This is a genomic window from Lachnospira eligens (assembly GCF_009680455.1).
GTDB lineage: Bacteria > Bacillota > Clostridia > Lachnospirales > Lachnospiraceae > Lachnospira > Lachnospira eligens_A.
The window spans coordinates 288,358-342,491 of the sequence record NZ_WKRD01000003.1 but is presented as its reverse complement, the minus strand read 5'-3'; the positions used below and the strand labels follow the sequence as shown (position 1 = coordinate 342,491).

The window sequence follows — 54,134 nt, the reverse complement described above, 5'->3', positions numbered from 1 at the left end:
TGAAGTGGTAATCTAAAAGTAGACACCAACCCAATTATTGTAGACATTATTTATATATAAGAGTACCATTTTTTATAAGTTAGTCACTTATACAATAATGGAATCATGGAGGTGTCACATGAAGCACAGTTTAGAAGAAAGAATGGATATAGGACGACGTATGTATTTACACGAGATTACTTATAAAGAGGCTATGGAGATTTATGATCTTAGTGAATCCTGTGCACATAAATACATGACAGATTATAAGAAAGCACAAGGAATTCCTCTTGCTAATACAGTGCCTAAAATGAAAAATTCAGCAGTCTTAAAATCATTGTCTTCACCTGACATTGATACATATATGGCTATGTCCAAAGAAGAATTAATAAATGAACTTATTATAGCTAAAGCGAATGAATTAAGGGCAAAAAAAGGATACGAAGTGAAAGGAGCTGGTGCAAACAAGGAGTACAGTATTTTAAACAACAAGAATACGAAATCATAATGGAAATGTCATCTCAATTTCCTGTTAAGCATCTATGTGATGTTCTGGATATTAACAGAAGTGGATTTTATAAATGGAAAAAACGTTTAGAAAAACCTTCTGACAAATTAAAAACTTTAGTATCCAATCTTATATTATTTAAGGAATATCATAGTAAATATCCATCACATGGATATAGATGGTTAAATGCAAAAATTCGTCTGGATACAGGACTTATGGTATCAGATCAGTATGCTCATAAGCTATGTAAAACAGCGGGCATAGCAAGTGTTTCCAAGCATTATCGATACAAAAAGCCAGGAGATCCTTATCGCATTTATCCAAATCTTCTACTGACAGGATTAGATATAACAGGACCTTTACAGTGTGTTGTAAGTGATATGACCGCATTTCATTTAAAAGGAAGTTATTATGAACTAACACTTTTTATGGATTTATGGAACAATGAAATACTTTCATATTCACTTTCATCACGAAAAGGTGATCGTATGACATATATTCACGGGTTAGAAGGATTAATTGAACTTAAGAAGAAAAATCCAGATCTTGAAATGGTGTTACATACTGATCAAGGATCTGTATATTCTTCAAAAAGTTTCAATGAATTATTGCCACTATATAACATAGTTCATTCAATGTCTCGAGCTGGTACTCCAACAGATAACGCTGCCATGGAAGCAATCAATGGTTGGATCAAAGCAGAGATATTTAATGATTTCCATCTTACAAGTAATGAAAATATAACATATGAGGTGGAGAAATACATCAGATTCTTCAATGAAGAACGTCCGGCATACTCTCTGAATTATCTGACTCCAAAACAGTATAGGGAGTATTATGCTCATTAAATGATGTATAAAAATATAAAGTGATGTCTACTTTTTGTTGACTAGTGCATTTCTGCAGATAATCAAAGATTAATTCATGAAATAAAAGCCTACTATTTTATTATCTTATCAGAGTATAGTAGGTCTCCAGCAAAATTCATACAATAATACAGCCAATTCTAAAACACATCCCAATACACACTGCAAAACAAATCCAAATACACATCCCAAAGCACAACCAATACACATTTCCAAAATATTTTTAAAAAATATCATACAAACCTATTGACATAGTAGGGATAAGGGTTTATATTATCATCAACATCAAGAAAGCAATACATTTTTGAAATAAATTAAAAAGGATGGTAATTAATTATGGCAAAGAAATCTTACTCTGAAAGAAATTTAAAGTTTGAAACATTACAGCTTCATGTAGGACAGGAACAGCCTGATCCGGTAACAGATGCTAGAGCAGTACCTATTTACCTTACATCATCATATGTATTCCATAACAGCCAGCATGCTGCTGACAGATTTGGCCTTAAGGATGCAGGTAACATCTACGGACGTCTTACTAATCCAACAGAGGATGTATTTGAAAAAAGAATTGCAGCACTTGAAGGTGGTGTAGCAGCACTTGCTGTTGGTTCTGGTGCAGCAGCTTTAGCTTATGCTTTTCAGGCACTTGCTCATGCAGGAGACCACATCGTAGCAGCTAAGAATATCTACGGTGGAACATATAATCTTCTTGCACATACACTTCCAGATTACGGAATTGAAGCTACATTCGTAGATCCTTTTGATTATGATGCTATTGAAGCAGCAATCAAACCTAATACTAAGGCTGTTCAGATTGAAACACTTGGAAATCCTAATTCAGAAGTTGTTGATATCGAAAGAATTGCTAAGATTGCACATGCACACAACATTCCACTTGTTGTTGATAACACATTTGCGACACCTTACCTTGTAAGACCTATTGAATACGGTGCAGATATCGTTATCCATTCAGCTACTAAGTTCATCGGTGGACACGGTACAACACTTGGCGGTGTAATCGTTGATAGTGGTAAATTTGACTGGGTAGGGGCTGCTGATAAGTTCCCATGGCTTGTTGAGCCAAATGTATCATACCACGGTGTTAGCTTTGCAAAGGATACAGCACCTGCTACATTCGTTACATATATCAGAGCTATCCTTCTTCGTGATACAGGAGCTACAATTTCTCCAGTTCATTCATTCATCTTCCTTCAGGGACTTGAAACATTATCACTCAGAGTTGAGAGACATGTAGAGAACGCATTAAAGGTTGTTCAGTACTTAAAGGATCAGCCATTAGTTGAGAAGGTAAATCATCCTTCAATCTCTACTAACGAAGAACAGCAGGCTCTTTATAAAAAGTACTTCCCTAACGGCGGTGGTTCAATCTTTACATTTGAAATCAAGGGCGGTGCTGCTGAGGCACAGAAGTTCATTGATAACCTTGAGTTATTCTCACTTCTTGCTAATGTTGCCGATGTTAAGTCATTAGCAATCCACCCGGCAAGCACAACTCATTCAGAGTGCAACGAAGCTGAGCTTCTTGATCAGGGAATCAAGCCTAACACAATCAGACTTTCAATTGGTACAGAGAATATTGATGATATCATTGAAGATCTTGATGAAGCATTCAAGGCTTTACAATAATTTGTATCGACACATTCTTTACATATCCGACTAATGCTGATAAAATATATTTAATTAATAAATCGTGAATGTTTAGGAGGATATGTAATGTTTTGTCAATTATTTGGTAAATTTCTTATCGAAAAAGAGGTTATAGATAAGAATAAGTACAATTCTATAATGGAAAGGCTTGCAGAATCAAGAGCAAAGCTTGGTGTAATTGCTGTAGCTGATGGCATTATTACTGAGAAACAGGCGAATGAAATTAATCATTTACAGACAACTAAGGATGCAAGATTTGGTGAAATTGCTGTTGGAGAGGGTTATATTACTGAAGAGCAGTTAGATGTTCTTCTTAAAAAGCAGGGAAGCGCCTATGCAATATTCCTTTCTGTTCTTTCAGAAGCAGCAGATATATCGGTATCGAAGGTTGATGAGCTTCTTAAGGAATTCCAGAAGGAGCATGGTTTTACTGATGAGGATATGGATGGTCTTAAGAATGATGATTTAGAACAGATTGTTCCGATATTTGCCTTTTCATCAAAGTCATATGTAACTGATATATGCAGGCTTGCACTTTCTAATATAGAAAGATTTGTAACCTCTGATTTCTATATAGACAGAATTAAGCATATTTCACAACTTGAATACAGATGTCTTGCTGGTCAGAAATTAGAAGGTGACCTTGATATTATTGTTGGTTTTGCAAGTGTTGGTGAACAGACAGCTATAGTTGATATAGCTAATGGATTCTCTCATAGTAATATAGCTAATCTTGGAATAGAAGTGTACGATGCTATAGGTGAATTTACTAACTGTATAAGCGGATTATTTGCAACAGCACTTTCTAAGAAGGGCAGCATGTTGGAGATTACTCCACAGTTTGCTTATGAAAACCAGTTTGCCAAAGGAGATGCTTATGTACTCCCTATTCATATCCATGACAGTGAAGTTCTGCTTTTCATATCTGCCTCTGATGAAACCAAAGCTGGAGATATGCCTGTTGTAAGAAAGATTATGGCAAAAGCAGGTGGAGAAGTGACATTAGACAGCAAAGGAACAGTAGTTATCGTTGATGATTCTGGAATGTCAAGAAAGATTCTGCGTGATATTCTTGAAGAAGCCGGTTACGCTGTATTAGCTGAAGCAACTGACGGATTAGAGGGCGTACTTGCTTATAAGACATATTACCCTGATATAATTACACTTGATATTACAATGCCTAACATGGATGGAACAGAAGCTCTTAAAGAAATTAAGGCTTATGACTCTAATGCCAAAGTAATTATGATAACTGCTGCCGGACAGCAGCATAAAGTAATTGAAGCTCTTAAGCTTGGTGCCAAACGTTTTATTACCAAGCCATTTGATAAAGAAGAGATTCTTAAGAATATTGAAGAAGTTCTTGAGGGTTAATAAAAAATAATGGGATGATACCTTTAGTGATATCATCCCATTATTTTTATTTATTCTTTCTAAAATGCACTTCTGGAACTGCCAGACTGTCATATGTGACATGTGGCTTATCTCTATTATCATCCGGAACAATATCTGATGATATATCCGCATCATCTTCTTCACTTCCTGAATCTTTCTTGTGTATCTCAGGAATAGCAAGATTATCATACGACAGACTATAATCCTTTTCAGATGTATTCACTTTATTTTTTACCTTTTTGAATATATTAAACATATTTAACTCCTCTATAATTATAATATATTGATAAAAAAAGTTATAACCAGACTATTCAGGAAATCTGCAAAAAGACTTCCTATAAGTGGTATTAACAGATAAGCCTTAACTGATGGAACATATTTGTCACATACTGCCTGCATATTTGCCATGGCATTAGGCGTTGCTCCCATTCCAAATCCACATGTACCTGCAACAAGAACTGCTGCATCGTAATCTTTTCCCATAATATTGAATACAATAAAATATGTAAATAAAACAATAACAATTATCTGTGCACCAAGAAGTATAACAAGCGGAAGAGCTAGTGATGCAAGCTGCCATAACTTAAGTGTAATCATAGCCATTCCAAGAAATAATGATAAACTTATACCTCCAAGGTCGTTAATTTCTCCCATATGAATAACAAGCTTTCCATTTCCTGCATATTCTGCAATATTACGCATAAGCGCAGCTGCAATCATGGCCCCGATGTATATAGGAAAAGTGAGTCCTGTCTTCGTAAGAGCCCATGAAAAAATAGTTCCTATACCAATAGCAATAATAAGCTGGAATACGGCTGATGCATACATTCTGGAATGTCTTTCATGCTTCTTTTCGTCTTCAATAAGAAGACTGTCATCCTCTGGAATTGCTGTATCTAAAAGTTTTTTCTTCTCAATAAGTCTCTTGCCTAATGGTCCTCCTACAAGACTTCCAAATATAAGACCAAATGTAGCTGCAGCAGTACATATTGTCGTTGCACCCTTAACATTAAAATCTTCAAGTACCGGTCCAAATGCACCCGCAGTACCATGTCCGCCAACCATAGGTATTGAGCCTGTACACATTCCTATAAGTGAATCAAGCCCAATAATCTTAGATAAACCTACTGCAACACCATTCTGTATAAATATAAGTACTATAACTAATCCTAAAAATATCACCATAGACTTTCCGCCCTTTTTAAGTACTTTAAGATTAGCCTGAAATCCTACGGATGTAAAAAAGAATACCATGCATACTTCTTTAAGTGTGTCATCAAATGAAAACTCTAGTATATGAGTAACATAACATATACATGTAAATATAGCAAACAACAGTCCTCCTACAACAGGTGCCGGTATACAGAACCTTTCAAGGAATTTAATTTTCTTTCGTAAATAGCTGCCTAGAAGCAGTACAAGTACCGCAATAGACAGCGTCTGATACATATCTAACTGAACCTTCATTAAATTTCTCCATTCTTTATAGCATTAACCTGATATACAGAATTATTCTGTCAAAACATTGATGCCACGCTCTGTATAATAAGCTGCTGCACCTGAATGGAACGGAATATCTACTCCATCAGCCGCCGTATTTATATCAAATGAAATATCAAGAGATGTAGCATACTTAAAATCATCAGCATGCTCATATATTGTCTTAGTCACATTCTTAATAACATCGTCTGAGAGTGACTGCTTTGCAATCAGAACTGCCTTAACACCAATAGTTGTCACATCAGAATCCTGACCATTATAAGTTCCTGCCGGAATAGTATGTTTTTCACAGAGTGAATACGCTGATAACATCTTGTCTATGCATTTGTCATCAAGACTTATAAGACGTATGTCACATTCTTTAGACAACTGTCCTATAACTTCTGTTCTTGTTCCTGCTGTACAGAAAAATGCATCAATTTCTCCAGCTTTAAGTTTTTCTGCCGCTTCTGTATAATCCATATTGACCTTATTAATAAGCTCATCAGTAATTCCACTCATTTTTAATATCTGTTCTGCATTCTTTTCGGTTCCTGACTCTGATGCACCGACACTTACAGTTTTATTAATCAGGTCATCAATACCTGTGATTCCAGAATCTTTCCTTACAACAATCTGGCAGCATTCTGTATAAAGGGAAGCAACCGCTTTGTAACCCTTCTGGTATTTTTTATCAGCAAATGTACCAGTTGCATTATATGCATCACTTAACAGATCTGCCTGGACAATAGCAAGGTCTATATACCCATCAGATATAAGCCTTAAATTAGCAACCGAACCAGCAGTAGTCTTTGTTTCAAATGTATATCCATCAATCTCTTTATCTGCCAGCTGTGTAAACGTGCTTGCAAATGAATAATACACTCCGCCTATATCTGCTGCACCAAATTTCAAATTCTTACTATGCCCGCTACATCCTGCCATCACAAACAATAAACAGGACATTAATACACATAATATTTTCTTCATTCATTTATCCTCTTAACAATAATTCTTTTTCATAAACTTTGCCATCCTTTATGTACATTCTAGGGACACGCTTACTTACTGCACATGTAAGCTCATAAGGAATTGTTCCTGCAAGCTGTGCCATATGCTCAATAGGATTAGCCTTACCAAATATCTCTACTTCACTACCAACGTCAACATTCATTTTATCTGTAAGATCAATCATGCACATATCCATACATATCTTGCCTCTCTGTGGAGCAGGACCTTCTTCTGTCATAAGCTCATATCTGTTAGAAAGACATCTGAAATATCCATCAGCATATCCATAAGGAACAACTCCCATTCTTGTCTTTCTGTCAGTCTTGTATATTCCTCCATAGCTTATTGCTGTTCCGGCAGGGTAAGTCTTGATTGTGCTTACTGTTGTCTTAAGTGACATAACAGGCTTAAGTCCAAGTTCCTGTGCAAAATCTCCATATCCATAGAGCAGAAGTCCTGGTCTTACCATGTCAAGCCATGTTTCAGGATATCTTGCAACAGCACCTGTATTGGCACAGTGTCTTATCTTGAATTTCTTTCCAAGTTTTTTCTCAACTTCATCAATCACACTGGTAAACAATTCAAACTGATGCTTAGTATAGCTTTCATATTCTTCTCCAAATTCATCAGATACTGCAAAATGTGTGAATATTCCCTCAGCATCAAGACCTGGAAGAGTACAGCCTTCACATATTCCTTCAACACCACTTTCAAAATAATCTCCGTCACACAGATATCCAAGTCTTGACATTCCTGTATCAACTTTAATATGAATCTTTAATGTACCACCACATTTAACAGCTTCCTCACTGTATTCAAGTGCCTTAGCCCTGCATGTTACAGCCTGTGTTATATTATTCTTAATAAGCTCAGATACTTCTTCCTTAGGTGTATGTCCAAGTATAAGAACCGGCATTGTAATACCATTGTGTCTTAATTCTACAGCTTCATCTATACTGCTTACTGCAAGATAATCTGCTCCGGACTCCTGTAAAAGTCTGCTTACCTGTACAGAACCATGTCCGTAAGCATCCGCTTTTACAACGCCTAAAAACTTAACATTTTCTCCAATTCTTTTCCGTAATGTTTCATAATTATGTGCAAGTGCATCCATATCTATTTCAGCCCATGTTCTTCTTAATGTTGAATCCATAATAATCTGCCTCCATTATCTAAACATATTTTAATATTTTACCATTTTATTGATGATTAGTGAATATTTTTTAAATTAATTTTAGGTTGATATTTTATATTAATGTCAGAACAAAGATAAAAGATATCAGATTGGAGAAATTCATATGAAAAAGAACCTTTTTGCTTTATTAAATATATGTACTATATTATTAAGCCTGTTCTTAACAGGATGTTCTGGAAAAGAATCTAAGATAACATTAAACAGCTCTCAGCCCGAATGCATTTTATCTAATAACAATAATATTGTTCTTGAGTCTTACACTAATGAATCAGTATTAGATGATGAAATCCCTGAACGCAGCATAACATGCTGGGGTGATAGTATGATGCAGGGAGCTGGATGTAACGAAGCATATATATACTCTGATAATGGTATTGAAGACATATCTTACTTTACAACTCCATCTGCTCTGCAATATTTTACATCAATCAATACCTACAACTTTGGTGTAGGTGGTGAGAATTCATATCAGATTTCTTTACGTGCGGGCGGAATTCCAATATACACTGACCGTGATATCTATATAACCGACCACTCATTAGCTTATGTAAAATTTGTTGATGAAAATGAAGAAACAATCACTATGGATGACTACAGCGGATATGGATATGAAGATAACACATATCCAGACACAGTATATATTAATGATGTTTTATGTTGTGTCGAAAGAGCTGATGAAGGCTTATATATTTCTATATGTTCTGATGCAGACTTTGATTCTGTAACTGAAATGTATATTAACGCATGGACAAGGGTTATTCCTAAAGCAGCTTATGACCATCGCAATGATATTCTTATTCTTGAGATGGGAAGTAATGGTGGCTGGGAGAATGATTATGATGAACTTATAAAACAATATCAGAATATAATTGATAACAGCTATTATGCTGATTATATAATTGTTGGTGATACTGATAATCCGGGAGAATCAGCTGACATATATCAGGATGTATACGATAATAATGGTAATTATGCAGGACTTCATGCAACATTATGGGAACAAGCTCTGTATGATGCATTTGGAGAACATTTCCTTAACACAAGACTTTATCTTATGGAAAATGCACTATCTGACTGTGGACTTACTCCAACCGAAAATGATATAATTGATATACAGACAGGCAATCTTCCTGAACAGATTCGTGCTGATTTCACACATTTTAACTCTTATGGATATTATTCCAAAGCCAAAGCTATATACTTAAAGGGTATAGAACTTGGCTACTGGAATTAATATTATTCGACTGGAGGATTATATATGAGAATATTATTAGTTGAAGATGACCGCTCATTATCAAGGGCAGTTTCAACTATATTACAGAAGAATAATTATTCTGTTGACTGCGTTGAAAATGGTCAGATGGCCCTTGATTATCTAGAAAAAGATATATATGATGCTGTAATTATGGATATTATGATGCCGGTAATGGATGGAATTACAGCTTTAAAGAATTTAAGAAAACGCGGCAGCAACATTCCGGTTCTTATGCTTACTGCAAAGACTGAAATAGATGATAAAGTAGAAGGGCTTGATAATGGTGCTAACGATTATCTTACCAAACCATTTGACACAAGGGAACTGCTTGCAAGAATCCGTGTACTTACACGCTCTGAAAAACAACAAGATAATGTTATTACACTTGGAAATATTTCGCTCAACACAACTACATGTGAATTATCTTCTCCTTCAGGTTCATTTCTTCTTACTAATAAGGAATATCAGATGATGCTAATGTTCATGAATAATAAAACTCAGGTTATTTCGGCAGAACATTTTATGGAGAAAATCTGGGACAGTGAATCTGATTCTGATATCAGCACCGTATGGACTTATATATCTTATCTCAGGAGAAAACTTGAAGCTTTAAAGTCTGATTATTCTATTGCTACAAGAAGAAATATGGGATATTATTTAAAAAATAACAACTAATATAAAGAAGGTATATAATGTCAAAAAATAATAAAGCATCTAATTATAATGAGAAAATGCTTACCCGCTTAAGAATACAATTTATTGTTCTTTCAATGGCAGTTGTAATAATTATGCAGGGATTTATAGTATATACAAGTGTCAGAAACACATACAATAAGATGGTCGCTAAATCCGACCATCTTGTTTCGTCTATATATATTAATATTTTAGATAAGAAGCCAATTAAAGCAGATGCCAGGTATTTCTATATTACATTTGGTAAAGATAACCGCCCCAGAACCATTAATATCGATAACATATCTGATATTTCTGAAGATGAGGCTTTGGCAATATATTATGAGGCATATGAGACAGGCGAACTTGATGGATTTTACAATGGTTACAGATATTGCATATATGAAAAAGAGAAACGTACAATTGCTGTATTCGTACTTCGAAGTAATATGATAGATGATGTTAAGAAAACAGCTGTTTCGCTTATAGAATCATCATGTGCAGGTATTGCGGTTATGCTCCTGATTCTTATATTTACTTCAAAGCTTATCGTCATGCCTATTGCAAAAGCACACCGCAAGCAGAAAGAATTCATAACATCTGCAAGTCATGAGCTTAAGACTCCGATTACAGTAATAAGAGCTGATGCTGATATATTACAGATGGATAATCCTGATAATGAATGGATTGAAGATATAAAGAAACAGGCAGAAAATCTTACAGCTATGACTAACAGTCTTGTATCACTTGCAAGAATGGATGAGCGCAACGGTCATATAAAACGTGTGGTTTTTCCTGTTTCTGACCTTGCAGAAGAAGCTGTGCACTCTTATAATGCACTTGCACTTGATTCAGGTAAACATTTTACTTACGATATTACACCTGACCTTACATGCTGCGGTGACGCATCATCAGTACGGCAGCTATTTACAATTCTTCTTGATAACGCATTTAAATATTCATCAGGTAAAGGTAACATAGACTTTAAATTATATTCTTCAGGAAGCTATATTGTTTTAATCGTAAGCAATGATGTTGATAATATTGATAAGAATCTTACTGACAGAATGTTTGACAGATTCTACAGGGCTGATTCAACATCTGCTAAGATAACCGGATATGGTCTTGGTCTTTCAATTGCAAAGGCTATTGTTTCCGAGCATAACGGAAGTATTAAAGCCAAAATGGATGGTTCTCAAAGAATTATTATTAAAGCACAGCTTCATATTAAATAACACATATTGACCCAATATGTTATAATGAAAAAGAATTTAGTGTAATGCTGAATTCTTTTTTTGTAGAGTGGAAAATTAACATGAGGGGAGAAATATTCTATGGAACCAGATTACAATAACAACTATCATAACAGCTATCAAAGCGAGTTTAAGCCCAATGGATTTGATGACCTTCATCTTGATGATGAAGTATACGAGATTAAATCTGACAGAATTAATCCTGAAGATTTTTATCAACACAGTCAAAAGAAACGATATTCAGAAGTCAGTCTTAGGAACATGCCTGTTGTGCTTATTATAATCCTTGCCAATCTACTTGCAGGCATTATGTGCATAATAGCAGGCAGTGATCATTTTGAAACAGGTGGACTTAATTACCAGTATATTCATAATAATAAAGAATATATAAGGCTTCTGACTTATATGTTTCTGCATGCTAATTTGCCACATTTTATTAATAATATGGTTGCTCTGTATCTGTTCGGTTCAAGACTTGAACCCCGTGTCGGTTCTCTTCGTACTGCAATTATATATTTCGGTTCAGGACTTGCATCAGGCCTTGTATCTGTATATGTATCACACCTTATCAATCCCGATGTAATCCGCTTTGCTGCAGGTGCATCAGGTGCAATATTCGGTGTAATGTGTGCAACACTTTTTACTAATTTCAGTTCAAAAACTGATTCCAATAAGACAACTGTAATCGTATCTATTGCGTTAATTGTTGTATATGCTCTTATATCTAATGGTGCAAATGTAGATATTCTCGGTCATCTCGGTGGTGGGATAGCAGGTGGTATTCTTGTGTTCATTCTGTACCATGACAGTTTAGATGGTGCATTTTCAGGAACAGTTTCAACACTTCTTGCTGTCATACTCACATTAATAATATGTTTTATTGGTGTGACACGCGCAGGCATTGGTACTAAAGCCAGCGCAATGCAAGATTCAAGAATCGATACAGTAAAAGAACAGCAGATATTTCAGGATGAATCTATAACCTTTGGTCAATGTCTGGATAACAAATGTACAGACCCCGAATGGACTATTTTCAGTTCTACTGATAATAAAAAGGTTGTAGAATTCAACGGTAAAGTAGTATATAATAACACTAATTCTTCATTGAAGATTCAATTCACATATGATGAATCCATTAGTTACTGGACAATTAACTATATGGGACTAAATGGTACTGCAATGGATAGTAATGGTGCAGCTCTGCTTCTTAATTATCTGTGCAGCGATTATTTAAATTAGGAGGCGATGTACATGTCTAAGCTGTTTAATTCTGATGACGATGATTTTGGATATCTTGATGATTCTATTCATATTAACTGGAAGAAATTACTGCCTGCAATCATAATTGTTGCAGCAGCAGTAATTGCATTAATAATTGTACTTATTGTTTCTTTCGGTCATAGAGGGAAAAAAGTACCTGCAAATGCATCTTCAACCGAAGAAACTTCGTCTGTCAGTGAAACAGATACCGACGGCAATAATACTTTAAGCGATAAAGATGAGAAAGAACAGGATCCGCAGTATTCCGACAATGATGGAGCGATGAATCAGTCAGCCGGTAATGGTGCTTCTGTAATTCTTTCTAACAGCACTAATGAAACATCAGATATAACTATTGGCGTAGACGTTTCTAAATTTCAGGGAACTATCGACTGGGCACAGGCTGCTTCATCAGGTGTTGATTTTGCAATGATAAGAGTTGGCTACAGAGCGCAGAAAACAGGTGTTATCTATGCTGACACCAATGCAAAATACAACATGCAGCAGGCTGCAGCCAACGGAATTAAAGTTGGTGTATACTTCTTCTCATCAGCAGTTAATGAAGCTGAAGCTATTGAAGAAGCAGACTGGGTTGCTGATTTCATAGCAGACTACAGTATAACTTACCCTGTAGCATTTGACTGTGAAGGCTTCAACACATCTGAAAGCAGGCAGAAGAGCATGACTAAGGCTGAAAGAACTGACGTAGCTGTTGCATTTTTACAGGAAATATATGATAAAGGCTATACACCTATGTTCTATGCCGCTTGCTCTGAACTTACCAATAACAGCCAGTGGAACATTGCAAGTCTTGAAAAATCATTTAAGATATGGGTTGCACAATATCCGTCAACGCCTTATCCAGAGACTCCATCCACATCATATACAGGAACATACAGCATGTGGCAGTATACTAATCAGGGCAGGGTAGCAGGAATTGGTACAAATGTTGATATTAACGTTGCTTATTTCGGTTATTCAGAAAGTAACGGCTCTCTAAGCGGTGAAACTGCAGCTGCCGCATCCCCAGATGTAGAAGCAGGCATGGTATTCACCTCTGTTAATGACACCGTTACTGCCAAAGATGAAGTAAGGCTTCGTGACAAGCCTAGTCAGGATACAGACGCAACAGTAATTGCAACACTTATCAATGGTGAAACAATTACACGGACTGGAACAAGCAGCAGTGGCTGGTCAAGACTTGTATACAATGGACAAACTGTATACGCTGTTACAAGTTACTTAACAACAGACCTTACACCTAAAGCAACAGAAAGTCCTGCAACCGGATTTAACACGAAATTCACAGACTGTAACGATACTGTAACTCCTAAGGAAGAGGTTAATCTTAGGAATAAGCCTAGTGTGACTGATGCAGATTCTGTTGTTGTTGCAACTGCTAAAAAAGGCGAGTTTTTTACGAGAACCGGTTATAATACAGAGGTTGGCTGGTCAAGGGTTGTATATAACGGTCAGACACTTTACTGTGTTACAAGCCTGCTTTCTATCCAATAAATTTAAAATGTCAGGAGAATTATTGTGAGTATTATAATCACTGATTTATGCAAAACCTTTGATGACAATGAAGTTCTTAAAAATGTTAATATTACCCTTAAAGATAATTCTATATACTGTCTTATGGGATCATCAGGTATAGGAAAAACTACACTTTTAAGAATTCTAATAGGACTCGAACGTGCTGATTCCGGCAGTGTATCCGGTATAGATACTAAAAGCATATCTTGTATGTTTCAGGAGGACAGGCTTATTCCTTACCTTTCTGCAATAGACAATGTCAGAATAGTGCTTCATGGAAAAAACAATAGGGATGAAATCCGTAATAATCTGTTATCAATTCTTCCAGATGATAGTCTTGATATTCCTGTAAGTTCATTATCCGGTGGAATGAAAAGAAGAGTTGCACTTGCAAGAGCATTATCATATCCCGGGAAACTTATAATACTTGATGAACCATTCACAGGTTTAGATAAGGATACTAAGTTAAATGTAATAGACTATATCTTAAAAATGCGTAATAACCGTACTTTGCTTATTGCAACTCATGGAACTGATGATGCCAATCTGTTAGGGGCTGAAATAATAAAGCTTAATAAAAATATTAATTAAACTATTAAAGGGAGACTGTCTTATGGCAATCTCCCTTATTAATTAATATTATGTGACTACATTTCTTCAATAATCTTTCTTGCAACATATACGCCACTGGCAGAAGCATGTGATAATGAATGTGTAACGCCGCTTCCGTCGCCAATTATGTATAAGCCCTTATATCTTGTCTCAAGATTGTTGTCAATCTCAACTTCCATGTTGTAGAACTTAACCTCAACGCCATACAGAAGTGTATCATCATTGGCAGTTCCCGGTGCAATCTTATCAAGTGCGTAAATCATCTCAATAATTCCATCAAGAATTCTCTTAGGAAGTACAAGACTTAAATCCCCCGGAGTAGCAGCAAGAGTAGGCTTTACAAGCCCCTCCTCAATTCGCTTTTCTGTACTTCTTCTTCCTCTCATAAGGTCGCCAAATCTCTGGACAATAACACCTCCACCAAGCATGTTGGAAAGTCTTGCAATACTTTCACCGTATCCGTTACTGTCCTTGAATGGCTCTGAAAAATGCTTTGCAACAAGAAGCGCAAAGTTGGTGTTCTCTGTCTGCTTCTCAGCACCTTCATAGCTGTGTCCGTTAACTGTTACAATACCATTAGTGTTCTCATTAACTACGATTCCATTAGGATTCATACAGAATGTTCTTACAAGATCTTCGAATTTCTCTGTTCTGTATACAATCTTGCTTTCGTACAACTCATCTGTAAGATGTGAAAATATAACAGCCGGAAGCTCAACTCGCACACCGATATCAACACGGTTAGACTTGGTTGGAATCTCAAGCTTCTGACAGACATTTTCAATCCATTTGCTTCCGCTTCGACCAACGGAAACAATACATTTGTCACAATCCATGTACTCATCCTTATAGAATACTCTGTAACCACCATCAATCACCTCAATATTGCTTACAGGAGTATTAAAGTAGAAGTCTATATGGTCCTTCATCTCATTGTACATATTTTCAAGAACAACATAGTTAATGTCTGTTCCAAGATGTCTTACTGACGCATCAAGGAGCTTTAACTTGTTCTGCATGCATAAAGTCTTGAACTTAGTGCCTGCTGTAGAATACATGTGAGTCTCTTCGCCACCATGTGATGTATTGATTGTATCAACATACTTCATCAGATTGATTGCCTGATCCCTGCCGATATACTCATAAAGAGTTCCGCCGAAATCATTAGTTATATTATATTTACCATCTGAAAATGCACCAGCACCACCAAATCCGTTCATAATCGCACATGTTGGACATTTAATACACGATTTAACCTTCTTGCCGTCTATAGGACATTTTCTCTTCTCTAATGTGTTGCCTTCTTCAAACACAGCCACTCTGGTTTCGGGTGACTTTTTCATAAGCTCGAACGCAGAAAAGATTCCGCCCGGTCCGGCTCCAATAATAATAACATCGTATTCCATACATTATCCTCCTCGGAGAAATTTCTTAGGATATTATATCATAGAATCGAGGGTTATGTGGTATAGTGTAAATATTAATTAGAGTATTTAGTATCACAAACAGAACCACGCAAACGGAGCGTTCTGAATCACTTCGTTAAACTATGCTTTAGCGAAGTGATTACCATGTGACAAAATATTTAATCCTTTTAATAATATCCACCCAGACATAACTATTCTTAGTCATATCTGAGTGGATTCCCTATCATACATAATTATACAATTATGTCAACATGCATGTCAGCCGCCTCAAAACCTTTCTTAAGCTTTCGGCTAACTTTCTTAATTTCTGTACTGTATTCTTTCTTGTGATTATCTTTTTCAGATGTTTTATCTGATATTTTTGTATCTACAGAATCTGCTTTATCTGGTATATTATCAGAAGCATCAGTAAGTTCAGTATCATCAGCTTTCTCGCTGTCTGTTATCTCATCTGATATATCATTATCTGCTGCATCCTGTTCTTTCTTTTCGTCATCAGTTGGCATACTCTGATAATCTGCGGATTTGACAAACTCAAGATGTGCAGCCTCAATGTTGTTAGTCTTTGCAAGTATTTCCTGGGCTTTCGCTAACTTGGCACTTTTAGGTATTGTCGGGTCATTGACGACACTGCTTAATGAACTCTCCAGTTCTCCAAGCTTCTGCAGCTTTACACGGTCAACCTCTTCCTTAGTCTTGCACTGTCTGAGTTTTTCCTTGTAGCTTTCTTTATCTTCTTTAGTTTCACGATATTTCTTTAAAGCAACAGGATCATTCTTTTCAAGATAAGATATTTCCTCAGGCGAAAGACTCCCACCTGACATAATCTTATTATCAATTTTCTGACGCTTCTGTGTTTCTCGATTATGTTCTAACTGGTCCTGAAAATCTGCAATCATAAACTGCTCGGATGTCCATGTAGAACGCTCGTTTAACTCCTGCTTAGATAAAACATTGCCAGATTCCTTTTTCTGCATCCATTTGTTGTTAAGCATCTGCAATTGTACGGTACTTGCTATTGTTCCTGATAATATCACTAGGCACACCCCCTGACATTATACAGAAAAGTCAACATTCTGACCCACATTCTTCTCCTGTGGAGTTTTTACTGTATCACTTAAGAAAAGCTGTTCCTGGTCTTTTATCTTTTCAAGAAGCTCTTCTATTGATGAAGCTGTCACTGTTACGGTCTCTGTATCGTCAGTATCATCGACATCCCCGGTCTCTTTACGTTTCTTTTCCAGCCGCTCCTCATTCTTTTTCTTTTCTGCCTTCTTCTGTGCTGTCTTCTTAGCTTCTTTCTTTTCTACAGCCTTCTTCTCAATGCGCTCCTTCTGTGCAGCACTTGACTTTTCAAGCACAGCAAAATATGATGCTGTACCATTATCATTAACCTGCATTCCAAAGCCCTTTACACTAGTTCCTGTTGCTGAAAGACTGCTTGCAAGCTGTGAGATTCCACTGGCAGCATTTGCAATAATTCCTTCATACTGTTTTCTGTAATTCTCATCAGAAGCCATTCTTTCAATTTTATTCTCATCAATAAGGACAACCATATTATTAGAATTAGCATAACCTGCAGCATTAGCCTTGGCATTCTCTTTCTGATCCTCACTTACAAGAATAAAGTTCATATTAGAGTACTTTTTCTTTAATTGTTCATAATATTTGCTTGCTTTCTCGCTTAACTTGGGATTGCCAATAGTCTGACCACTGACTTTCTTCTTTCCGCTTGTCTCATCGGTCTTAGTTGTCTCTGGCTTAGAATAAACAGCCGCTGTATCTGCATACGAACCGGCTATCTGGGAAAAATTCCCTGAAGATATACTACTCATAATTCATTCCTCCTTGAATGTAAATGTATTGGATAAAGTCATCCTTGACTTTTCTTAATATTATATCGGCATATTTACAAAAAAAATAATCGCATCACATAAAAAATGATACGATTACTTTCATTCTAATCATTCTTTTCCTTCTCTCTTCTTATAAAAAGACAGACACATATAACAACAAAAACAACAGTTGCAGCTATAAGTATTGGCCATACAGGAATCGGACAGACATATCTTCTTATAAGCTTAAGTCCCTGATAAAGTGTATATACACCGAATATCGAGAATATTGCGAATGCAAGTGTATTAAGCAGTCCGTCCGGAGTCTTGCTCTTTAACAGATATCCGACTAACATACCAAGAATGTCAGCCGCAAAAAGTCCAAGTGAACATCCTATCCATACAACAAGAGCTGCACTCATACCTTCATTAGCACCAAATGTTATGGCTGTAAGCTGTGTCTTATCACCAAGTTCTGCAATGAAAAATGTAAAGAAAACTGCAAGTGGTGCAAACTTAATCTTTGATTTGCCGCTGCCTTCTTCTTCGTCATCATCATCCCCTGCAATAGTTGATGCAGCAAAATAAAGAAATGCAAGTGCTGCAATAGTCTTTATAAGCCAGTCAGGAATAAATTCACTGACAAGCCCACCTGCTAAAACAGCAAGTCCGTTAAGTACAAGAATTGCTACAGCAGTTCCTGATATAATATCTCTTAACTTATATTTAGAAGTAAGAGCAATAAGCATGAGCTGGGTTTTATCGCCCATCTCAGCTATGAATTCAGTAAAAAACACTTTTAAAAACAACAGCATTTGTATGTTACCTCATTTATCTTATTATGATATAAACTGCATATATCACATAAAGTGCAACCATTGAAAAACCTTCGATTCTTCCGATTTTCTTCTTTGTTCCAGCAAATATCCATACACATATTGTAAATACAATAAGCACACACAAATCTATAATATTTTCTGTAATTATGCTGATTGGGCTGATTGCTGATGCAATACCAAGTACCATAAGTATGTTAAATACATTTGAACCAATCGCATTACCAAGTGCCATATCGACTTCGTTCTTTCTGGCTGCAACTATTGAAGTTACAAGCTCTGGAAGTGATGTTCCTATTGAAACTATTGTAAGCCCAATAAGTGTCTGGCTCATTCCGAGGTCACTCGCTATCCTTGAGGCAGCGTCTACGGTAATATCTCCGCCTACTGCAATCGCAGCTGCACCGCCAATAATAAACAGAATACTAAGCGGAACTGAAATCAACTTAATATCTTCATCAGAACCGCCCTCAATCTCGATTTTTTTGCCTTCTTTGCTTGCCTTTAGTGCAATCTTAATCATGTAAAAAATGTATCCTGCAAATGCACCGATAAATATTACACCATCAAAATGTCCAAGCATCATTCCTGACTTATCACCAACCCCAAGGATTCCTAAAATCAATAAAAGTCCTGCACAGATAAGTGAAAATGGGATATCTCTTTTTATTGTTTCTTTTGCAACATTTACTGTTGCAATCATTGCACACACGCCAATAACAACCATCAGGTTAAATATATTAGAACCGACTACATTACTTACTGCAAGCTCATTGTTGCCTGTAATTGATGCAGATACACTGACCGCCGTTTCTGGAAGCGATGTTCCCATTGCAACAATTGTAAGTCCAATAATAATAGATGGAACATGTAGTCTCTTTGCTACACTTGAGCTTCCTTCTACGAAAAAGTCTGCACCTTTAATAAGCAGAACAAAACCGATTATAAGACATACAAGTACAAGAGCAAATGGTGCATTGTTAATGAATTTTTCCATGTTTTCCTCCTTTTTTTCTCTCCATAATAAGTGTCGTCAGCTTAAAAACTCTGCCACTACTATATCCAACAGATAAAAAAAGACTCATGTATATCAACTACCTTCCGTGTACAACACTAACTGTTAATTGATATACATGAGTCTCATTATTTAAGATTTGCCAGATTATACTCTTTAATTATAATCAGAATGTTGACAAATCACACTTTCGCGCTAACTACTCCCTCATGGAATATTTAATTACTTGATAAATAATATCAAATGCCTGCATGTGTGTCAATAACTAATTCTTATGAAATCTCTTTTCTTCCTCATAAGCAGGCTCACATGTAAGATTCATGCCCAGTCTCTTAAATGTATCCTTGTCTACCGCTGAAAGAATAACTGTTGAATGAACATCACATGCATAAAGCTTAGGCATCTGCTTTAATGCCTTGTCAGCTAACGGATTGGCTACAACTGAAGATGAAAGTGCAATAAGAATTTCATCTGTATGAAGTCTTGGATTCCTGCTGCCAAGATAGTTAGTCTTTAAGGTCTGGATTGGACTGATTGACTCAGGTGATAGCAGGTCAACTGAATCATCTATTCCTGCAAGCTGCTTTAATGCATTAAGCAATGCTGATGACGCAGCACCTAACAGATCACCTGTTTTTCCAGTAACAATAGTTCCGTCTTCTAACTCAATTGCAACCGCCGGTTTATCACCGCTTTTTGCTGACTTTTCAAGTGCAGCATTAACAACAGGTCTTGAAGATGGTGTGATTCCTGCCTGATTCATTAAAAGCTCAATCTTATAAATTTCCTGACTGTTTACACCAGTTCTCTTCTGGTCGCATAAATATTTGTAATATCTTCTGATAATCTCCATATTAGAAGCATAACGGCATGCTTCATCATCAACAATACAGTTACCAGCCATATTAACACCCATATCTGTTGGTGACTTATATGGACTCTCACCGGCAATGAGCTCGAACATAGCATTAAGCACAGGGAATATCTCGATATCTCTGTTATAATTAACCGTTGTTTTACCATATGCTTCCAAATGGAAAGGATCAATCATATTAACATCATTAAGGTCTGCTGTCGCTGCCTCATAAGCAAGATTAACAGGGTGCTTAAGTGGAATATTCCAGATTGGGAATGTCTCAAACTTCGCATATCCAGCCTTAACACCATGCTTATATTCATGGTAAAGCTGTGAAAGACATGTAGCCATCTTTCCGCTTCCAGGACCAGGAGCAGTAACAACTACAAGTGGTCTGGTAGTCTTAATAAATTCATTCTTTCCGTAACCATCATCACTTACAATCTTGGCAACATCATTAGGATATCCGGCAATCTTGTAATGCTTGAAATTCTTAATTTCATGTGCATCTAACACCTTGATAAAATTATCAACCTCTGGCTGCTGGAAATACTTAGTGATGCAGACACTGCCTACAAAAAGTCCATATTCCGTAAATTCATCTATAAGTCTTAATACTTCCTGATCATATGTAATTCCGTAATCGCCACGAATCTTATTACTTGCAATATCTTCTGCACTTATTGCAATAACAACTTCAGCCTGCTCCTTTAACTGTAAAAGCATCTGAAGCTTTGAGTCCGGCTTAAATCCTGGAAGAACCCTTGAAGCATGATAATCATCGAACAGCTTTCCGCCAAACTCAAGATATAACTTATTGTCAAACTTGGCAATTCTCTCCTTAATATGCTCAGACTGCATTTTTAAATATTTGTCATTATCAAATCCTATCTTCATAATCTTATTCCTTTAAGTAAAATTCTTTAATAAAATTAACACAAATCACAAAATTTATCCAGTTCTTTAGTGACAATATTTTTCGTTTTGAACTTCGGATTATTGTATAATCTGCCTCGTGCCATGACTAAATCCACGTTACGAAGTGCCCTGAGATCATCTAACGGATTATTCTTAGTTACAATCAGGTCAGCACATTTACCGGCTTCAACAGAACCTGTATCATCACCAATCCCTGCCATTACTGCACTGTTAAGCGTAGCTGTGTATAATGCAAATGCATTGCTTACACCTACATATTTGTGGAAATAATAAAGCTCTCTCCAGAAATCATACTGTGTAATCCATGGACAGCCAACATCATTACCAAGTACGACCGGAATGTCGTTGGCAATTGCTGCCTTGGCACATTCCTTTATTCCCTCAAACACGATATTGCCATTGTACTGCTCAACCTCTGACGCATTAGATACGCTTCTGTCAAAAAGAGCATATGGCAGTGCAGGTGATAATGTTGTGCATAAAAATGCATTATTCTCCTTAAACAAATGTATTATCTCATCATCAGGCTTTGCTCCATGCTCTATTGAATCAACACCATTTTCAAGTGCAACCCTTACACCCTCTGGCGACTCTACATGTGCAGCAACATTGTATCCAAGTGCATGTGCCTTATCACATACAGCCTTAACCATCTCAGGTTTCATCTTAAGCTCACCAGGAACACCCTTAGCCTTTGCGTCGAGTACGCCGCCTGTAATCATAAGCTTAATAAGGTCAACATTCTGGCTTTTTGCAATATCAACCTGAACAAGTGCTTCATCTATATTGTTAGCAGCTACCGCAACCGAACCAGCCATATGTCCACCCGGCACAGAAATTCCTTCATTAGCTGCAAGTATTCTTGGTCCGTCAGCCTTGCCATTTCTGATATCATCCCTTACTCTTGTATCAAAATCCGCCAGGCCACCGACAGTTCTTATAGTAGTAACACCACTCATAAGCTCTGTCTTTGCAAAATCCTTTACGACCTTATATGTCACAGCCCTTGAAAGTGCTGTTCCCATAAGCAGCTTAACAGTCTTTTCATTATCTCTCTGCTTTTTCTGTGGCTTTCCATTGCCTGCAAGATGAACATGCATATTAATAAGCCCCGGCATAAGGTATTTACCCTCAAGATTAATCTCCTTAAAGCCGTCTGGTACAGTGTTACCCTTCACAATACCAGTAATCTTGTCATCTTCAACAAGCACAGAATGACCATCCAAAACTTTCATATCCTTAGTTCCATCAAGGATATGTCCATTAGTAAAAATGTATTTCATAACCATCCGCTCCTTGCTTTTAGCATAATCTTAGATTATTTTACCACATTTTCACCAGTAATGTCACATGAAATAAATGCTTTCTAGAATAGCATCACAACAGCATGCACAACAAATGCCATCACCCACGCAATCAGGCACTGCCATACAACCATTATAACTGCCCATTTTCCGCCAAGCTCACGCTTTACTGAAGCAATTGCTGCGATACAAGGTGTGTACAGAAGACTGAATACAAGCATTGCGGCTGCACCGGCTGTTGAAAGTGCTGCCCGTATGCCTGTCCCGAAAAGTATCTGCATTGTTGATACGACACTTTCCTTTGCCATGACACCACACAGCAAAGATGTACATATTCTCCAGTCACCTAATCCTAAAGGTGCAAATACAGGGGCTATTATTCCCGCAATAAGTGCAAGTATGCTGTCCTTTGAATCTGTAACAAGATTAAGGTGCAGATTGAAGCTTTGTAAAAACCAGACAATTACAGTTGCAACAAATATAACTGTAAATGCTCTCTGCAAGAAATCTCTGGCCTTTTCCCATAATAACTGCAAAACATTTTTCATGCCTGGAAGTCTGTAATTAGGAAGTTCCATAACGAAAGGAACAGCTTCGCCTTTAAACAATGTTCCTTTGTAAAGCAATGCCACAAGAATTCCCATAATAATTCCAAAGAAATATAAGCCTCCCATTATAAGTGCGCCCTTTCCCGGGAAAAATGCACTGACAAAGAATGAATATATTGGCAGCTTGGCTGAACAGCTCATAAATGGTGTAAGAAGAATTGTCATCTTCCTGTCTCTCTCACTTGGAAGCGTTCTTGTTGCCATAACCGCAGGAACAGTACATCCAAATCCAATCAACATAGGAACAATACTTCTTCCTGACAGACCAATCTTTCTTAATAGTTTATCCATAAAAAATGCTACTCTTGCAATATAACCACTGTCCTCCATAAGTGATAAGAAGAAAAACAGTGTAACAATAATCGGCAGGAATGAAAGCACTGAGCCGACACCTGCAAATATTCCATCTATTACAAGACTGTGAATAACCTTATTCACGCCTGCCGCTGCAAGTGCATTGTCAACAACGCCAGTAAGTGCATCAATACCCATCTGCAGAACATTCTGTAAAAATGCACCAATCACATTGAATGTAAGAAAGAATATTGCAAGCATAATTGCTACAAAGCAAGGTATTGCCGTATATTTTCCAGTAAGAATCTTATCAATCTTCTGGCTTCGTATTCTTTCTTTACTTGCCTTAGGCTTAACAACATTAGCTTCACATATCTTCTCTATAAATGTAAATCTCATGTCCGCGATTGCCGCACTTCTGTCAAGACCTCTCTCATTCTCCAACTGAAGTACAATATGCTCAAGCATTTCTTTTTCATTCTCATCAAGCTGCAACAGTTTTAATATAAGAGGGTCACCCTCAATAATCTTACTTGCTGCAAATCTTACTGGAATATCAGCTCTCTTTGCATGATCCTCTATAAGATGAATTACTGCATGTATACATCTGTGTACTGCTCCTCCGAAATCATTCTCATCACAGTAATCAGTTCTTTCCGGCTTTTCCTGATATTCTGCAATATGAAGTGCATGCCTTATAAGCTCATCAACGCCTTCATTCTTGGCAGCAGATATAGGAATAACCGGGATTCCAAGCATATTTTCCATGCCATTAATATCAATAGAACCTGAATTGCCTACTACCTCATCCATCATATTAAGTGCAAGAACCATAGGCACATCCATCTCTAAAAGCTGCATTGTAAGATACATATTTCTCTCAATATTAGTTGCATCAACAATATTAATAATCGCCTTAGGCTTCTCATTAAGCACAAAATTTCTTGAAACAATCTCCTCGCTGCTGTATGGAGACATAGAATATATTCCCGGTAAATCCGTTACTGATGTATTCTCATGTCCCTTAATCATACCGCTCTTGCAGTCAACTGTAACACCCGGAAAGTTTCCGACATGCTGGTTAGAACCGGTAAGCTGATTAAACAGAGTTGTCTTTCCACAATTCTGATTACCAACCAATGCAAATGTAAGCTTTGTTCCTTCAGGAAGCTTTTCCCCATCTCCCTTAGCATGGTATTTACCAGTTTCACCAAGTCCCGGATGATCAGACTTATATATTCGGTCTGGTCTTTCGTGTTTTCTTGTACGCTCATCTATAGGATCAATAGTAATCTCTCCTGCATCGGCAACTCGAAGTGTCAGTTCATAACCATGTATCTGTAATTCCATTGGATCACCCATAGGTGCAAGTTTCACAAGCGTAACTTCCGCCCCGGGAATTACGCCCATATCAAGAAAATGCTGTCTTAATGCGCCTTCACCGCCAACTGAGGTAATTCTTGCACATTGTCCAATCTTAAGTTCATTTAACTTCATGTGTGTTTTCCTTTTCTAAATAATCCGCCCAAATCATTATTGATAATTCTTCTCAATATTTATTGTAGCACATATGACAAGTGCAGGACACCCCTTAATTGGCATCCTGCACATTTTTCTTAATATTCGGCTTCACTTCTGCGGGGAATAAATCACTTAGTAGTCGCAATCATATCCGCAATCGCCCATCTGCCCTCATATTTCACGAAATAGAATGTCGAATCAATAACATCTTTTCTCGCACCGCCTGAGGTAAGCGTCATATTCTTTGTAAATGCAATATGACATGAATAACAGTCATCATTATATTCAATATAATTATCAACTGTCACTCCTGTATACGGATTCCCCGACAATGTGTGGTCACTGATAAATGTAATATCTGCACTTGACGCATAATCTTTCGCAAGATTCCAGTAATAAGAATCCTCAATAAGATACTGCTGCACTGTTGCAAGTCCATGACCTGAACCACTTAAATCATTAGTAAGGAAATTATCCCATATTTTTGCCATATTAAGAGCTTCTTCTTTTCTTTCTGATGGCATATCGGCAGAATTGCCACTTGCAGCTACAGATACATTTCCCTTAGCATCCACATTTGCAGTAACTTCACTGCCTGATGCATTATATATCTTAATCTCCGGCTTATTGACAAATCCTGTCAGCTTATATTCAACTGACTTTGGCATTGTAACATATTTAGAAACATTCACAAAATCAGGATTTTCTATAACCTTACCAGTCTTGTAATCATCTGACACAGTTATTCCATTAACTGTAAATGTATACCCTTCCGGAATTGATACAGTATAATCGTTAGTCTTTGCTGAAAATACAGGCTCAATTGATTTAACCTTCCAGTCAAACACTGTAAGTATCCCAAGAACGACATGCTGGTCTTTAGCTTCCAGAGTCATTCTGGCAACCTTCTTGTCATCAGCATATATGTCATACATAGGCTCTTCTGTATTATAACTGCCCTCTGATTTCTTATATGTATAGTCAGTTGTACCATCTAATTCGGACATGTACATATTGACAAATGTATCTTTTCCCTCAAATTCACTGCTGGCTGGAAGCTCAATATTATCAGCCAATGTCTTATCAGCAGCCATCTTTGTAAAGTCATTAATGAAATCATTCATTACCTTGTCCGACTGTGAATTCTCATATTTCTTAAGGCATGAACCTGTATATGCAATCATACAGATTGCAAGAATAAGAAGAATCACTGCATATACGGCAAGCCCTGTCCAGTAATTTAATGGTATATTGATTTTGCCTATATTTATAGACTTCTTAGTATTATTTTTCATATCTACACAGTTCTCCTTCCAATTACTTAGGCATTACAACAAATGCTGTTGGCAGCTTCCATGATGAATTCTGATAATAAAATGTTACGCTTGTCATCTCATAGCCACCGTTATATACCATTGTTGAAGAACTTCCGCCATCAAGGTTGGCTGCATTGACTGCTCCATATTCCTGCATGACTGATATCAGGTCTGACGCAGTTGCACCAAGATGTCCTGAAGCACCTCTTCCATCTGTAACTAAAAGAAGTATTGCTCCGTCAGCTCTCTGTCCGATTGCTGTTCTAGGGTTAGCCCCGCTTCCCTGACCTTTTAATACTCTTGCTTCATTGTTAATAATAAGCGGAACAAAATGATTATTAGAATCAGAGCTTTCCTCTTGGAAAGCAACAGCATCCCTGATCCCGGCTTCATTTACATAGCTTTCAAAATCTGCTGCCGACATACCATCTATATCTTTAACAACTAAAAGGTTATCCTTATTAAGTCCAATTAAGTAAAGACCTGAAAGTGCTGAAGGACTGTTATATGTAATCTTACCGTCCTGCACCACAATTCCAAGTGGTGAGCCGCCTCTGTTTCCTGATGAAACATACAGACCTCCGTTAACTCCTGCAACAGCTCCTGCTCCGCTTACAATCTCATGAAGCTCCTTACCGTAATCTCCCCATGGGTATGTAGTTCCGACCTTAACCTGTGACGGATCTTTTATAATCAGCATTTTTCCAAAGAATGACCTTCCTGAAATCTCAACCATTCTTATTCCATTCCCATCAAACTGCTCTACTTCTCCGTTATTGTCAACCGTCTGTGTATCTGTGTCTGACGATATATTAATAAGAGATGTATCAATATCTGAATCCATCGACTCCATCTTATTAGCATTAATTACCTCATTAATCTGTGCATCTGTACAGAACCACGAAGCAAGAAACTTCATCTGACCTGATTCAAGAACTGTTGATATAAAAAGATTTCTAGCTGCAGGTGCTGAATCGCTGCATATTCTCTTAATCATAATGAATAAAGTTCCCACCAGCATTACTATAGTAACAAGTACCACCAGTAATACTCTGCCTATAATTCTGGCAATTTTCTTTCCCATAATTTTCTCCCTATTCTGTGTTATATATTATTCCAGTCTCATTGCCTTAGATATCACTGAACCTGAAATACTGAAAATATTAATTATTATATCACTAATATGGCGGTGTTTGCCATATATAATTTGAAATACTCATCGCTGCCACTTTTTCTTATCTATTTTCATCGCTGTCCGCACGGACAGCTCATATGCCAGAACTGCGTTCTGGCATTGTCGCGACGCTCCCCGAATATACAAGAACAAGCCCCAGCCCATGCAAGCATGGCTGTCACTTCTTCTTGTACATTCTCATCGCTGTCCGCGCAAAAAAAGAGCGACGGCAAATTAACTCTGCCATCGCTCTTTTTAAAAAAATATGAGGGAGAAAAAATGTTTTCTTTACTCCATCATAATACAACATACTTTGTGATATGTTAATATATATTGTATAAAGCATTTATAAAAAAAATATAAACTGGCATTCATCTTATTCCGGTCGTCCAAGATAAAATCCCTGCACTAAATCAATACCATTATCCCTTAAGAATTCATACTCTTCTCTTGATTCAATACCCTCAGCAAGCACTTTGATGCCTCTTTTATGGAAGCTGTCTCTATAATAATAGTAATACTCCTGCTTATCAACATCATTCTCAATATCTGTTATCAGACTTCTGTCCAGCTTTACAATATGCGGTGCAAATATATCCACTGCCATCATATTATTATTGCCTGTTCCAAAATCATCAAGTGCAATATTGAATCTGCTTCTGTTAATTGAATTCTTCTTAGACTGCCATTTGTCAATGTCCAGTGCTGTGTATTCCAAAATCTCTATTATCCCCTTATCTCCAAGAACATCGGCATAGAATTCATCAAAAACAGCCTGCTCCTCTGCAGTAAATGATTCCGCAGGAAATGAATTAATTGCTATATATGAATGGTATCCTCGCTTTGCATAACACTGTACTGCTCCAAATATAGTTGCGACCTCAAGTGTATGCAAATCATTCTTTATCCTGAACTCTTCAATTAAATCCATAACACCAATATTCTTAGGTCTCATTAAAGCCTCATATGCATATATATCCATGCCATTCGGATAAAATATAGGTTGAAATGCATAACTTATTTCCAGCTTTGCAAGCTTGTCTTTAATCTCTTCATCGAGCGGAAAAATGCTGTAGTCTACCATACTTTTGTCAATACCCTCTCACATTATTTACAAATCATATAAACAGATTTTACCGCTTTATTACATTCTTTGCAACTGTTATATTCATTCACAATCAATCATAAATAATCATCATAAAGGTGTAAGTTCTGACATTTTACTGCAAGCACTTCTGAAGTTTTCTATCTTCATATCAGAATAACTGATAACAAAGCTGTGGCTGTATTCATCTGTATTATTATGATAATACTCCGATAACGCATTTATATGGATGCCTTCTGCCTCAAGTTTTCTTTTTACCTCATTATCAGAAAGTAATGTATTAAGTTCAAGAATAAAATGCAGCCCTGAATCAGCCTCTCTTACTCTTCCAACACATTTGAACGGATCCTCTTTAAGTACCGAAAGAACAGCCTCTCTCTGTTTCGTATAATACAGTCTCATTCTGTTTAAATGTTTCTCAAAATATCCTTCTTCTATGAATGCAGCAAGTGCATACTGCTCGAAATTAGATACAGTACATGCATAAAAATCAAGTTTTTCCTGATATGTTGCGGCAAGGTGTGGTGGCAGAACCATATAACTGATTCGGATTGTCGGTGTCAGTGTTCTTGAAAATGTATTCATATATATAACCTTTTCACTTATATCTATGCTTTTCATAGTCGGAATTGTCTTTCCTGTCATACGAAATTCTGAATCATAATCATCTTCTATTATATATCTGTCCGGCTTTTCATTAGCCCATGCAAGCAATTCAAAACGCCGGCTTACCGGCATTGTTATACCTGTCGGATAATGATGTGTAGGACTTATATGAACAATATCTGCCATACATTCTCTTACCGCTTCCGGTTTCATTCCTTCATTATCCATACTGGCATAACAGAATTTCACATTATTACTTGCATATATCCTGGCAATCTTAGAATATCCCGGATCTTCAACACAATACACTTTATCTCTTCCCAAAAGCTGTATAAGAAGACTATACATATATTCAGTTCCGGCGCCAATGATTATCTGTCCGGGTGTTACCTGCATATCACGAAATGAAGCCAGATGCATAGCAATTGCTTTTCTTAACTCCCATGTTCCTTCTCCCGGAGATATTTTCATAAGATCATCCTGCCTGTCTGTTATAACACGTCTCATAAGCTTAGCCCATGTTGCAAATGGAAAGCTTCCAGGATCTGTCCTGTTTGATGATAAATCCGATTTATATCCAGTCTTCTTTGCGGTTATTTCAGGAACTTCATATTTTACTGGCTTTATCCTTGCAACACCTGAAATATCTGATACATAATAGCCCTTCTTTGGAACAGAATATATATATCCTTCACTCATAAGCTGTCCATATGAATTCTCTACTGTTATGGTGCTTATTCCAAGATTGACAGCAAGCGTTCTCTTTGAAGGAAGATGCTCATCCTTAACAAGTCTGCCTTCTATTATATCTTTTTTGATACATTTGTATAAATATTCATATATTGATTCTTTTCCAATGTTTTCAAACGAGTATGTTAACATAATCTGACCTTGTTTCTTTTGCAGAAATCTTCCTTTATATTAATGTCAGTTATTATAACATGCCTGATGAAATGTAGCAAATATTCTACAAATATTACATATATTTCTTATCATTTCTGTTACACCAGATATAGAATACCACATTTAACACAATTCCAAAAATAGTTGCTACAGGAGCAGCCAGACCAATCTTAGTAAGGCTCGCATCAGGCTGTATACTCATATAATACGCAAATGGCAGACGGACAAGCAGTGTCTGTGTAAGGCCCTGAATCATTACCCATACCGTCTTGTCATGACCATTAAAATATCCAATCATACTGAATAATATCGCAGTAACAATCGTCTCTAATGCAAATCCCTTAAGGTAATCATATCCATTCTGGATAACAGCCTCGTCAGTTGTAAATATTGCTGTGAGAAGGTCACCCTTAAACATCACAAACAGGAATACTATACAGCCTATCACAAGTCCAACACCAATACCGGCAAACATCGTCCTCTTTGCTCTCTTTTCATTGCCTGCACCGACATTCTGTGAAACAAATGACGCCATTGACTGCATAAGTGAGCTTGGTATGAGCATTGCAAAATTAACTATTTTACATGCAACACCATATCCTGACGATGCCTGTAATCCCAGTCTGTTAACGAATGCGCATAAAGCAAGGAATGAAATCTGTGTAAGAAATTCCTGTAATGCAAGTGGAAGTCCGACCTTTAATGCTCTCCTGCAATGTCTGTTAATTGAGAAATCTTTCTTAGTTATCTTAAACGGAAGTTTTCTCTTAAAAAGTAATACAAGTGCAAATACAACACTTACCGCCTGTGCTGCGACTGTCGCAATAGCAGCTCCGGCAGCATTCATGTTAAACCCTGCAACAAGAACAAGATCACCCACAATATTAATAACACATGCAACTGCAACGAATATAAGAGGTGATTTGCTGTCTCCAAGCCCCCTGAATATTGCTGAAAGAAGATTATATGCAACTATAAAGAATATTCCTGAGCCACATATTTTTACATATACAGATGTAAGACCTACTGCTTCTTTCGGTGCCTGCATTATAACTGCAATCTGTCTTGAAAAAATAATCATAACAACGAAAAGCACCACTGAAATCATTGTAAACACAACAATAGCTCCGCCTATCAGAGCGCCTATCTGCTCCGGTCTTTTCTCACCAATATATCTTGCAATAAGCACTGTAACACCCATTGCAAACTGTGTTATAACAAATGTAACTAAATTAAGTACCTGGCTTCCTGTCGATACTGCTGAAAGGCCTTCAGTAGTTCCAAATCTTCCAACAACAAGCAAGTCAACTGCACCATATGCTGCCTGTAATATTAATGCCCCAAGTATTGGCATCATAAAAGGAATCAGCTTCCCTAATATACTTCCCTGTGTAAAATCTGATTTTGAATTATTCAATGTCAACTTTCCTTTCGCTCATCACCTTGTAGAATTTGTTAATAGTTTCGATCATAGAATCAGCCTCTTCATCACTAATATCCGTAAGATATTTGCTAAGCCGGCTGTAATAGTCAGCATCATATTTCTTAGACAACTCTTCACCCTTATCTGTAACCGTAATATAAGTTATCCTTGCATCTTCCTGTGAAGTAGTCTTCTTAAGATATCCCTTAGCTTCCATTTCCTTGACAGTACGGGTAACACCTGGTCTTGGCAGATTAAGCCAGTCACTGATGTCCGAAACCTTGACACAATCATTAGTCTCCAACAGATGATGAATCACATCAATATACTGGATATAAGCAGGTGCAACCCCATCTGGCAGCTCCGGCAGCAGTTCCCTAATCCTTTTAGCCAGATAACAGGCATCCAACATTCTCTTAATCTTGTCTGGTTTCATAATACATTCGTCTCCTTAAGCTATATAATTATATAATTGATTATCTTTGTTAATTATCATAGGTAATTATATATGCATATTCTTGTGGCGTCAACATGATTTCTATATAGAGATTCCTGCTTATCATTGTGAAATAAGCTTAATTTTGCTTATAACCTCTTGGTTTATGCCTCTTTTATTTTCATGCGGATTCTTTTATGTGATTTTTATTTTCGTATAGATTTATTCATGTGGAATTGCCGTTCCTATATATATCATTTTTCATAAGCATATATAGGTACTTTTTCACTCATTCCAATAATTTCCAACAAAAAAACACCTATAAGACGAGTCCTATGAACTGTCTTATAGGTGTTTACAGAATAATTATCAAAATAATACATGATTTTTTCTTATTTCTACCTATAAATCCGCCGATAATACGACTACCTATAGGTATCACATCAAAAATCATACATAAGCCACTATCAGCTTATAACTTTTCATTATATTATTTTACTCCAAGCCCCTTTTCAAGATCCTTAAGCATCATATCAAGTGCCTGAATTCCACCCTCTGCTGTATACCATACATTAGGATTTTCAAGATAAATAATATGATTATTCTTATATGCAGGAGTTGATTTTACAAGATCATTTTCAACTATTTCCTTAGCAGATGCTGCACCTGCTTTTCCTATAGCCTTATCTCTGTCCATAACAAATATATATTCTGGATTCTTTGCAACTACTGTTTCAAAAGAAGCCTCATTTCCATGTGTTGAAGTATTTCCTGTTGCTCCAAGATTGTTAAAGCCAATCTCATTACCCATAATTGAGCATCTTCCATCATTGCCAAGAATATTAAAGCTTCCGCTTGTTGTCATTCCTACAAGAGCATTCTTTCCGGATGCAATATTCTTTAAATTGTTAATTCTGTCATTATACTGATTAACCTTATCTTCAACTTCGTTTTCTTTGCCAAATATAGATGCTATTGTTTTTGCATTTTTCAAAGTACTTTCAACAAGTCCAATACTGTTGTCTGTTGCAAGATATACAACAGGAGCTATTTCACTTAATTTATCATATGAAGCTGACAGTCTTCCACCGATAAATATTATATCCGGCTCGCATTCCATAACTGCTTCAATATCAGCTTCTTTTATTGTACCAAGATTCTTTATGCTCTTGTTTTCTGAATAATGAGAAAGATAATCAATGCTTGTCTGTGCCATTCCAACAACTTTGTCACCAACACCAATACTATCTATTATATCAAGAGCAGCAAGGTCAAGAATTGCAATTCTTTCAGGATTATATGGAACCTCAAGCTGTGTCTGCTCTTTCTGTCCATTTAATGTTGTTATTGTTACGCTTGTTGGTTCTGTACTTCCCTCTGAACCATTATTATCCTTACCTGTCTGGTTACCACACGCAGTAAGTGAAAGAACCATAAGTGCCATTAATAATATAGCTGTGATTTTTTTCATTATATGTTATCCTCTTCTATTTTTATTTTTCTGTACAATGCTTCGCGACTGACATCATACATATATGCTAAAGCCCGCATGCAAGGCCTGAAGCCATAATAAATTAATAATATATTGACAATGGTCTGCCCTGTATATTCATTATTTCAAAATCGACATTATATATCTCTGATAATACTTCTTTGGTCATAACCTCATCAACTGTACCAAATTTGGCAACCCTGCCATCTTTAAATGCACATATATAATCAGAATAAAATGCCGCATAATTAATTTCATGTAAAACTGTGACAACCGTTTTTCCAAGTTCATCACTTAGTTTTCTTATAATTTTCATAAGATTAGTTGCATGATATATGTCAAGATTATTCGTAGGCTCATCAAGAAGAATAAATTCTGTATCCTGTGCTATAACCATCGCAATATATGCACGCTGTCTCTGTCCTCCAGACAGCTCATCTATAAATCTGTTTCTGAATTCATTAAGTTCCATGTATTCAATTGACTTATTAATTATATCTTTATCCTTATCAGTAAGCCTTCCACCTGAATGAGGAAACCTTCCAAACGCCACAAGTTCTTCAACTGTAAGCTTCATTTGTATGTTATTACTCTGGGTAAGTATTGCCAGATGCTTTGCAAGCTCCTTGCTTTTCCAGTCATGCATTGACTTTCCCTGAAATTCAATAATACCTGCATCATTAGCAATAAGCCTTGATATCATTCCCATAACTGTAGATTTTCCCGCTCCATTAGGTCCAATAAATGATGTAACCTTACCTTTTGGTATAGAAAAGCTTACTGAATCTACAACTACTTTTTTGTCATATTTTTTCAACAATTTATCTACAACCATTATTGTTCTCCTTCTAAGTATTAAGCTCTCTTTCCTGCAAGCAGCAGATACAGGAAATATATTCCTCCTCCAACCGTAATAAACACACTTACAGGAATTGCATAGACAAATATTCTTTCAACTATAAGCTGTCCAAATATAAGTCCTATCATCCCAAATAATGCAGAACCAAGTATCAGCTGTGTATGACGGTATGTTTTTAACATCTGTCTTGACAGATTAGCAATTATCAGACCAAGAAATGATATTGGTCCAACCATTGCTGTAGCAACCGATATACATAATGTCACAGCTAGCAGAAGTCTTCTTATACATCTGTCATAATCAACTCCAAGATTAACAGCCTGCTCTTTTCCAAGTGTAAGTACATCAAGCATTGCAAGTTCTTTTCGGAATATCACAATAATTGCTGCAATAATAATCAATGAAAAAATTATTATTTCTGAATTAACATTGCTGAAGCTTGCTACTAATGAAGTAAGAAGTGTGTCATACTCATTGGGATCCATTATTCTTGTCAGTGTGCTTTGTATGCTCGAAAAGAATGATGTAAGAACTGTTCCAATAAGTAAAACATAAAGCACATTATGATTAGTCGCTTTAAACAGATAACTATATATAAATGTTGCTACAAAACCCATTATCACAAGGTCAAGTGCAAAGCTCATATTTGCATTAATAACAAGCATGCTGCCCGATCCTAAGAAAAACACTACTGCTGTATGTATTAATGTATAAAGCGAATTCATTCCTAAAAGACACGGTGTAACAATAGTATTATTTATAACTGACTGAAACACTATTGATGCCCCACCTATCGTAAATGCAGTTATTACCATTGCAATAAGCTTGGGATATCTTATTTTGAATGCAAATCTCATAAGTCTTTCATTATGAAATTTAACACCAATTGTCATATAAGCTGCCATTGCAAGCAGAACGATAACAGCAAGAATTATCAGTTTATATATATTCCTTTTCCTGTTCATTATTTACCTCTTTCTGCTCATTAAATAATTTAATATTCACAATTTTTCTTCCATGCTTAAGTCTGTATATTAACAGTGCTACAAATATCAGACTTCCAAGTATTCCAACTATAAGTTCAATTGGAAGCTCATACGGCATAATAATAACTCTTCCGATAATATCACATACCAGAACAAACAAAGCTCCAAAAAGCGCAGTGTCAACAAGAGTTCCTCTTATCTTGTCGCCCTTGAACATTGCAACCACATTGGGAACAATCAGTCCTATATAAGAAATCGAACCAACAACCACTATTATTGATGCTGTAATCATCGCTGCTATTGTAAGTCCTGCAAAAAGGACCAAATTATATGGAACGCCAAGATTCTTTGAAAAATCTTTTCCCATACCCACAATGTTAAAATGATTAGCAAATATGAATGCCAGTACTACTAGTGGCACGGTCAGATAAACTATTTCGTATCTTCCCTTTAATACCATTGAAAAATGTCCTACCAGCCATGTTGACAATGCCTGTGTAACTTCATACTTGTAAGCAAGGAAGTTCGTAACTCCCCCGATAACATTTCCAAACATTATTCCGACAAGCGGAACCATGACAATGTCCTTATACTGTATTCGCTGTATAAACCAGACAAAAATCCATGTACCAAGTATTGCGCTGATAAATGCAAATATCGCCCTGCCCCATATTGTGGCATCCGGCACAAATATAAGTGCCAGAAGAATTCCAAACTGAGCTGATGAAATTGTTGCTCCGGTTGTTGGCGAAACAAATTTATTCATGCACAGCTGCTGCATTATAAGTCCTGCTACACTCATTCCTACTCCTGTACACAAAATTGCCAGAAGTCTTGGAAGTCTTGATATCACAAAGACTTCCATTGACTGTGAATCCAAAAAAAGATTTTTTATATTAATATCAATTACCCCTATAAAAAGCGACACACCAGACAACACAAGTAGAAGTATCGCTAGAGTCAATGTAATTATATTTTTCTTAATAAATATCTTTATCATAATTACCATTATTCTCCTTTTTCGCTTACTATTGTTAGAATACACTAACTCGCATCCTTTAAAAAACAGCATTAGTAAATGCTGTGAACAACGGTGATTATAAATAAGCTAATCTTTATTGACAAGAACTTACTTTTTTGTAAGTATGTCAATATTATTCTTAGTGCCATACATTCTGGAAAATGAATGGGCAATATTAACTATTTCACATATACCTGAATATTCAGGATTTATCTCATAAACAACAACTTTAGGTGGTGTACTTACTAATACATGTTTTAATATCAGACCACTTTCTTCCATTTCATTAAGCTGTGACATTAAAACCTTTGGCGTTATACTGTCAATAGTTTTTTCGAGCATAGAAAATCTGTTATCTCCATTCATAATATGCCATAAAATTCTTAATTTCCATTTTCCACCAATAAGATCATTCATCATAACAAGATTGCAGTCGTACTGTTTTTTCAGTTTCATTGTTACCTCCTTTTCCTACTGCAATGGTGTTTTTGCATAAAAAAATACAGTGAGTCCCATTACAGTCGGATTTATGCTGTAATGCTACTCACTATTTGTTAGTATATTATTAAATTATTTTTGTATTGTCAAGAAGTAAATTTTGGTTTTATTCTATGGTTTTACTCTACATTTTTCAATGCATCCGTCTTAGGAATCTTAGAAATCTTCACAAGCTGAAGCACAGCAACAACCGCATAGCATACAATTCCAAGAATAACCATCTCAACAAAACAGCTTCTTCTTACCATATAAGGAATATATCCAGTCATCGAAGTGTACAGATATGATGAAAATGCCCATTTAAGCAAAGCATTTACTATAGGTACAGAAACAACCAGTGATATAACTACCATAATTGAAGTAGCTACAATATACAGTCCGCCTATCTCTCCATTCTTAAAACCAAGAATCTTAGTCATTGAAATTGACTGTGCATTCTTTTCAATAATCTGTTTAGATAACAGATACATAAGAAGCACGAACATTATAATTCCAAAATACTTCAGTATATACATCATCTCGCCCATTGAAACCTTCATCTGGTTAGACACTTTTATAAGGTCTTCATATGTAACTATTGAAGCAACATATTTATCATCAATATCTGTCAGCTTCTTGTCTGTGAAGTATCCAGTGAAGTAATCATCAGCCTTGTCAAATGTATCAATAAAGTTTTTTCTTGTCATGAATACTGCAAGTGCAGCATCATATTTATAACTTCCTGCTATTGTGAATTCATACTCATTATCTGAATACGGATCTTTTAGTTTAAATGTATCACCCTTTTTTAGTCCGTATTTGACCATTACACCATTAGATACAAGTATCTCATCATCCTTGATATCCACATCAACATACCTGCTGTTATCCTGAATACCATATATCATAATATCATCTGTCATGTATTTTTCATCAGTTGTATCAAGCGATGTCACACAGTACTTTTCTGCACCAGAAACATCAGTTTCTGCCTGACTTTTTAACACATACTGATAATCACATATCTGTGACTTCTTAACAACATCAGCATAATCATCAATAAGCGGCTCGAACATGATGCTGAATACAACAAGTGCACCTGCAATCAGTATTCCTAAGAACAATGTCAGATAATTAGGTATATTCTGGAACATTATCCTTAATCTGAATCTTGTCATGAAAGGAAGCTTGTGGCTTAACTTTATAAGCTTCTTTCTCTTTCTGTTAGTAAGCTCATGTCTTAAAAACTTAAGCGGAGAAAGCCGGAGCTTCTTTTCAAGTACAATAAGATTAACAACAAAAATAATAATAATTGGAACAACTGTCGTATCAACAAATGCTTCTGCATTAAGCAGTGTCGTGTAAGTACACAGGCTGTAGCTGTTATAATACACATTTACAAAAAACTTCTCCAGAAGAGTGTAGCCAAGTATATTACCAACAACAGCAACGAACAGTGTTACAGCAACAGGAAGGACCATGTAATGTCTTACAATCTCACTTCTCTTATAACCTGATGCGCGGAGAGTTCCGATAACACCTGCCTCCTGACTGATTGTGTTAGATGTTGTAACAGCAAATACAAATGCAATTACAACCATTACAATATAGTCAAAAAGCATAATTGTTGCCTTATCTGAACCCATATCATCACCAGTAAAATTAACCGCCTTGTTAGTGTATCTTGGAAGATAATCAGAAACACTGATAATATCCGTATTACCACTCATTATAAGCTTTGTATCATATTCTTTGATAATATCGCCAAGATTTTCAAGAAAATCTTCAGAAGCCTCTTTTTCAGCCTTATCTCCTATAACCTCTTTGTTATATTTCCATGCATAATTATATTTGACATGATTACTTGAAACATTTTCAAAGCCCTTATCAGTCATAACAGCAATAGAAAAATTAGTTGCGTCAAACATCATATCTGAATTATTTTCGAAAAGGCAGCTGTAATCAGGAACTGCAACAAAACCGGTAACCTTTAATTCCTTTCCTGCGAGCTTAATTGTGTCGCCTATCTTAATCTTGGCATTCTGTGCATACATACGGTCAAGTGCTATTTCATTATCGGCAGCAGGCATTTCGCCTTCCATAACACACTCAAGATTAACCTTTGTCCTGTCTTTATACACTCTGATTGTATCACCGCTGTCAGCCTCATCTTCCTCAAAATATCTTAAGTCGTAAAGCTTGCTGTCAGTCTTATTCTCAATATCTCTTATAAGAGAACTGTCAGGCTCTTTATCTAATGTAAAATGTCCATCTTCAAGATTATATTTTTCAAAGCCCTCATCATATGAGTGCTTAACACTGTTGTCTGCTACAAGGAATCCGCTTACTAACGAAATCATCATAACCATAAATAAGAATATAACAAGATATTTACCAAAGTCATGCTTTAATTCTCTTGGCAGACGCTTATTTAAAGGATTTCTCATACTTAACTCCTCTCTTACCATTCAAGGTCTGCTGCTGCAATCTTATTATCATTAACATAGTTCTTACGGATTCTGCCATCTCTTAATGTAATAACCCTGTCTGCCATATTTTTGATAGCGTCATTATGTGTAACTATTATTATAGTATTACCGTACTTCTTATTAACGTCTTCAATAAGCTTTAATATATCCTTAGATGTGTTGTAATCAAGTGCTCCTGTAGGCTCATCACACAACAGGATATCCGGATTTTTTATAATAGCTCTTCCAATTGAAGTTCTCTGCTGCTGGCCGCCTGACAACTGATTAGGCTTCTTATCGGCGTGATCTGAAAGTCCTAATGTATTAAGAATCTCATCTGTATCAAGTGCCTTATCACTTAGGTAAGCACCAACCTCAATATTCTCTCTTACAGTAAGGTTAGGTATAAGATTATACATCTGAAAAACATATCCGAGATGCTTTCTTCTGTACTGTGTAAGACGCTTCTCATTCATATCTGCTGTCTTTTCGCCATCTATTGATATGTAACCCTCGTCTGCATCATCAATACCACCAATTATATTAAGCAGTGTTGACTTACCAGAACCTGATGGACCAAGTAATACAACGATTTCCCCTTTATTAACTTCTATGTCAATACCATTCAGCACTTCCACCCGGCTCTCGCCTTCTCCATAATGCTTTTTGATTCCCTTAATCTCTAAAAACATATATACCTCCTTCGGGCATGCCCTCTTATATTATTATATGAACACTTATTCATATATTCATTATATTAGCACTTATTAATTTTGTGTCAATATATAATAATTCATCATCAATAGGCACAAAAAAAGTAAGCATTGGTTAGAACGCCCTAACCACGCTTACTTTATCATATTTTACTATATAATTCACCGCTTCTTATTGATAAAAGTTATCAATAGTTTCGCAGCATTTTATTTATCTTTATCAGCCAGCTCATCAATAAGCCTTATTGATTCCATAATCATACTGTCACAATGCGCCTTTTTTTCGCCACCCTTTAAAGCATTATCTCTTAAAAGATCCGCACAGTTAGTCATTCCATCGTGGTTATCCCTGATAGTTCTCTGAAATGCACCAACAACAGCCGGACTGCTTACTCCCAATGCTCCAAGCACCATAAGCCCTCCGGTAATTGCACCACATGTTCCACCACATTTCATACCTCCGCCGAAATTACATCCAAGGCATTCTGCCTGTGTCTCACTCAATCCCAGATCATCAGCATAAGCCATCATAATAGTTTCTGCACAGTTATAACATTTTTCAGGTGAACGGAGTTCTTTAGCTTTTTCTATATGTCTGTTCATATCTTATCCTCATCTTTCTGAATTATATCCGTTACTGTTCCATAAATGCGAACTTCTTCTTTCTTACCCTGATAAAGAAGAATACACTTAACGCGACTGAAGCAAGCTCTGCAATAGGCCATGCCCACCATACAAGATTAACATTCCCTGTTTTCGAAAAAATATAAGCACATGGCACAAGGAATATAATCTGTCTTACAAATGATACAAGCATGCTGTATATGCTGCTTCCAAGTGCCTGAAAGAACGAACTGCATATAATACATATTCCTGCAAATATAAAACTTATTGATATAGTCCTTAAAGCAGGAACTCCCATTCGTATCATATCTGACGATGCACTAAATATTGACAGCATTGGAACCGGGAATATCTGAACTGCAATCATAAAAAGTATCATTATTATCTCTGCATACATTACTGCAAGCTTAAGTGTCTGTATAACTCTGTCTTCTCTCTTGGCCCCATAATTAAAAGCTATTATAGGAACCATTCCACTGTTCATACCAAATATTGGCATAAATGCAAAGCTCTGCAGTTTAAAATACACACCAAATACAGCAACCGCTGTTGATGTAAATACAACCAGAATCTTATTCATGCAGAATGTCATAACAGAACCAATTGCCATCATAATAACTGATGGAATTCCTATGAATAAGATATTGCAAATTCTTTTTCCTGATGGTCTGAATCCCTTAAAAGTAATATGTATCTCTTTATTAACCTTAATATTAAATATCACTGCCATAACGGCTGCAACAATCTGGCCCGCAACCGTAGCTACTGCTGCACCTACAATACCAAGCTTTGGTGCACCAAACAGACCAAATATAAGTATCGGGTCAAGAATAATATTAATTATTGCACCTGTACCCTGTGTAATCATGCTGTAAAATGTTCTTCCTGTAGCCTGTAATAACCTCTCAAATATCATCTGGAACAGACAACCAAAGCTGACTATAAGAATAACTGAAAGATAATCATAACCATAGTCAGCTATCACTTCATTAGCACCCTGAATAACAAAAAACTCTCTGGCAAAGAAAAGCCCTATGGCAAGAAATATTATATAGCTGCAAGCCGTTATGAATATACCATGCACAGCCATTTTATCAGCTTCTTCATGCCTTCCTTCTCCTAATGCCCTTGAAAGCAGCGCATTAGTACCTACACCCACGCCGCCTGCAACACCAATCATAAGATTCTGCATTGGAAATGCCATTGAAACCGCTGTAAGTGCTTCCTCACTTATTCTTGCAACAAATATACTGTCAACAATATTATACAGTGCCTGTACAAGCATTGATATCATCATTGGCAGCGCCATATTAATAAGCAGCTTATTAACAGGCATTGTACCCATTTTATTTTCTTTCATTGTATTACTCATAAAATTCTTCTCCCTTATTCTCCTCGTCAAAATATTCGTATTCTCTCATATTATCTTTGGTTTTATTCTGCTCATCAATAGCATTGCCAAGACCCTTCAATGCTGAGAAAGGCAGGAATATCTTAGCTCTGCTTTCCATATCCATTCTTGGTCTTTTACTCGGTACCGGCCATTTCATATTAATTATATCATCATATTTTCCCATAAGCTATGCCCTGTGACCTCCAATCTGACCGTTTCTTTCAATTGCAGTCGCCTTGTTCTGCAGGTTATTAGCTTTCATCACCGCATTCTTACCATATTTTTTCTTAATATCAAGCATTGCATGCTGCATCTTCTTTTCGCGTTCAAGCTGTGTCTGGTCTGTAAACATATCAAACTGCTGAAACCCCTCATTAGTAAGATTGGCAACTGTAAGATTTAACTTCCTGATATACAGCTTTCTGTTAGTGTATTTATCATATATATCAAGAAAAGCTTCTCTTAACTGTTTTGATGAAGATGTACATGTCGTAAGTGAAACAGATTTATTAAGTCCTTGTGGAACTTCCCTTCCATATCTGTCCACATGGATTTCACCCTTGTAAGTTCCTTTATCAACATTTACCCTGTCATAAGTTACATTTAACGCAATCGAATCAGTCACAAAACCTTTATCAACTAAATCCAATGCAAGCTCATCTGCCATCTCTCCAACTACTATTCTTGCGTCTTCAAATGTATATGGCTCTTTTAACACCTGTCCTGAACACAGGCTGCTCGCCTTGGGCTTATATTTCTTAATATCTGCAATTGTACACGGTTCATATCCCCATGCGTGGTCTATTAGAATCTCTGCATCTACACCAAACTGCTTATACAGCCAGTCCTCATCTTCAAGAGACATTCTCGCAATATCCCCCATAGTCTTTATCCCATGTTTTTCAAGCTGTCTTGATATTCCTGGTCCAACCCTCCAGAAGTCAGTAAGAGGTGTATGACCCCATAACATTTTTCTGTAATCATTAACACTTAATTCTGCGATACGCACACCCTTGCTGTCTGCCTGTATATGCTTTGCAACTATATCCATTGCTATCTTGCACAGATACAGATTAGGTGCAATTCCTGCAGTAGCCGTTATTCCTGTCGTATCATACACATCCTCAATAACTTTTGCGGTAAGTTGTCTTGCCGTCATATTATACAGCTTCATATAATCTGTTGCATCAATAAATACTTCATCAATACTGTATACAGTTATGTCATCCTTGCTGAAATATTTAAGATATATAGAATATATCTTCGACGAATATTCTATATAAAGTCCCATTCTTGGAACTGCTACAGTATATTCTAGCTTCTTTCCTGTGCGTTCTTCAATTTCTTTTGCCTTCTGTTCTACCTCAAAAAGCCTGCTTCGTCCGGAAAGTCCATATTTCTTAAGAGAAGGAGTAACTGCAAGACATATTGTTTTGGCTGTTCTAGATTCATCAGCTACAACGAGATTAGTGGTAAGCGGGTCTGACTCTCGTTCAACACACTCAACACTTGCATAGAATGATTTTAGATCAATTGCAATATATACTCTTTCCATCACATCCTCCTTCCCGAATTTCAGAAAGACACACCAGTTATTACGATACCAGTGTGTCTTTAAAATATACATTTTATTCTTTTATTACATTGTTATAAGCTGCTTCATTATATCAACCGGAACGTAATAACTTACTCCTAAAGGATTAATAACTATCCCTGAAGCACCCAATTCCTTTACTGTCTTAAGAAGTTCCATATATGTGTAAAGCATATCCTCATGCTTACCTGCATAACATTTTTCCATCTCTAAACCATCTGTAAATACTGGAAGTGCAAGAACTTTCTCACCTTCTTTGTGGCTTACTTTATCAGTAATATCAACATATGGATGTGAAATTGATACCTCTTCATCTGTCTCTTCCTTAGTACAAGGAACCATGTAATCCGCATTACGTATAGCTTTCTTAAGTTCTGCTTCTTTATCTCTTAAAATTGCCGCCTTAGCTGTTGAATCTCCTGGCTTTCTGTACTCCTGGAAGAACTTGATAAGTGCATTCTGAAGTCCTGGATTAGTCACGAAATCTTCTCTTATATACTGGTCATATGTTCCAATCTCTTCTCTTGAAACAATAAGCTCGTTATCCTTGCCATCTGTGAATCTGATATTCCTGCATCCGTTACGATATAAATGAGCTATCTCATACTGCATTGAATCCTTATCCTCAATACCATATGAAATGTCATATCCATATTTTCCAAGCTGTTCTTCTACTCTGGCATGATTAGTATAATCATATAATACAACTATATCATCATCAACCATATATGGATAACCTGTGCTGTCACAATATATTGTCCATAAGTGATCAGCATTAAGAAGCTTATCTACAACAATCTTTCTATACACATTACCTATTTCATTAAAATATCCTTCATCATTGACATTATTCTTTTCCTGTGCCTTCTTGATAAGCTCTGGAAGAACTTTAGTAAGAACTTCTACTCCGTCTGTAATTGAAAGTCCGGTTACATACGCAACACCCTTATCTTCATCCTTAAAAATGTGTCTTATAATGTCCTGTGCTTTAATTGAATCCATTAAACTCTCCTCCTGGTAAAAGCATTTTTAAATGTATCTGAATCACTATTATTATCTAACAATAATGCCAGCATAATTCTCGCTTTAGTAGGCGATATGTCTGTATAGAAGATACTATCTCCACAGTCTGCAAAATCACCTTTCATATATGCATCTTCACTACATGATACTACTACAATACCCGCATTCTTTCCTGATACAGCTTCTGAAAGTTCTTCTGAAAGTTCTCCATCAGCAGTTGAAGAAACTATAACTATAGCATCATTAAGATACATTTTCTTATATAATGCATCTGCATCAATTCCAACATAATCATATACAATATCTATGTTATCTAATCTCTTAGTGTCCGCGATATCAAATATCATATAATCATTAACATTAACCAAAAATCCTTCTGGTAACTGATTATCGGCATTATCTGTCTTATCAAGTTCTTTATCAATATACTTCTTTGCCTGCGCTACCTTATAATCCGGACTGCCGTTGTTATAATCATATGGTATTATCACAAGAGGTTTATCATCCTTAACTGTAAGCGACAGAAAATATCTGACATCTTCTGAGTATTTCTTATTGAGAACAAGAACAACTCCTTTAACATCTTTATTATTCATATCTGAATTAATGTCTTTAGCTATTGCCAGCATTCCATCAATGGAATAATCTGTATTATCTTCTGTTCCATACACACGTATATCAGGCTCACTGTTACTGTCATCTTTGTTATCATCTGCAGATTCTGATGTTGTTTCATTATCTTTATCTGAATTGTCCTGTCTGGTTTCGTCCTGAGAAAGAATGTATTTCATCGGATTCTTTAGCATAGTGCTGCATCCGGTCAGTGTCAGAATTGACATAAGTGTAACCATTGCGATTATAAAACATTTTTTACTAATCATACAAAAAACCTCTTGTTAACCTCTGCCGTAATATCTTACTTGTCAGATTATAGTAAGAATTCCAAGTGATTTAAGAAGAAGAAGGAATAAAAGAATTGGAGCAACCCACTTTACCATAACTGTATAAAGGCCCTTTCTTACCATCTTAATTCCTGTTTTCTCAACTTCATCTATAACAGTCTTCGGCTTAAGTATCCATCCAATAAGGATACATGTTCCTATAGAAACTATTGGCATAAGTACATTATTGCTGACATAATCCATAATATCAAGCACCTGTGCATGTACTCCGTTAGGGAGCTTAATATCAAATAACAGTTTATTATATCCTAAGCATACGATAACTGCAACAGCTATACCGATTACAGTTTCTATTGCTGTAGCCTTGTTTCTGTTTAACTTAAATTCATCCATAAAGCTTGAAACAATAGCTTCCATAATTGAAACCGCACTTGTAAGGGCTGCAAAGAATACCATTGCAAAGAATATTGCACCAATTACATTTCCTGCAAATCCCATAGAATCAAATACTTTAGGAAGCGAAACAAACATAAGACTTGGACCTGATGCTGTCATTCCATCTCTTCCCATGAATACAAATACAGCAGGAATAATCATTACACCTGCAAGAAATGCAACTATTGTATCAAATAGCTCAATCTGGTTAATTGACTTTCCAAGATTAGCATCATCACTTACATATGAACCATATGCAATCATAATACCCATAGCAACACTTAAACTGTAGAAAAGCTGTCCCATTGCGTCCATAAGAACTGTACAGAACTGCTTAACAGTAATTCCTTTCATGTTAGGAATTACATAAGCACCTAATCCCTGTAAACCTGTTCTTGTTGTGCCATCAATGTCTGTATATGAAATTGTAAGTGAATATACAGATACACCAAGAACAAGCACAATAAGTAATGGCATGATAATCTTTGATGATGATTCAATACCACTGTTAACACCACGGAATATAATAAATGCAACAATTATTGTAAACACAAGCATCATTATGATTGGCTCTGCTGTCTGACCGATAAATCCTGAGAAATATCCGTCCTGTGCTGCTGCATGTCCATTACCCGTAATATAAACAAGAAGATACTTAAGTACCCATCCACCGATTGTTACATAGTATGGAAATATCATCATAGGTACAATACACGCAATAATACCCAGTGGCTTCCACTTACTCTTTAACTTGCTGTAAGCTGTAAGCGGACTCTGCTTTGTCTTTCGTCCAATAGCAATTTCTGTTGTGAGTAGAGTAAAACCAAATGTTAATGCTAAAACAATGTAAATAACAAGGAATAATCCTCCTCCATCTTTAGCTGCCAAATAAGGAAATCTCCATATGTTACCAAGTCCTACAGCACTACCCGCTGCTGCAAGGACGAACCCTATAGAGCCCTTGAATGAATTACGATTTTCGTTCATTTCATAACCTTCCCTTTTTTTAAAATATACTTATAAATTATACCTAATAATCTATATAAGGTCAAGGAAAGCGTTACATCATATTAGTCTTCTCTACATACAATACATACATTGGAATAACATTATTTTTGATAATATACTTAGCCTCAAATGCTTGTAAAGTGCTCTTTTGCAAACTGCATATCCTGTACCACTTCTACAGTTCCAAGATAAATACCTTTTTTGTCTCTCACTGCATAATAAGTTACTAAAAATGGTTTTCCTTGCTTTTCCATCCAGACCGGAACGCTATCCCTAGTATGATTTTTAAAACTTTCTATAATGGAACGAACCATTGGCTCTATCTTAGGCGGATGACAAGAGAATACTTCTCTGTCAATTGCCATGCCAGGTCGTTTGAACACTTTCGCTCCTTCGTTAAAGAAACGATTTATATTATTATCATCGATAAATGTAATCTCTATTGGCAATGTATTAAGCATAGCTTCCAGCTGTGCTACACTCATATGTCCACCTCCCATTACTATTTCACCTTCATTAATAGCCGCCTTATGACGATTCTTTTTATCCTGCACATATTTTTCTGCTTCTTCCCATCTATTCTCAATGCCATACACTAATGCATAGTCTTTGGCATCTTCATAGATTCCATACCATTCTTCGACTGTAAAATTCACTGCGCAGATAGGGAACAATATATTATTCTCTTTATAAATCATTTCATCCGCTCTTGTTAAAACAGCCTGTACTCTATTAATCCATTCTTCGTCATGATTGCTTTCTTTATCTATTGCTGCTAATTCATCTCTGATTTCATCATCAACAGTCCACATAACATCCGATGGCCCTGAAATTTCATAGCGAACTTTAAGGAGTGGATAAATCAAATCACCCTTTTTTGCATAGTGTATTGCTATTTGTCTAAAATCTGATATTTTTTTGCTTACATCTTCGCCCTTTTCTAGTGCACCTCTAATATCTGATATTTCTTTACTAAACTTCTCATTTTCTTCTGTAAAAGAATAAAGAGGATGCCCCTTTGTTTCTCTGAGTGCTTTTGCAAGCTCATGTTTTCTGACATACGCATCCGGCATAATTTTCATTTCGGATCTTTCTTCTTTTTTTAAAGATTCTTCGACTGCCTTTTCAGCATTTGCTATTTTTTCTTCTTTAGTTAAGCCATGAAACAATGCACTATGCACATCACACAGTTTCTGCACCTCTGTAATAGGTGTTCCCTCTTTTATAAGTTCCTGCTCTGCCTTCATGATTTCAGAAGCTTCTACATCAGAAAAATTTTGAACAAAATCTTTTTTAACACTTTCTAAATCTTCTCCATTTCCAAGTCTCTTTAAATAATCCTTCAGCAATTCTGTATTGCTAGTCTCTTTGACTTGAAATTCTTTGCTTCTCATAGAAGAAATATCTGGCATATTACCAGTAATTTCATCCACCGACCAGTTTAAATTCATTTTTTTATTCATAATATTTTACCACCTTTCACCTATTTTGTTTGGTTCCCTCATGATTATTTATTTAATAACTTTTTTATATCCTCTTCAGGTGTACTAATTGGAGAAAGCCCATAATTCTCTACCAGGAAATTCAGCACATTTGGCGAAATGAATGTTGGTAATGTTGGTCCTATGTGAATGTTCTTTATTCCAAGATAAAGAAGCGTAAGTAAAATACATACAGCCTTCTGCTCGTACCATGAAAGTACCATCGATAGCGGAAGTTCATTCACATCACATTCAAATGCTTCTGCTAAAGCGATTGCGACCTTGATTGCACTATAAGCATCATTACACTGTCCCATATCCATGATTCTTGGAAGTCCTCCGATTGTTCCTAAATCTAAATCATTGAATCTGTATTTTCCACATGCAAGCGTCAAAATAATGCTGTCTGCAGGAGACTGTTTTACAAACTCTGTGTAGTAATTTCTTCCTACTCTGGCTCCATCACATCCACCAACCAAGAAGAAATGTTTAATATCTCCATTCTTTACCGCTTCAATCACCTGATCTGCTACAGATAATACAGTTCCATGTGAGAAACCAGTTGTTACCTGTATTCCACCATTAATTCCAGTCATATGCTGATCTTTGGTATATCCACCTAAGACGAGTGCCTTTTCAATAACTGGTGTAAAATCCTTTTCTTCTCCTATGTGTACAATTTCTGGATAAGATACAACTTCTGTTGTAAATACTCTGTCTGCATAGCTTGGTTTTACAGGCATAAGACAGTTCGTTGTATACAGAATTGCTCCAGGAATATTATCAAACTCTTTCTGCTGATTCTGCCATGCTGTACCAAAGTTTCCCTTTAGATGAGAGTACTTCTTGAGTTCTGGATATGCATGTGCTGGAAGCATTTCACCATGTGTATAGATATTGATTCCCTTATCTTTTGTCTGCTCTAATAAAAGTTGTAAATCTTTTAAATCATGACCTGTAATAATAATAAATGGTCCTTTTTCAATTGTAAGAGGTACCGTTGTTGGTACAGGAGTTCCATAAGTTGTAGTATTTGCTTGATCTAAAAGCTCCATACATCTTAAATTAACTTTTCCAACCTCTAATACGATAGGAAGTAGTTTATCCATTCCCCAATCTTTCATTCCGATTGCAAAAAGTGCCTTATAGAAGAATTTGCTGATTGTTTCATCGGTATATCCAAGCACACTTGCATGATATGCATATGCAGCCATTCCACGAATTCCAAAAAGTATTAAGGATTTTAATGAACGAATATCTTCATCAGTAGTCCAGAGAGTACTCATATCAAAATTATTGTTTCTTCCACATGAGTCAGAGCATGTAAAGCAATTTGGTACTAATTTCTTTTTTGTATCTTCTATCTTATCAATTAAAAGCTTTAATGTTTCATCATTAAAGTTTACATTTGTAATAGTTGTAAATAATCCCTCAAGAACTAATTGATTCATCTCTTCAGTTACAAGCTGCTCATTACCCTCAGTTGCACGAGCAAGTCCAATTAATGCTCCTGTAAGCTCATCCTGTAATCTTGCAGTATTGGCAGACTTTCCGCATACTCCTGTATTTCCGGTACATCCTGTGCATCCTGCTGTCTGTTCACATTGATAACAAAACATCTTATTTTCCATGTTCTTCTCCTTTTCTATTGCTTTATTCATCATCTTTTGTTGCTTAATGGAACTATATCAAACTTACATTAATCATTCTGTTGTCTAGGCAACATTTTCGTATTATTTTCAACTTTTGTGATATACTAAGGAAAAGATAAAAAGAAGGATGAAAAATCTCATGGAAAAATATATTAACATTTTAAAGAATACACCTTTGTTTCAAGGAATTTCAGAAGCAGAAATTCTTCCAATGCTTAAATGTCTATCTGTCAGCATTAAAAATTATTCAAAAGGCGAATATCTGTTAAGAAGTGGAGATAAGATACAAACTATCGGCATGATTCTATCTGGTCAGGCTCTCATAATAAATGATGATGTTTGGGGAAATCGCAATATTATTACAGAGCTATCATCAGGAATGCTCTATGGCGAAAGCTATGCCTGCATCAGCAGTGTTCCTGCTTAAATCAGTGTTATTGCTAATGAAAATCTCACTGTCATGCTTTTCAATATAAATCATATTGTTACAACCTGTTCTTCATCTTGTAGTTTCCATACAAGATTGATTCATAACCTTTTAGAGATAATAGCACGAAAAAATGTAAGATTGATGAACAAAATAGATCATGTTTCTAAGAAAAATTTACGTGACAAGATACTTAATTACTTGTCTAGCGAATCTATGCACGCTGGCTCTAACACATTTACAATCCCTTACGATAGACAAGGGCTGGCAGATTATCTGAATGCAGACCGAAGTGCTCTATCTAGTGAATTGAGTAAATTACAAAAAGAAGGTGTACTCTCTTACAAGAAAAACACCTTCTCTTTGAGGGTATAAAACCCTTCTGGGAAAGGGAATGGATGTGGATTGGTCAAAAACAAATCAGGGGCGCAAATACTATAACAGACAGTCGGCTGTGGATTTTGCGGCGGCGGGGATTTCGCATGTAAGAATCCGTATTGCGGACAAAGTGGACCAAGAACTGTTGGAGGGACTTGACCGGCAGATTCGGGACTGCCTTGATAATGGGATTATTCCCATTATAGCTTATCAGGCGGATGCATTCAAAAATGACCCAAGTGATAAAAATATAGAAAATGTTGTTACGTGGTGGTCGGAAGTGGCCGAACACTATCAGGATAAATCTCTGATACCATCTCCAGCCACAATAAAATGAAGAGCAGCCAATATTATACCGATAACTATCAATATAATTCCATACGATTGAGCTGGGTAGATGCCACCCAGCTCTTATAGAGTCTCCTGTACATACATATTTTTAGTCACTATAATGCCTTCTTAGGACATGCTTTGACGCATTCCATACACAGAATACACTCTGTTCCATTTTCTCTTTTACGGGAATTATCTGTTACATCAACATTCATCGGACATACTCGCTTGCACTTTCCACAGGAAACACATCTTTCCTTATCACACTTCACACGAAGTAGGCTAAAATAACTCATAGGCTTTAAGAATACGGTAATTGGGCAGATATATTTACAGAATGCCCTATTATCCCGAAACGCAAATGCCAGAATGATTCCAATGGCATAATACAGGATATTGCCAACAAGAAATGCCCAGAACATAATTTGCTCGATATTCTCCACGTGGCATAAAAACAGTGCTCCCACAAAAACAAGTGATTCGGTAAAGGTGATATATCGAATAAAACCGATTCTTCTGGCATGTCTATAGTTTAACTGAAAAAGTAACAGCCCTAACGCTATTGCCGAGCCTATATAACTGAAATTCAGAAGATAAAACAGATTATCCTTGGTCAACCATAATGTAACTGCAACAATTTCAAATACAAGCCACATTCCAAGTGGAATCAGTCATTTTTTCTTTGTATTCAATTTCTGTTTCCTCCGTAACTTTATACTTCAAAAATTTTTCTTCCCCTTATTGCTCCTGTTCTATCCTTCGCAATTATCTTATCCAGTAATCAACCATGTTTTTATTTTACAGTTTTTCTTTCAAATATATATTCTCTATCCGATGATATATCATCTCTGAACACATATCCAAGATGGTCAAATTCCTTAATGTCATCTGGATTTTCAATATGATTTTCTGCCATATATCGTACCATTTCACCACGAGCCATCTTGGCATATGTGCCTTTTGTGATAAGCCTGCCACCAGACTGCTCACAAAATGAAATAGTTATATACCTGTCATCAGGTGTCAGATATTTTTCAATACATTTAGAGTATTCTTTTGAAGCCAGATTAATAATAATCCTGCTGTCATCTATAACTTCCCAATACAAATTATCTCCCCAGAAATCATACAGATTCGTGGAATCACCTATCGCTGCCTTTGCCTGCATTTCAAGCCTATATGGTGTGATACCATCCATAGGTTTTAATACTCCATAAAATGCTGATAATATCCTCAGGTGTTCCTGCACATAATCAAAATGCCCATCTTCAAATACAGCTGGTGCCATATATTGATAAGCAATCCCTTCATATGCCAATACTGCCGGAGTAAGCTGCTTTTGAAAATTCATTGTCTTAATCCGTTCAATATTCTCTGTCGTAATTTTATCATTGCATTTCCACAATTTCTTTAATTCTTCTTCCGTTCTTCCCTGCATCCCCCCAAGAATTTCTTCTGTTTTCTCTAAAAATACCGGACTACTCATGGTATCTATGCTGTCAGTATCCACTTTCATCTTCTTTGCAGGTGATAATATTATCTTCATCAGCTTAATTCCTGTAACATTTTTTCCGGATCATCTGCAGCTTTTACTTTGTCATTTGCCTTTATTATGATACCATTCTCATCAATAAGATATGTTGTTCTGACAACTCCCATTGACACTTTTCCATAATTCTTCTTTTCTTTCCATACATCATAAGCCTCAATCACTTTGCGCTCAGTGTCAGATAAAAGTGTAAATGCAAGTCCATATTTTTCCTCAAACTTCTTGTGGGATGCAACAGAATCCTTGCTCACCCCGAGTACAACAGCTCCCTTTTCGCAAATCTGCGGATATCTTTCTGAGAAACCACAAGCCTGCTTTGTACATCCAGATGTATTATCCTTTGGATAAAAATACAGAATTACCTTCTTTCCAAGATATTCGCTTAATTTATGCAATTCTCCATTCTGATCTGGTAATTCAAAATCCGGTGCCTTTGTTCCTACTTCTAACATAACGTTTCCTCCAATCTACACATAAGCTGGTATATTATCTACTCTTACTACAGCTCTAATGTTTCAATTATATTCTTTAATGCGTCTGCTGATTCTTTTAGCTTCAATGCTTCTTCTCCACTAAGATTAATCGGTATATCAGATTCAATTCCGTCTGCACCAACAATAACAGGCATACTTAATACAACATCATCAATCTCATATACTCCATGTATCATGTGCGATACAGGAAGTATTGATTTTTCGTCACGCATAATTACTTCACAGATACGTTTTACTGACATTGCAATTCCATAATATGTCGCATGCTTCTTATTGATAATCTCATAGGCACTGTTTTTGACAGCATCTGCGATTTCCTTCGTGTTTTCCTTATGGTTATAATGTCCTCTCATCTCACACATGTCACTAAGCGGAACACCGGATACATTGGCAGATGACCATGCCACAACTTCACTGTCTCCATGCTCTCCTACTATAAATGCATGCACACTTCGGCTGTCCACTGATAAATGCTGTCCAAGCTTGCTTCTAAGTCTTGCACTGTCAAGAACTGTTCCTGAGCCGATAACTCTTTCCT

At 36.3% G+C, this 54,134-nt stretch carries 51 protein-coding genes (1 of these 51 running past the window's edge); 13 read left to right on the top strand and 38 right to left on the bottom strand.

From position 1 onward, the window contains the following. Window positions 1–118 precede the first annotated feature (118 nt). The 4 genes from GKE48_RS05570 to GKE48_RS05555 all read left to right on the top strand — a co-directional run bounded on the left by GKE48_RS05570 (window position 119) and on the right by GKE48_RS05555 (window position 4,395). Window positions 119–487, top strand: a complete 369-nt coding sequence (locus GKE48_RS05570; RefSeq protein WP_154300608.1) for a hypothetical protein — start codon at window positions 119–121, stop codon at window positions 485–487. Beyond that, on the top strand, window positions 400–1,335 hold the full coding sequence (locus GKE48_RS05565) for an IS3 family transposase (protein ID WP_330375578.1): 936 nt from the start codon (window positions 400–402) through the stop codon (window positions 1,333–1,335). The genes GKE48_RS05570 and GKE48_RS05565 overlap by 88 nt, the downstream gene beginning before the upstream one ends. A gap of 354 nt (window positions 1,336–1,689) precedes the next feature. Next, on the top strand, window positions 1,690–3,000 hold the full coding sequence (locus GKE48_RS05560; RefSeq protein WP_154300607.1) for an O-acetylhomoserine aminocarboxypropyltransferase/cysteine synthase family protein: 1,311 nt from the start codon (window positions 1,690–1,692) through the stop codon (window positions 2,998–3,000). An 87-nt stretch (window positions 3,001–3,087) separates the two neighbouring features. Next, window positions 3,088–4,395, top strand: a complete 1,308-nt coding sequence (locus GKE48_RS05555) for a response regulator (RefSeq protein ID WP_154300606.1) — start codon at window positions 3,088–3,090, stop codon at window positions 4,393–4,395. Between the two features lie 46 nt (window positions 4,396–4,441). Here GKE48_RS05555 and GKE48_RS05550 read toward each other — a convergent pair whose 3' ends face one another. The 4 genes from GKE48_RS05550 to alr are packed head-to-tail and all read right to left on the bottom strand — an operon-like array spanning window position 4,442 to window position 8,059. Further along, a complete protein-coding gene (locus GKE48_RS05550; protein WP_022098083.1) occupies window positions 4,442–4,672 on the bottom strand; it encodes a hypothetical protein in 231 nt (76 codons plus the stop codon). Window positions 4,673–4,689: 17 nt separating this feature from the next. Further along, window positions 4,690–5,883 (bottom strand): sodium/glutamate symporter, encoded by a 1,194-nt coding sequence (gene gltS / locus GKE48_RS05545; protein WP_154300605.1) that lies wholly within the window; start codon window positions 5,881–5,883, stop codon window positions 4,690–4,692. Window positions 5,884–5,925: 42 nt separating this feature from the next. Beyond that, entirely contained in the window at window positions 5,926–6,885 is a 960-nt protein-coding gene (locus GKE48_RS05540) for a TAXI family TRAP transporter solute-binding subunit (protein ID WP_154300604.1), read from the bottom strand. A gap of 4 nt (window positions 6,886–6,889) precedes the next feature. Continuing rightward, window positions 6,890–8,059, bottom strand: coding sequence for an alanine racemase (gene alr / locus GKE48_RS05535; RefSeq protein ID WP_012740648.1), 1,170 nt, complete (start codon window positions 8,057–8,059; stop codon window positions 6,890–6,892). Window positions 8,060–8,204: 145 nt separating this feature from the next. On the opposite strand from alr, the gene GKE48_RS14760 reads away from it, so the two are divergent. The 6 genes from GKE48_RS14760 to GKE48_RS05505 all read left to right on the top strand — a co-directional run bounded on the left by GKE48_RS14760 (window position 8,205) and on the right by GKE48_RS05505 (window position 14,668). Then, window positions 8,205–9,335 (top strand): hypothetical protein, encoded by a 1,131-nt coding sequence (locus tag GKE48_RS14760; protein WP_243138446.1) that lies wholly within the window; start codon window positions 8,205–8,207, stop codon window positions 9,333–9,335. Window positions 9,336–9,359: 24 nt separating this feature from the next. Further along, a complete protein-coding gene (locus GKE48_RS05525) occupies window positions 9,360–10,031 on the top strand; it encodes a response regulator transcription factor (protein WP_022098086.1) in 672 nt (223 codons plus the stop codon). Window positions 10,032–10,048: 17 nt separating this feature from the next. After that, window positions 10,049–11,263 carry a sensor histidine kinase gene (locus GKE48_RS05520; RefSeq protein WP_022098087.1) on the top strand — a complete coding sequence of 405 codons (1,215 nt, stop codon included), beginning with the start codon at window positions 10,049–10,051 and terminating at the stop codon, window positions 11,261–11,263. Window positions 11,264–11,362: 99 nt separating this feature from the next. Beyond that, a complete protein-coding gene (locus GKE48_RS05515) occupies window positions 11,363–12,520 on the top strand; it encodes a rhomboid family intramembrane serine protease (RefSeq protein WP_022098088.1) in 1,158 nt (385 codons plus the stop codon). A 12-nt stretch (window positions 12,521–12,532) separates the two neighbouring features. After that, entirely contained in the window at window positions 12,533–14,056 is a 1,524-nt protein-coding gene (locus GKE48_RS05510) for a GH25 family lysozyme (RefSeq protein WP_022098089.1), read from the top strand. A gap of 24 nt (window positions 14,057–14,080) precedes the next feature. Further along, the gene (locus tag GKE48_RS05505; RefSeq protein WP_330583096.1) at window positions 14,081–14,668 is read left to right on the top strand and encodes an ATP-binding cassette domain-containing protein; all 588 of its coding nucleotides are present in this window, start codon (window positions 14,081–14,083) and stop codon (window positions 14,666–14,668) included. A gap of 56 nt (window positions 14,669–14,724) precedes the next feature. Here GKE48_RS05505 and GKE48_RS05500 read toward each other — a convergent pair whose 3' ends face one another. The 30 genes from GKE48_RS05500 to hcp form a co-directional block, all read right to left on the bottom strand. Further along, on the bottom strand, window positions 14,725–16,095 hold the full coding sequence (locus tag GKE48_RS05500; protein ID WP_055214231.1) for an NAD(P)/FAD-dependent oxidoreductase: 1,371 nt from the start codon (window positions 16,093–16,095) through the stop codon (window positions 14,725–14,727). A gap of 254 nt (window positions 16,096–16,349) precedes the next feature. Next, window positions 16,350–17,153: a hypothetical protein gene (locus GKE48_RS05495; protein WP_330583095.1), complete on the bottom strand. Its 804-nt coding sequence runs from the start codon at window positions 17,151–17,153 to the stop codon at window positions 16,350–16,352. 18 nt (window positions 17,154–17,171) lie between these two features. Then, window positions 17,172–17,951, bottom strand: coding sequence for a DUF6033 family protein (locus GKE48_RS05490; protein ID WP_154300603.1), 780 nt, complete (start codon window positions 17,949–17,951; stop codon window positions 17,172–17,174). 125 nt (window positions 17,952–18,076) lie between these two features. Further along, the gene (locus GKE48_RS05485; RefSeq protein WP_055214236.1) at window positions 18,077–18,766 is read right to left on the bottom strand and encodes a TMEM165/GDT1 family protein; all 690 of its coding nucleotides are present in this window, start codon (window positions 18,764–18,766) and stop codon (window positions 18,077–18,079) included. Window positions 18,767–18,782: 16 nt separating this feature from the next. After that, window positions 18,783–19,784: a calcium/sodium antiporter gene (locus GKE48_RS05480; RefSeq protein ID WP_022098099.1), complete on the bottom strand. Its 1,002-nt coding sequence runs from the start codon at window positions 19,782–19,784 to the stop codon at window positions 18,783–18,785. Between the two features lie 283 nt (window positions 19,785–20,067). Continuing rightward, window positions 20,068–21,555 (bottom strand): DUF1846 domain-containing protein, encoded by a 1,488-nt coding sequence (locus tag GKE48_RS05475; RefSeq protein ID WP_154300602.1) that lies wholly within the window; start codon window positions 21,553–21,555, stop codon window positions 20,068–20,070. A gap of 35 nt (window positions 21,556–21,590) precedes the next feature. Next, the gene (locus tag GKE48_RS05470; protein WP_330583094.1) at window positions 21,591–22,880 is read right to left on the bottom strand and encodes an amidohydrolase family protein; all 1,290 of its coding nucleotides are present in this window, start codon (window positions 22,878–22,880) and stop codon (window positions 21,591–21,593) included. Window positions 22,881–22,963: 83 nt separating this feature from the next. After that, window positions 22,964–25,300 carry a ferrous iron transport protein B gene (gene feoB, locus GKE48_RS05465; protein WP_154300600.1) on the bottom strand — a complete coding sequence of 779 codons (2,337 nt, stop codon included), beginning with the start codon at window positions 25,298–25,300 and terminating at the stop codon, window positions 22,964–22,966. Window positions 25,301–25,452: 152 nt separating this feature from the next. Next, window positions 25,453–26,619 carry a hypothetical protein gene (locus GKE48_RS05460; RefSeq protein ID WP_055287579.1) on the bottom strand — a complete coding sequence of 389 codons (1,167 nt, stop codon included), beginning with the start codon at window positions 26,617–26,619 and terminating at the stop codon, window positions 25,453–25,455. 22 nt (window positions 26,620–26,641) lie between these two features. Next, window positions 26,642–27,724, bottom strand: coding sequence for a phosphodiester glycosidase family protein (locus tag GKE48_RS05455; protein ID WP_022098104.1), 1,083 nt, complete (start codon window positions 27,722–27,724; stop codon window positions 26,642–26,644). A 466-nt stretch (window positions 27,725–28,190) separates the two neighbouring features. Beyond that, window positions 28,191–28,898, bottom strand: a complete 708-nt coding sequence (locus GKE48_RS05450) for an EAL domain-containing protein (protein ID WP_022098105.1) — start codon at window positions 28,896–28,898, stop codon at window positions 28,191–28,193. 111 nt (window positions 28,899–29,009) lie between these two features. Next, complete coding sequence (pdxR, locus tag GKE48_RS05445) at window positions 29,010–30,407, bottom strand: MocR-like pyridoxine biosynthesis transcription factor PdxR (RefSeq protein WP_154300599.1); 1,398 nt, start codon at window positions 30,405–30,407, stop codon at window positions 29,010–29,012. A gap of 94 nt (window positions 30,408–30,501) precedes the next feature. Continuing rightward, the gene (locus tag GKE48_RS05440; protein WP_154300598.1) at window positions 30,502–31,845 is read right to left on the bottom strand and encodes an MATE family efflux transporter; all 1,344 of its coding nucleotides are present in this window, start codon (window positions 31,843–31,845) and stop codon (window positions 30,502–30,504) included. Then, window positions 31,838–32,287, bottom strand: coding sequence for a MarR family winged helix-turn-helix transcriptional regulator (locus GKE48_RS05435; RefSeq protein WP_119225912.1), 450 nt, complete (start codon window positions 32,285–32,287; stop codon window positions 31,838–31,840). Before GKE48_RS05435 ends, GKE48_RS05440 begins: the two co-directional genes overlap by 8 nt. 490 nt (window positions 32,288–32,777) lie before the next feature. Next, window positions 32,778–33,758, bottom strand: a complete 981-nt coding sequence (locus GKE48_RS05430) for a siderophore ABC transporter substrate-binding protein (protein WP_154300597.1) — start codon at window positions 33,756–33,758, stop codon at window positions 32,778–32,780. A 103-nt stretch (window positions 33,759–33,861) separates the two neighbouring features. Continuing rightward, window positions 33,862–34,614 (bottom strand): iron ABC transporter ATP-binding protein, encoded by a 753-nt coding sequence (locus tag GKE48_RS05425; protein ID WP_154300596.1) that lies wholly within the window; start codon window positions 34,612–34,614, stop codon window positions 33,862–33,864. A 20-nt stretch (window positions 34,615–34,634) separates the two neighbouring features. Then, window positions 34,635–35,603 carry an iron chelate uptake ABC transporter family permease subunit gene (locus GKE48_RS05420; protein WP_154300595.1) on the bottom strand — a complete coding sequence of 323 codons (969 nt, stop codon included), beginning with the start codon at window positions 35,601–35,603 and terminating at the stop codon, window positions 34,635–34,637. Further along, complete coding sequence (locus tag GKE48_RS05415; RefSeq protein WP_154300594.1) at window positions 35,578–36,624, bottom strand: ABC transporter permease; 1,047 nt, start codon at window positions 36,622–36,624, stop codon at window positions 35,578–35,580. The genes GKE48_RS05420 and GKE48_RS05415 overlap by 26 nt, the downstream gene beginning before the upstream one ends. 129 nt (window positions 36,625–36,753) lie before the next feature. Beyond that, the gene (locus tag GKE48_RS05410) at window positions 36,754–37,101 is read right to left on the bottom strand and encodes a winged helix-turn-helix transcriptional regulator (protein WP_118148168.1); all 348 of its coding nucleotides are present in this window, start codon (window positions 37,099–37,101) and stop codon (window positions 36,754–36,756) included. Window positions 37,102–37,262: 161 nt separating this feature from the next. Beyond that, complete coding sequence (locus GKE48_RS05405; protein WP_243138445.1) at window positions 37,263–39,569, bottom strand: ABC transporter permease; 2,307 nt, start codon at window positions 39,567–39,569, stop codon at window positions 37,263–37,265. 14 nt (window positions 39,570–39,583) lie between these two features. Continuing rightward, window positions 39,584–40,282, bottom strand: coding sequence for an ABC transporter ATP-binding protein (locus GKE48_RS05400; protein ID WP_012740674.1), 699 nt, complete (start codon window positions 40,280–40,282; stop codon window positions 39,584–39,586). Window positions 40,283–40,510: 228 nt separating this feature from the next. Then, window positions 40,511–40,906, bottom strand: coding sequence for a C-GCAxxG-C-C family protein (locus GKE48_RS05395; protein ID WP_117914586.1), 396 nt, complete (start codon window positions 40,904–40,906; stop codon window positions 40,511–40,513). 31 nt (window positions 40,907–40,937) lie between these two features. Beyond that, window positions 40,938–42,299 carry an MATE family efflux transporter gene (locus GKE48_RS05390; RefSeq protein WP_154300592.1) on the bottom strand — a complete coding sequence of 454 codons (1,362 nt, stop codon included), beginning with the start codon at window positions 42,297–42,299 and terminating at the stop codon, window positions 40,938–40,940. Continuing rightward, a complete protein-coding gene (locus GKE48_RS05385; protein WP_022098117.1) occupies window positions 42,292–42,504 on the bottom strand; it encodes a hypothetical protein in 213 nt (70 codons plus the stop codon). Before GKE48_RS05385 ends, GKE48_RS05390 begins: the two co-directional genes overlap by 8 nt. 3 nt (window positions 42,505–42,507) lie before the next feature. After that, window positions 42,508–43,875 (bottom strand): Y-family DNA polymerase, encoded by a 1,368-nt coding sequence (locus GKE48_RS05380; protein WP_154300591.1) that lies wholly within the window; start codon window positions 43,873–43,875, stop codon window positions 42,508–42,510. Between the two features lie 84 nt (window positions 43,876–43,959). Further along, window positions 43,960–44,916, bottom strand: coding sequence for an SseB family protein (locus GKE48_RS05375; RefSeq protein WP_154300590.1), 957 nt, complete (start codon window positions 44,914–44,916; stop codon window positions 43,960–43,962). Further along, entirely contained in the window at window positions 44,916–45,818 is a 903-nt protein-coding gene (locus GKE48_RS05370) for an L-asparaginase family protein (RefSeq protein ID WP_055287598.1), read from the bottom strand. The genes GKE48_RS05375 and GKE48_RS05370 overlap by 1 nt, the downstream gene beginning before the upstream one ends. 42 nt (window positions 45,819–45,860) lie before the next feature. Further along, window positions 45,861–47,261 carry a sodium-dependent transporter gene (locus tag GKE48_RS05365; RefSeq protein ID WP_055287601.1) on the bottom strand — a complete coding sequence of 467 codons (1,401 nt, stop codon included), beginning with the start codon at window positions 47,259–47,261 and terminating at the stop codon, window positions 45,861–45,863. A 146-nt stretch (window positions 47,262–47,407) separates the two neighbouring features. Next, window positions 47,408–48,745, bottom strand: a complete 1,338-nt coding sequence (locus tag GKE48_RS05360) for a DUF438 domain-containing protein (RefSeq protein WP_022098122.1) — start codon at window positions 48,743–48,745, stop codon at window positions 47,408–47,410. Window positions 48,746–48,789: 44 nt separating this feature from the next. Continuing rightward, entirely contained in the window at window positions 48,790–50,394 is a 1,605-nt protein-coding gene (gene hcp / locus GKE48_RS05355; RefSeq protein WP_172678270.1) for a hydroxylamine reductase, read from the bottom strand. 160 nt (window positions 50,395–50,554) lie between these two features. On the opposite strand from hcp, the gene GKE48_RS05350 reads away from it, so the two are divergent. Genes GKE48_RS05350 through GKE48_RS05340 form a run of 3 tightly spaced genes read left to right on the top strand, consistent with a single transcriptional unit; the run spans window position 50,555 to window position 51,557 of the window. After that, window positions 50,555–50,842: a cyclic nucleotide-binding domain-containing protein gene (locus tag GKE48_RS05350; RefSeq protein ID WP_154300589.1), complete on the top strand. Its 288-nt coding sequence runs from the start codon at window positions 50,555–50,557 to the stop codon at window positions 50,840–50,842. A gap of 33 nt (window positions 50,843–50,875) precedes the next feature. Next, the gene (locus GKE48_RS15160; RefSeq protein WP_154300588.1) at window positions 50,876–51,217 is read left to right on the top strand and encodes a Crp/Fnr family transcriptional regulator; all 342 of its coding nucleotides are present in this window, start codon (window positions 50,876–50,878) and stop codon (window positions 51,215–51,217) included. 25 nt (window positions 51,218–51,242) lie between these two features. Further along, on the top strand, window positions 51,243–51,557 hold the full coding sequence (locus GKE48_RS05340) for a hypothetical protein (protein ID WP_147604228.1): 315 nt from the start codon (window positions 51,243–51,245) through the stop codon (window positions 51,555–51,557). Window positions 51,558–51,666: 109 nt separating this feature from the next. Here GKE48_RS05340 and GKE48_RS05335 read toward each other — a convergent pair whose 3' ends face one another. From GKE48_RS05335 to GKE48_RS05320, 4 genes are all read right to left on the bottom strand, one after another. Next, window positions 51,667–52,209 carry a 4Fe-4S binding protein gene (locus tag GKE48_RS05335; RefSeq protein WP_154300587.1) on the bottom strand — a complete coding sequence of 181 codons (543 nt, stop codon included), beginning with the start codon at window positions 52,207–52,209 and terminating at the stop codon, window positions 51,667–51,669. 137 nt (window positions 52,210–52,346) lie between these two features. After that, window positions 52,347–53,099: a peroxide stress protein YaaA gene (gene yaaA, locus GKE48_RS05330; protein ID WP_154300586.1), complete on the bottom strand. Its 753-nt coding sequence runs from the start codon at window positions 53,097–53,099 to the stop codon at window positions 52,347–52,349. Next, window positions 53,099–53,554: a thioredoxin-dependent thiol peroxidase gene (gene bcp / locus GKE48_RS05325; protein WP_022098128.1), complete on the bottom strand. Its 456-nt coding sequence runs from the start codon at window positions 53,552–53,554 to the stop codon at window positions 53,099–53,101. The genes yaaA and bcp overlap by 1 nt, the downstream gene beginning before the upstream one ends. Before the next feature lie 47 nt (window positions 53,555–53,601). After that, on the bottom strand, window positions 53,602–54,134 hold the 3' portion of the coding sequence (locus GKE48_RS05320) for an L-lactate dehydrogenase (RefSeq protein WP_154300585.1). The gene runs 424 nt beyond the window's last position; the window shows 533 of its 957 coding nt (coding positions 425–957); its start codon lies off the right edge, out of view; the stop codon is at window positions 53,602–53,604.

Coding starts and splice junctions, on each gene's coding strand:
- GKE48_RS05570 (WP_154300608.1), top strand. CDS start 119: ATGAAGCACAGTTTAGAAGAAAGAATGGATATAGGACGACGTATGTAT.
- GKE48_RS05560 (WP_154300607.1), top strand. CDS start 1,690: ATGGCAAAGAAATCTTACTCTGAAAGAAATTTAAAGTTTGAAACATTA.
- GKE48_RS05555 (WP_154300606.1), top strand. CDS start 3,088: ATGTTTTGTCAATTATTTGGTAAATTTCTTATCGAAAAAGAGGTTATA.
- GKE48_RS05550 (WP_022098083.1), bottom strand. CDS start 4,672: ATGTTTAATATATTCAAAAAGGTAAAAAATAAAGTGAATACATCTGAA.
- gltS (WP_154300605.1), bottom strand. CDS start 5,883: ATGAAGGTTCAGTTAGATATGTATCAGACGCTGTCTATTGCGGTACTT.
- GKE48_RS05540 (WP_154300604.1), bottom strand. CDS start 6,885: ATGAAGAAAATATTATGTGTATTAATGTCCTGTTTATTGTTTGTGATG.
- alr (WP_012740648.1), bottom strand. CDS start 8,059: ATGGATTCAACATTAAGAAGAACATGGGCTGAAATAGATATGGATGCA.
- GKE48_RS14760 (WP_243138446.1), top strand. CDS start 8,205: ATGAAAAAGAACCTTTTTGCTTTATTAAATATATGTACTATATTATTA.
- GKE48_RS05525 (WP_022098086.1), top strand. CDS start 9,360: ATGAGAATATTATTAGTTGAAGATGACCGCTCATTATCAAGGGCAGTT.
- GKE48_RS05520 (WP_022098087.1), top strand. CDS start 10,049: ATGTCAAAAAATAATAAAGCATCTAATTATAATGAGAAAATGCTTACC.
- GKE48_RS05515 (WP_022098088.1), top strand. CDS start 11,363: ATGGAACCAGATTACAATAACAACTATCATAACAGCTATCAAAGCGAG.
- GKE48_RS05510 (WP_022098089.1), top strand. CDS start 12,533: ATGTCTAAGCTGTTTAATTCTGATGACGATGATTTTGGATATCTTGAT.
- GKE48_RS05500 (WP_055214231.1), bottom strand. CDS start 16,095: ATGGAATACGATGTTATTATTATTGGAGCCGGACCGGGCGGAATCTTT.
- GKE48_RS05490 (WP_154300603.1), bottom strand. CDS start 17,951: ATGAGTAGTATATCTTCAGGGAATTTTTCCCAGATAGCCGGTTCGTAT.
- GKE48_RS05485 (WP_055214236.1), bottom strand. CDS start 18,766: ATGCTGTTGTTTTTAAAAGTGTTTTTTACTGAATTCATAGCTGAGATG.
- GKE48_RS05480 (WP_022098099.1), bottom strand. CDS start 19,784: ATGGAAAAATTCATTAACAATGCACCATTTGCTCTTGTACTTGTATGT.
- GKE48_RS05475 (WP_154300602.1), bottom strand. CDS start 21,555: ATGAAGATAGGATTTGATAATGACAAATATTTAAAAATGCAGTCTGAG.
- GKE48_RS05470 (WP_330583094.1), bottom strand. CDS start 22,880: ATGAAATACATTTTTACTAATGGACATATCCTTGATGGAACTAAGGAT.
- feoB (WP_154300600.1), bottom strand. CDS start 25,300: ATGAAGTTAAATGAACTTAAGATTGGACAATGTGCAAGAATTACCTCA.
- GKE48_RS05460 (WP_055287579.1), bottom strand. CDS start 26,619: ATGAAAAATAATACTAAGAAGTCTATAAATATAGGCAAAATCAATATA.
- GKE48_RS05455 (WP_022098104.1), bottom strand. CDS start 27,724: ATGGGAAAGAAAATTGCCAGAATTATAGGCAGAGTATTACTGGTGGTA.
- GKE48_RS05450 (WP_022098105.1), bottom strand. CDS start 28,898: ATGGTAGACTACAGCATTTTTCCGCTCGATGAAGAGATTAAAGACAAG.
- pdxR (WP_154300599.1), bottom strand. CDS start 30,407: ATGTTAACATACTCGTTTGAAAACATTGGAAAAGAATCAATATATGAA.
- GKE48_RS05435 (WP_119225912.1), bottom strand. CDS start 32,287: ATGAAACCAGACAAGATTAAGAGAATGTTGGATGCCTGTTATCTGGCT.
- GKE48_RS05430 (WP_154300597.1), bottom strand. CDS start 33,758: ATGAAAAAAATCACAGCTATATTATTAATGGCACTTATGGTTCTTTCA.
- GKE48_RS05425 (WP_154300596.1), bottom strand. CDS start 34,614: ATGGTTGTAGATAAATTGTTGAAAAAATATGACAAAAAAGTAGTTGTA.
- GKE48_RS05420 (WP_154300595.1), bottom strand. CDS start 35,603: ATGAACAGGAAAAGGAATATATATAAACTGATAATTCTTGCTGTTATC.
- GKE48_RS05415 (WP_154300594.1), bottom strand. CDS start 36,624: ATGATAAAGATATTTATTAAGAAAAATATAATTACATTGACTCTAGCG.
- GKE48_RS05410 (WP_118148168.1), bottom strand. CDS start 37,101: ATGAAACTGAAAAAACAGTACGACTGCAATCTTGTTATGATGAATGAT.
- GKE48_RS05405 (WP_243138445.1), bottom strand. CDS start 39,569: ATGAGAAATCCTTTAAATAAGCGTCTGCCAAGAGAATTAAAGCATGAC.
- GKE48_RS05400 (WP_012740674.1), bottom strand. CDS start 40,282: ATGTTTTTAGAGATTAAGGGAATCAAAAAGCATTATGGAGAAGGCGAG.
- GKE48_RS05395 (WP_117914586.1), bottom strand. CDS start 40,906: ATGAACAGACATATAGAAAAAGCTAAAGAACTCCGTTCACCTGAAAAA.
- GKE48_RS05390 (WP_154300592.1), bottom strand. CDS start 42,299: ATGAGTAATACAATGAAAGAAAATAAAATGGGTACAATGCCTGTTAAT.
- GKE48_RS05385 (WP_022098117.1), bottom strand. CDS start 42,504: ATGGGAAAATATGATGATATAATTAATATGAAATGGCCGGTACCGAGT.
- GKE48_RS05380 (WP_154300591.1), bottom strand. CDS start 43,875: ATGGAAAGAGTATATATTGCAATTGATCTAAAATCATTCTATGCAAGT.
- GKE48_RS05375 (WP_154300590.1), bottom strand. CDS start 44,916: ATGGATTCAATTAAAGCACAGGACATTATAAGACACATTTTTAAGGAT.
- GKE48_RS05370 (WP_055287598.1), bottom strand. CDS start 45,818: ATGATTAGTAAAAAATGTTTTATAATCGCAATGGTTACACTTATGTCA.
- GKE48_RS05365 (WP_055287601.1), bottom strand. CDS start 47,261: ATGAACGAAAATCGTAATTCATTCAAGGGCTCTATAGGGTTCGTCCTT.
- GKE48_RS05360 (WP_022098122.1), bottom strand. CDS start 48,745: ATGAATAAAAAAATGAATTTAAACTGGTCGGTGGATGAAATTACTGGT.
- hcp (WP_172678270.1), bottom strand. CDS start 50,394: ATGGAAAATAAGATGTTTTGTTATCAATGTGAACAGACAGCAGGATGC.
- GKE48_RS05350 (WP_154300589.1), top strand. CDS start 50,555: ATGGAAAAATATATTAACATTTTAAAGAATACACCTTTGTTTCAAGGA.
- GKE48_RS15160 (WP_154300588.1), top strand. CDS start 50,876: ATGCTTTTCAATATAAATCATATTGTTACAACCTGTTCTTCATCTTGT.
- GKE48_RS05335 (WP_154300587.1), bottom strand. CDS start 52,209: ATGTGGCTTGTATTTGAAATTGTTGCAGTTACATTATGGTTGACCAAG.
- yaaA (WP_154300586.1), bottom strand. CDS start 53,099: ATGAAGATAATATTATCACCTGCAAAGAAGATGAAAGTGGATACTGAC.
- bcp (WP_022098128.1), bottom strand. CDS start 53,554: ATGTTAGAAGTAGGAACAAAGGCACCGGATTTTGAATTACCAGATCAG.